The sequence below is a fragment of the Bradyrhizobium sp. Kon69 genome, assembly GCF_055807515.1.
Genome location: NZ_JBVVOS010000021.1, coordinates 54,080 through 110,075 on the forward strand (window position 1 = coordinate 54,080; position 55,996 = coordinate 110,075).

52 protein-coding genes and 2 pseudogenes (2 of these 54 cut by a window edge) are annotated in these 55,996 nt (G+C 64.9%); 24 read left to right on the forward strand and 30 right to left on the reverse strand.

Features of this window, described 5'->3' with window-relative positions:
- On the reverse strand, positions 1-1,223 hold the 5' portion of the coding sequence (locus AC0L3U_RS26125) for a class I SAM-dependent methyltransferase (RefSeq protein ID WP_473363750.1). It extends 28 nt beyond the left edge of the window; 1,223 of the gene's 1,251 nt are visible here — the first part of the coding sequence; its start codon is at positions 1,221-1,223; its stop codon lies beyond the left edge, outside the window.
- A 281-nt stretch (positions 1,224-1,504) separates the two neighbouring features.
- Here AC0L3U_RS26125 and AC0L3U_RS26130 point away from each other — a divergent pair, with 281 nt between their 5' ends.
- Both AC0L3U_RS26130 and AC0L3U_RS26135 read left to right on the forward strand, forming a co-directional pair.
- Positions 1,505-2,533 carry a hypothetical protein gene (locus AC0L3U_RS26130; RefSeq protein WP_473363751.1) on the forward strand — a complete coding sequence of 343 codons (1,029 nt, stop codon included), beginning with the start codon at positions 1,505-1,507 and terminating at the stop codon, positions 2,531-2,533.
- 26 nt (positions 2,534-2,559) lie between these two features.
- Positions 2,560-2,797, forward strand: a pseudogene (locus AC0L3U_RS26135) (hotdog family protein); the annotation flags it as partial.
- A gap of 38 nt (positions 2,798-2,835) precedes the next feature.
- On the opposite strand, the gene rplI reads toward AC0L3U_RS26135, so the two are convergent.
- The 4 genes from rplI to rpsF all read right to left on the reverse strand — a co-directional run bounded on the left by rplI (position 2,836) and on the right by rpsF (position 5,372).
- Positions 2,836-3,441 (reverse strand): 50S ribosomal protein L9, encoded by a 606-nt coding sequence (gene rplI / locus AC0L3U_RS26140; RefSeq protein ID WP_007592024.1) that lies wholly within the window; start codon positions 3,439-3,441, stop codon positions 2,836-2,838.
- 63 nt (positions 3,442-3,504) lie between these two features.
- Positions 3,505-4,482: a DUF2232 domain-containing protein gene (locus tag AC0L3U_RS26145; protein ID WP_247360586.1), complete on the reverse strand. Its 978-nt coding sequence runs from the start codon at positions 4,480-4,482 to the stop codon at positions 3,505-3,507.
- A 129-nt stretch (positions 4,483-4,611) separates the two neighbouring features.
- Positions 4,612-4,851: a 30S ribosomal protein S18 gene (rpsR, locus tag AC0L3U_RS26150; protein ID WP_007592020.1), complete on the reverse strand. Its 240-nt coding sequence runs from the start codon at positions 4,849-4,851 to the stop codon at positions 4,612-4,614.
- 5 nt (positions 4,852-4,856) lie between these two features.
- Positions 4,857-5,372 (reverse strand): 30S ribosomal protein S6, encoded by a 516-nt coding sequence (gene rpsF / locus AC0L3U_RS26155; RefSeq protein WP_275167216.1) that lies wholly within the window; start codon positions 5,370-5,372, stop codon positions 4,857-4,859.
- Between the two features lie 356 nt (positions 5,373-5,728).
- On the opposite strand from rpsF, the gene AC0L3U_RS26160 reads away from it, so the two are divergent.
- The 9 genes from AC0L3U_RS26160 (at position 5,729) to gmk (ending at position 14,426) form a co-directional block, all read left to right on the forward strand.
- The gene (locus tag AC0L3U_RS26160) at positions 5,729-6,433 is read left to right on the forward strand and encodes a TetR/AcrR family transcriptional regulator C-terminal domain-containing protein (protein ID WP_473363752.1); all 705 of its coding nucleotides are present in this window, start codon (positions 5,729-5,731) and stop codon (positions 6,431-6,433) included.
- A 3-nt stretch (positions 6,434-6,436) separates the two neighbouring features.
- Entirely contained in the window at positions 6,437-7,462 is a 1,026-nt protein-coding gene (locus AC0L3U_RS26165; protein ID WP_473363753.1) for a fatty acid desaturase family protein, read from the forward strand.
- A 173-nt stretch (positions 7,463-7,635) separates the two neighbouring features.
- A complete protein-coding gene (gene fabD, locus AC0L3U_RS26170; RefSeq protein ID WP_473363754.1) occupies positions 7,636-8,595 on the forward strand; it encodes an ACP S-malonyltransferase in 960 nt (319 codons plus the stop codon).
- 102 nt (positions 8,596-8,697) lie between these two features.
- Positions 8,698-9,435: a 3-oxoacyl-[acyl-carrier-protein] reductase gene (gene fabG / locus AC0L3U_RS26175; RefSeq protein ID WP_456764664.1), complete on the forward strand. Its 738-nt coding sequence runs from the start codon at positions 8,698-8,700 to the stop codon at positions 9,433-9,435.
- A 308-nt stretch (positions 9,436-9,743) separates the two neighbouring features.
- On the forward strand, positions 9,744-9,983 hold the full coding sequence (locus AC0L3U_RS26180) for an acyl carrier protein (RefSeq protein ID WP_006020277.1): 240 nt from the start codon (positions 9,744-9,746) through the stop codon (positions 9,981-9,983).
- A gap of 108 nt (positions 9,984-10,091) precedes the next feature.
- Positions 10,092-11,357 (forward strand): beta-ketoacyl-ACP synthase II, encoded by a 1,266-nt coding sequence (gene fabF / locus AC0L3U_RS26185; protein ID WP_456764663.1) that lies wholly within the window; start codon positions 10,092-10,094, stop codon positions 11,355-11,357.
- Between the two features lie 125 nt (positions 11,358-11,482).
- Complete coding sequence (gene mltG / locus AC0L3U_RS26190) at positions 11,483-12,757, forward strand: endolytic transglycosylase MltG (RefSeq protein ID WP_007609326.1); 1,275 nt, start codon at positions 11,483-11,485, stop codon at positions 12,755-12,757.
- 118 nt (positions 12,758-12,875) lie between these two features.
- On the forward strand, positions 12,876-13,763 hold the full coding sequence (locus AC0L3U_RS26195) for a YicC/YloC family endoribonuclease (RefSeq protein ID WP_473363755.1): 888 nt from the start codon (positions 12,876-12,878) through the stop codon (positions 13,761-13,763).
- 3 nt (positions 13,764-13,766) lie between these two features.
- On the forward strand, positions 13,767-14,426 hold the full coding sequence (gene gmk / locus AC0L3U_RS26200) for a guanylate kinase (RefSeq protein WP_473363756.1): 660 nt from the start codon (positions 13,767-13,769) through the stop codon (positions 14,424-14,426).
- Here the strand turns inward: gmk and AC0L3U_RS26205 are convergent.
- The 5 genes from AC0L3U_RS26205 to AC0L3U_RS26225 form a co-directional block, all read right to left on the reverse strand.
- Complete coding sequence (locus tag AC0L3U_RS26205) at positions 14,359-15,549, reverse strand: hypothetical protein (protein WP_473363757.1); 1,191 nt, start codon at positions 15,547-15,549, stop codon at positions 14,359-14,361. The genes gmk and AC0L3U_RS26205 overlap by 68 nt on opposite strands.
- Before the next feature lie 150 nt (positions 15,550-15,699).
- Positions 15,700-16,194: a hypothetical protein gene (locus AC0L3U_RS26210; protein ID WP_473363758.1), complete on the reverse strand. Its 495-nt coding sequence runs from the start codon at positions 16,192-16,194 to the stop codon at positions 15,700-15,702.
- 26 nt (positions 16,195-16,220) lie between these two features.
- On the reverse strand, positions 16,221-17,567 hold the full coding sequence (locus AC0L3U_RS26215) for a caspase family protein (RefSeq protein ID WP_473346356.1): 1,347 nt from the start codon (positions 17,565-17,567) through the stop codon (positions 16,221-16,223).
- Positions 17,568-17,673: 106 nt separating this feature from the next.
- Positions 17,674-18,396 (reverse strand): Crp/Fnr family transcriptional regulator, encoded by a 723-nt coding sequence (locus AC0L3U_RS26220; RefSeq protein WP_473363759.1) that lies wholly within the window; start codon positions 18,394-18,396, stop codon positions 17,674-17,676.
- The gene (locus AC0L3U_RS26225; RefSeq protein ID WP_456764656.1) at positions 18,393-18,632 is read right to left on the reverse strand and encodes a hypothetical protein; all 240 of its coding nucleotides are present in this window, start codon (positions 18,630-18,632) and stop codon (positions 18,393-18,395) included. The genes AC0L3U_RS26220 and AC0L3U_RS26225 overlap by 4 nt, the downstream gene beginning before the upstream one ends.
- Before the next feature lie 172 nt (positions 18,633-18,804).
- Here AC0L3U_RS26225 and AC0L3U_RS26230 point away from each other — a divergent pair, with 172 nt between their 5' ends.
- Positions 18,805-19,542 carry a Crp/Fnr family transcriptional regulator gene (locus AC0L3U_RS26230; RefSeq protein ID WP_027517529.1) on the forward strand — a complete coding sequence of 246 codons (738 nt, stop codon included), beginning with the start codon at positions 18,805-18,807 and terminating at the stop codon, positions 19,540-19,542.
- Here the strand turns inward: AC0L3U_RS26230 and AC0L3U_RS26235 are convergent.
- The 10 genes and pseudogenes from AC0L3U_RS26235 to lptF form a co-directional block, all read right to left on the reverse strand.
- Positions 19,521-20,273 carry a Crp/Fnr family transcriptional regulator gene (locus AC0L3U_RS26235; protein ID WP_473363760.1) on the reverse strand — a complete coding sequence of 251 codons (753 nt, stop codon included), beginning with the start codon at positions 20,271-20,273 and terminating at the stop codon, positions 19,521-19,523. The genes AC0L3U_RS26230 and AC0L3U_RS26235 overlap by 22 nt on opposite strands.
- Before the next feature lie 366 nt (positions 20,274-20,639).
- Complete coding sequence (locus tag AC0L3U_RS26240; RefSeq protein ID WP_007609339.1) at positions 20,640-20,876, reverse strand: hypothetical protein; 237 nt, start codon at positions 20,874-20,876, stop codon at positions 20,640-20,642.
- A gap of 73 nt (positions 20,877-20,949) precedes the next feature.
- A pseudogene (locus AC0L3U_RS26245) lies at positions 20,950-21,110 on the reverse strand (Flp family type IVb pilin).
- 161 nt (positions 21,111-21,271) lie between these two features.
- The gene (locus tag AC0L3U_RS26250; protein WP_473363761.1) at positions 21,272-22,330 is read right to left on the reverse strand and encodes an alcohol dehydrogenase; all 1,059 of its coding nucleotides are present in this window, start codon (positions 22,328-22,330) and stop codon (positions 21,272-21,274) included.
- 16 nt (positions 22,331-22,346) lie between these two features.
- Positions 22,347-23,207, reverse strand: a complete 861-nt coding sequence (gene rsmA, locus AC0L3U_RS26255) for a 16S rRNA (adenine(1518)-N(6)/adenine(1519)-N(6))-dimethyltransferase RsmA (protein WP_473363762.1) — start codon at positions 23,205-23,207, stop codon at positions 22,347-22,349.
- Positions 23,204-24,220 (reverse strand): 4-hydroxythreonine-4-phosphate dehydrogenase PdxA, encoded by a 1,017-nt coding sequence (gene pdxA, locus AC0L3U_RS26260; protein WP_473363763.1) that lies wholly within the window; start codon positions 24,218-24,220, stop codon positions 23,204-23,206. Before pdxA ends, rsmA begins: the two co-directional genes overlap by 4 nt.
- Positions 24,220-25,146: a peptidylprolyl isomerase family protein gene (locus AC0L3U_RS26265; RefSeq protein ID WP_456764652.1), complete on the reverse strand. Its 927-nt coding sequence runs from the start codon at positions 25,144-25,146 to the stop codon at positions 24,220-24,222. Before AC0L3U_RS26265 ends, pdxA begins: the two co-directional genes overlap by 1 nt.
- Positions 25,147-25,215: 69 nt before the next feature.
- A complete protein-coding gene (locus AC0L3U_RS26270; RefSeq protein WP_473363764.1) occupies positions 25,216-27,705 on the reverse strand; it encodes an LPS-assembly protein LptD in 2,490 nt (829 codons plus the stop codon).
- Entirely contained in the window at positions 27,705-28,802 is a 1,098-nt protein-coding gene (gene lptG, locus AC0L3U_RS26275) for an LPS export ABC transporter permease LptG (protein ID WP_027569681.1), read from the reverse strand. The genes AC0L3U_RS26270 and lptG overlap by 1 nt, the downstream gene beginning before the upstream one ends.
- On the reverse strand, positions 28,799-29,968 hold the full coding sequence (lptF, locus tag AC0L3U_RS26280) for an LPS export ABC transporter permease LptF (protein WP_027569682.1): 1,170 nt from the start codon (positions 29,966-29,968) through the stop codon (positions 28,799-28,801). Before lptF ends, lptG begins: the two co-directional genes overlap by 4 nt.
- Before the next feature lie 340 nt (positions 29,969-30,308).
- On the opposite strand from lptF, the gene AC0L3U_RS26285 reads away from it, so the two are divergent.
- From AC0L3U_RS26285 to AC0L3U_RS26295, 3 genes are all read left to right on the forward strand, one after another.
- On the forward strand, positions 30,309-31,808 hold the full coding sequence (locus AC0L3U_RS26285; RefSeq protein WP_473363765.1) for a leucyl aminopeptidase: 1,500 nt from the start codon (positions 30,309-30,311) through the stop codon (positions 31,806-31,808).
- A gap of 6 nt (positions 31,809-31,814) precedes the next feature.
- Positions 31,815-32,267, forward strand: coding sequence for a DNA polymerase III subunit chi (locus AC0L3U_RS26290; RefSeq protein WP_473287129.1), 453 nt, complete (start codon positions 31,815-31,817; stop codon positions 32,265-32,267).
- Between the two features lie 166 nt (positions 32,268-32,433).
- Positions 32,434-32,925 carry a hypothetical protein gene (locus tag AC0L3U_RS26295; RefSeq protein WP_018459090.1) on the forward strand — a complete coding sequence of 164 codons (492 nt, stop codon included), beginning with the start codon at positions 32,434-32,436 and terminating at the stop codon, positions 32,923-32,925.
- Positions 32,926-32,943: 18 nt separating this feature from the next.
- On the opposite strand, the gene AC0L3U_RS26300 is transcribed toward AC0L3U_RS26295, so the two are convergent.
- Positions 32,944-33,927, reverse strand: a complete 984-nt coding sequence (locus AC0L3U_RS26300) for a hypothetical protein (protein ID WP_473363766.1) — start codon at positions 33,925-33,927, stop codon at positions 32,944-32,946.
- Between the two features lie 467 nt (positions 33,928-34,394).
- Here AC0L3U_RS26300 and AC0L3U_RS26305 point away from each other — a divergent pair, with 467 nt between their 5' ends.
- The 4 genes from AC0L3U_RS26305 to AC0L3U_RS26320 all read left to right on the forward strand — a co-directional run bounded on the left by AC0L3U_RS26305 (position 34,395) and on the right by AC0L3U_RS26320 (position 41,972).
- Positions 34,395-37,241 (forward strand): beta strand repeat-containing protein, encoded by a 2,847-nt coding sequence (locus tag AC0L3U_RS26305; protein WP_473363767.1) that lies wholly within the window; start codon positions 34,395-34,397, stop codon positions 37,239-37,241.
- Positions 37,242-37,270: 29 nt separating this feature from the next.
- Positions 37,271-39,403, forward strand: coding sequence for a type I secretion system permease/ATPase (locus AC0L3U_RS26310; protein ID WP_473363768.1), 2,133 nt, complete (start codon positions 37,271-37,273; stop codon positions 39,401-39,403).
- Positions 39,390-40,844 carry an HlyD family type I secretion periplasmic adaptor subunit gene (locus AC0L3U_RS26315; RefSeq protein ID WP_473363769.1) on the forward strand — a complete coding sequence of 485 codons (1,455 nt, stop codon included), beginning with the start codon at positions 39,390-39,392 and terminating at the stop codon, positions 40,842-40,844. Before AC0L3U_RS26310 ends, AC0L3U_RS26315 begins: the two co-directional genes overlap by 14 nt.
- 165 nt (positions 40,845-41,009) lie before the next feature.
- Positions 41,010-41,972: a tripartite tricarboxylate transporter substrate-binding protein gene (locus AC0L3U_RS26320; RefSeq protein ID WP_473363770.1), complete on the forward strand. Its 963-nt coding sequence runs from the start codon at positions 41,010-41,012 to the stop codon at positions 41,970-41,972.
- Between the two features lie 159 nt (positions 41,973-42,131).
- Here the strand turns inward: AC0L3U_RS26320 and AC0L3U_RS26325 are convergent, their stop codons facing one another.
- From AC0L3U_RS26325 to AC0L3U_RS26335, 3 genes are all read right to left on the reverse strand, one after another.
- Positions 42,132-43,994, reverse strand: coding sequence for an ABC-F family ATP-binding cassette domain-containing protein (locus tag AC0L3U_RS26325; protein ID WP_473363771.1), 1,863 nt, complete (start codon positions 43,992-43,994; stop codon positions 42,132-42,134).
- Between the two features lie 71 nt (positions 43,995-44,065).
- Entirely contained in the window at positions 44,066-44,239 is a 174-nt protein-coding gene (locus AC0L3U_RS26330) for a hypothetical protein (RefSeq protein ID WP_456764644.1), read from the reverse strand.
- 219 nt (positions 44,240-44,458) lie between these two features.
- Entirely contained in the window at positions 44,459-44,710 is a 252-nt protein-coding gene (locus tag AC0L3U_RS26335; protein WP_247286380.1) for a sulfur globule protein precursor, read from the reverse strand.
- Positions 44,711-45,020: 310 nt separating this feature from the next.
- On the opposite strand from AC0L3U_RS26335, the gene ndk reads away from it, so the two are divergent.
- Together ndk and AC0L3U_RS26345 are read left to right on the forward strand one after the other, a co-directional pair.
- Complete coding sequence (ndk, locus tag AC0L3U_RS26340; RefSeq protein WP_473363772.1) at positions 45,021-45,443, forward strand: nucleoside-diphosphate kinase; 423 nt, start codon at positions 45,021-45,023, stop codon at positions 45,441-45,443.
- Between the two features lie 44 nt (positions 45,444-45,487).
- The gene (locus AC0L3U_RS26345) at positions 45,488-46,348 is read left to right on the forward strand and encodes a TerC family protein (protein WP_473363773.1); all 861 of its coding nucleotides are present in this window, start codon (positions 45,488-45,490) and stop codon (positions 46,346-46,348) included.
- A 59-nt stretch (positions 46,349-46,407) separates the two neighbouring features.
- Here the strand turns inward: AC0L3U_RS26345 and ppx are convergent, their stop codons facing one another.
- From ppx to AC0L3U_RS26365, 4 genes are all read right to left on the reverse strand, one after another.
- Complete coding sequence (ppx, locus tag AC0L3U_RS26350) at positions 46,408-47,910, reverse strand: exopolyphosphatase (RefSeq protein WP_473363774.1); 1,503 nt, start codon at positions 47,908-47,910, stop codon at positions 46,408-46,410.
- Between the two features lie 15 nt (positions 47,911-47,925).
- Positions 47,926-50,118: an RNA degradosome polyphosphate kinase gene (locus AC0L3U_RS26355; RefSeq protein WP_473287457.1), complete on the reverse strand. Its 2,193-nt coding sequence runs from the start codon at positions 50,116-50,118 to the stop codon at positions 47,926-47,928.
- Positions 50,119-50,246: 128 nt separating this feature from the next.
- On the reverse strand, positions 50,247-50,924 hold the full coding sequence (locus AC0L3U_RS26360; protein WP_473363775.1) for a P-loop NTPase family protein: 678 nt from the start codon (positions 50,922-50,924) through the stop codon (positions 50,247-50,249).
- Between the two features lie 93 nt (positions 50,925-51,017).
- Complete coding sequence (locus AC0L3U_RS26365) at positions 51,018-51,560, reverse strand: CDP-alcohol phosphatidyltransferase family protein (protein WP_027569696.1); 543 nt, start codon at positions 51,558-51,560, stop codon at positions 51,018-51,020.
- A 155-nt stretch (positions 51,561-51,715) separates the two neighbouring features.
- On the opposite strand from AC0L3U_RS26365, the gene purM reads away from it, so the two are divergent.
- Together purM and purN are read left to right on the forward strand one after the other, a co-directional pair.
- Positions 51,716-52,789: a phosphoribosylformylglycinamidine cyclo-ligase gene (gene purM, locus AC0L3U_RS26370; RefSeq protein WP_473363776.1), complete on the forward strand. Its 1,074-nt coding sequence runs from the start codon at positions 51,716-51,718 to the stop codon at positions 52,787-52,789.
- A gap of 14 nt (positions 52,790-52,803) precedes the next feature.
- Positions 52,804-53,457, forward strand: a complete 654-nt coding sequence (gene purN / locus AC0L3U_RS26375; RefSeq protein WP_473363777.1) for a phosphoribosylglycinamide formyltransferase — start codon at positions 52,804-52,806, stop codon at positions 53,455-53,457.
- 96 nt (positions 53,458-53,553) lie between these two features.
- On the opposite strand, the gene AC0L3U_RS26380 is transcribed toward purN, so the two are convergent.
- Positions 53,554-53,760, reverse strand: a complete 207-nt coding sequence (locus AC0L3U_RS26380; protein ID WP_007591938.1) for a cold-shock protein — start codon at positions 53,758-53,760, stop codon at positions 53,554-53,556.
- 379 nt (positions 53,761-54,139) lie between these two features.
- Here AC0L3U_RS26380 and AC0L3U_RS26385 point away from each other — a divergent pair, with 379 nt between their 5' ends.
- Entirely contained in the window at positions 54,140-55,285 is a 1,146-nt protein-coding gene (locus tag AC0L3U_RS26385) for an autotransporter outer membrane beta-barrel domain-containing protein (protein ID WP_473363778.1), read from the forward strand.
- Between the two features lie 79 nt (positions 55,286-55,364).
- Here AC0L3U_RS26385 and AC0L3U_RS26390 read toward each other — a convergent pair whose 3' ends face one another.
- Positions 55,365-55,996, reverse strand: partial view of a LysR family transcriptional regulator gene (locus tag AC0L3U_RS26390; RefSeq protein ID WP_473363779.1) — the 3' portion only. It continues 409 nt past the right edge of the window; only the last 632 of its 1,041 coding nucleotides appear in the window; the start codon falls outside the window, past its right edge; its stop codon occupies positions 55,365-55,367.

Sequence of the window (55,996 nt, forward strand, 5' to 3'; positions counted from 1 at the left end):
TTGGTGCCGGCTTCGACGGCCCGCAGCCGGGCTTCGTCACGCGCGATGTAGTTGCGTGTCATCGGCACGACGCCCTGACGCCGGGTGAGTTGAATTTGGAAGTTCATCATATCCTGCTTGCGGAACGTCATCTCGCTGGCTGCCAGATAAAATTCCCACATCAGCGCGAAGCGCTCGTCATACAGCTGCACGGCTTCTTCGCGCCGCGCCATGAAGCGCTCGCGCCATGCCTTCAACGTTTCGGCGTAATGCAGGCGCAGTATCTCGATGTCGCAGACCAGCAGGCCGGCCCGCTCGATCGCCGGCAGCACCTCCGAGAGGGAAGGGATGTAGCCGCCGGGAAAGATGTATTTGGCGATCCACGGATTGGTGGAGTCCGGGCCCTGCGAACGGCCGATCGAGTGCAGCAACATGACGCCGTCCTTGTCCAGCAGCTCGGCGCAGCGCTGGAAGTAGGTGTCGTAGAAGCGCGCGCCGACATGCTCCAACATGCCGACTGAGACGATGCGGTCGAACGGGCCGGCGATGTCGCGATAGTCCTGAAGCAGGAATTTGGCCGATCTGGTCAGGCCCTTTTCGGCTGCGCGCGTATTGGCGATCTGCAACTGCTCGGTCGACAATGTGACGCCAGTGACGTCAGCACCTGCGATCTCGGCGAGATAGAGCCCAAGTCCGCCCCAGCCCGAGCCGATGTCGAGCACGCGCTGGCCGCCCTTGACGAGTAGCTTTGCGGCGATGTGCCGTTTCTTGGCGAGCTGCGCATCGTCGAGCGTGCTCTCCGGCGTCTCGAAATAGGCGCAGCTGTATTGCTTGTCGGCGTCGAGGAAGAGCGAATAGAGCCTCGCATCGAGATCGTAATGGTGTGCAACGTTGCTGCGGGAGCGCGGGCGCGGATTGAACTGCTTCAGGTGCCGCACCAGATAGCGCAGGTGCCACCAGGGTTTTGCCCAGTGCGGCAATAGGTCGGGTTGATCGAGCAGGATCGCGAGGGCATCAGCTATGGTGCCGTGCTCGACGACGAACTCGCCGTCCATGTAGGCTTCGCCCAGACCGAGTTCGGGATTGACGAGGATCTTCCGCTCTGCGTCCGCGGTGACGAAGCGGACTGCGACCGGTTCGCCCGAGCCGTCGCCGACGGTGAACTTCGAGCCCTTCGCCGTGGTCACCGTCATCGACCCGCGGCGGATGAATTGAGACAGGAATTGACGCAACAATCGATCCATCGGCACCCATCCTCTCGAGCGGACCCGAAGAGATGCGACTAACCCGGCCTTTGACACCCTACGCCCGGGCATCTCAGCGGTTCCTATGCGTTTGCATCTAGATCTAGGGAGGTGTCCCGGGCCCGCTATTGCGCTGTGCTCAAAGCGGATATTCCAAAACCGCTTAATCACATCCTTGCGCGCGGAGGCTGCTTCCATTCGCGGCTCAATCGGATAAAAGGTGACCCGCCGCGGCGCCGCCTACCGGCTGCACCTCTCGGAATTCAATGGAGATGATGGGAATGTCGAGCCGAGCGCTCAGCCTCGCGACGATCTTGCTTCTGATCGGCTTCGGCGCGACCGATACCGTTCTCGCGCAGGCGACGAACCTTGAGGCCGGCAAGGCCCCATCCCAGCTTTTCGCGCAGACCTGCAATGCATGTCACAAGAGCCCGCGCGGCCTGTTGAAAACGGTGGCGCCGGGCTCGCTGCCGGGCTTCCTGCGCCAGCATTACACGACCAGCCCCGACATGGCCGGCGTGCTCGCCTCCTATCTCGTCTCCAACGGAGCCACCGACACCCGCTACCAGGCCAAGGACGGCAAGGACAAGAAGGACGGCGCCAAGGACAAGGACAAGGATAAGGACAAGGAAGCCAATACCAATCCGGCGCAGTCCCCTGAACGTCAGGGTCGCCGCCAACGATCCCAGGAGTCCGCCAAGCCGGAAGGCGAGGGTGCCGCTCCCGCGGCCGAGGGCGCGCGTCAGAAGCGTGCCGCGCGGCCGGCCGAAGAAGGAACGAAGGAAGGCGCGAAGCCCGAGGGCCAGGCTGCCCCCGAAGGGCGCAAGGCCAAGCGTCTCGGCAAGCGTGGCAAGCCGGGAAGTGATGAGGCACCGAAGGTCGATGCCGCGGCGCCCACGGCAGACGACAAGAAGACCGAGCCGAAGGTCGAGTCCAAGCCCGAGACAAAGCCCGAGACTGCGAAGGGGGATTCCAGCGAGGCTAAATCCGAAGGCAGCAAATCTGAAGGCAGCAAGCCGTCCGAGAAGCCCGCCGAGGCCAAGCCGGAAAGTGCCAAGGTTGAGCCGCGCGGTAGCGAGACTCCGGCGTTGCGGCCCGATCCAGTGCCGCAGGTGACGCCGGCAGCACCGTCCGCCGCGAAGCCCGCCGAGCCAGCTGCGCCCAAGGCGGCGGAAAAGGCTGCTCCCAAACCCGCCGCGAGGTCCGAACCGCCAGCGAAGTCGCAGGAGACCGCGCCGCCCGCAACCGCTGCGGCCCCACCGCCGCCAGCCGAATCGTCCGGTCCGCCAACGCCGCCGATTTCGCGATAAGCGACCATATATTTCGACATGCGAAGGCCGCGCTCTCGCGCGGCCTTCGTCGTCTTGGGTACAAGCTCAATCTGTTGTCGCCCGCGGTCAGCGAGAGCTGATCTGCCGGGCGAGGGTGATCAAGCCGGGGCGTCAGGTCTCCGTGGTCGCAGCCGACGTTTTCTGCGTCACCGACGGCGTCGAGAAGCAACCAGCAACGGCGCTCGCGTCGATCGCGATGCTGAGCGAGGACGTTGCCGCCAAACGAAAAGCCCGGCCGCCTGAGGCGACCGGGCTTCGAAAGCCTTGCGCGATGCGGAGGCTTACTTCTCGGTCTCTTCCGCAGCCGGCGCCGGCTCGGCGTCGTCCTGCTGGGCTTCCGGGTCGAAGAACTCGCCGGCAGCTGCGATCGCTTCGGCCGCAGCATCCCGGTCTTCGTTCCGGCTCGAGATGTCCTCGCCGCGGTTGATGCGCTCGGCCTCGTCCTGGCTGCGCGCCACGGTGACACTGATCTCGATCTCGACCTCGGGGTGGATGGCGACCGTGATGGTGTGCTTGCCGATGGTCTTGATCGGCGCGTCGAGCTGAACCTGCGGGCGGGACAGTGAAACACCGTCGGCTTCGAACGCCACGACGATGTCGCGCACGTTGACCGAGCCGAACAGCTGGCCGGCTTCCGAAGCCTGACGGATCACGATGATGTTCTTGCCCTGGATCTTCTCGGCGACCTTGGACGCCTCGCCCTTGGACTCAAGGTTGCGAGCCTCGAGCTCGGCCTTCATGCCGTCGTACTTGGCACGGTTGTCGGCGGTGGCGCGCAGCGCCTTGCCGCGCTTGAGCAGGAAGTTGCGGGCATAGCCGTCGCGAACCTTCACGACTTCGCCCATGTGACCGAGCTTGTTGACGCGTTCCAGCAAAATGACTTCCATATTCGTTCTCCTTTGATGTGTTGAGTGAGTTGGAATTTCGAACTTGAACTTTCGGATTTGAACTCAAGAGGTCGGCAGCGGCGGTGGCTGGCGCGTACGAAGGAAGCGTTCGCGGAGGCCGAACACGGCATCCGCGAGGCCGAGGATCACCATCGCCATGACGGGCCATCCGAACACGACCACGACGGCGTAGGTCGAGCCGAGCCAGAAGGTGCGGCTCTTCAGCGCCAGCGTCAGCGTGTGCAGCACGGCAAAGCCGGTCAGCGCATATCCCATCATCAGCGCCGCCGCCGCGATCTGCGCCACGATCGCAAGCAGTCCGCCGGTGAAGCAGAAGGCGAGCGCGATGCAGAGCGCCACGAGCGTCATCGGTGGCAGCTCCGCCGTCATCAGGTCCGGCCAGGGGCGTCGCAGCCGGCCCGACGTCGCCGTCACCTTGGTGCTGAGCCAGAGGTTGAGGGTCAGCGTCATCATCGCGACGATGGTGGCGGCGGCCGGCACGATCCGCACCAGTGCGTCGACGAATTGGTCGGTTTCGCCGGAGGTCTGCGGGTCGGCGGCGCGGAGCAGGCGCATCAGGCCACGGCGCAGCGTGCCGGTGATGGTCTCGGCGTCGGTGCCGAGCGTGAGCAGGGCCGCGAGCGTGGTCAGTGTGGCGAAGCCCGCGATCCACAGCAGGATGCGGCCGACCGGATACCACTCGAGCACAGGCTCGGTGGGCGGCTCTGCGGCGGGCTTCGGCGCGGCGGGTCCGACCTGCCGGCTGAGCAGGACGAGATGGCCGAGCCACCAAGCCGGCAACGCGACGGTGACGGCGAAGGCAATGCAGTAGGGCAGGCCGAACAGCGCGCCGAGGCCAACCGCGGCGGCGATGCCACCGAGGCTCGCGCAAAGCGGTCCCCAGCCGATCGAAGCGACCATCAGCGGCAGCGGTGCGAGATAGAACAGGACGAGCGAGATCAGCGCGCCCGAAGCGATCGAGGCGAACATCAGGGCCGACGCAGCGCCGGCGATCAGGGCTATCAGTCCAAAGGCCATCATCAGCTGTCCCGCTCCCTTCGAGCGGTTAGAGGCATCTCGCCCCAACCATCGGCGACCGGACGACCCGGAAGCCTTATGAGAAACTAGGTAGTTCGGCCGGCGGCGATGTCGCCGCCGGCCGAATTCGTCTTAGCGAATGACGTAGGGCAGCAGGCCCAGGAACCGCGCGCGCTTGATGGCGCGGGCAAGCTCACGCTGCTTCTTCGCGGACACCGCGGTGATGCGGCTCGGCACGATCTTGCCGCGCTCGGAGACGTAACGCATCAGCAGCTTGGAGTCCTTGTAGTCGATCTTCGGAGCATTCGCGCCCGTGAACGGGCAGCTTTTGCGGCGACGGAAAAACGGGCGGCGTGCACCAGCTTCAGCCATTGTTCTTACTCCCCATCCGTCGTGGTGGTGGTGGTGGTTTCAGCGTCTTCGCGCGGACGGCGCGGACCGCGGTCACCGCGGAAGCCGCCACCTTCACGATCGCCACCACGGAAACCACCCTCGCGGTCGCCACGGAAGCCACCGCCTTCGCGATCGCCACGGAATCCGCCGCCACGGTCGTCACGCTCGCGGTCACGGTCGGCCTTGCGCATCATCGCGGACGGGCCTTCCTCGAGCTCTTCGACGCGGACGCTGAGATAGCGGATCACGTCTTCGCTGATGCGCTCCTGGCGCTCGATCTCGGCGATCGCCGCGGACGGCGCGTCGATGTTGAGCAGCACGAAATGCGCCTTGCGGTTCTTGTTCATGCGGTAGGTGAGGGAGCGCACGCCCCAATTCTCGGTCTTGACGACCTTGCCGCCGAGACCCTCGACGATGCCGGTCATCTGCGCAGTCAGCTCTTCGACCTGCTGCGTGCTCGCGTCTTGGCGCGCGAGAAAAACATGCTCATAGAGAGCCATGGAAGTCCTTTCCTCATGTTGGCGCATCGCCCGGCGTCAAGCCCTTAAGAGGCCTTCGGAAAGGACTCTGGGATTAAGCTCAGAAGGCGGAAACACGGGACGACGGGTCGACTGGCCCTGCCACACCAAAATCACGAATGATTTGCTGAGACCGTCCGTTCAGCTCCCGGCCGGGGTCTGCGGATGGGCGCGTTATACGGATTTCGGCTGACTTGGCAAGGTTTCTGGCAGGTTGCAGTCGGCGTTTTAGCGCGGACGGTCCCGATGCGGGCGGCTGGATCCCCCGCGGACCACCATACCGGCTTGATTTGTTTGTTTGTATATCATACAAACAAATCTGACGGGAGCGAACCCCAATGGCAGAAAAGTCGGCCCAGGAGCCGCTCGAGATGGCAGGCGACCCCAAGCACGCCACCCGCGCCACGCGGTCGGCCGGCCGCAAAATGCGCTCGCTGCTGCTGGATGCCGCGAGCCCGCTGTTTCGGGAGCGGGGGCTGTCGGGCACGGCGATCACCGACATCGCAGCCGCTGCGAACGCGTTCCCGAGCCAGATCACCTATTACTTCCGCACCAAGGAGGCGCTGTTCGTCGAATGCGCCTGCCGCGAGCTGCTGTACCTGGCGCGAGCGACCGAGCAGGCGGCGCTGAAGGCGCGCACGCCGCAGGACTATACCCACGCGCTGGCCGAGACAGTCACGGCAAGCGATTCGGTGACCTTCTTCGCCGAGGCGCTGACGCTGACGCGGCGGCGCCAGGATCTCGCGCCGCTGGTCGAGCGCACCATCGAGCGCCTGCACAGCGAGGGTGCGCGAGCCTATGCGAGCCAGGTCGCGCGGCACGGCTGGCGCTCCCTGCGCGCGCCCGATGAGAGTTCGCGGCGGTTCTGGGCCGTCGCGATCGGCGTCATCCTCGAGGGCTACGCGATGGGCCGTTCGCCCGAGGCGCTGTGCGCCGAGATGCTGCGCGTGCTGGGTGAACAGGCGAAATCCAATCATGACGCGGCGCGCCTGCGCCTCGTCGACGCGCGCGACGCATCGAGCAATTCGAATGAGGAGAGTTAGGCCATGACTGCGCTTCGCATGCGTGCCCGCGATTTCCTGACCGACGACCAACTTGCCGACGTGCGCCAGCGCGTGACCTGGAAAGGCGTCGCGCTGATCGCGCACGCCTGGGCGCTCATCATTGCGGCAATTGCTCTGGTCGCGTGGTGGCCCAATCCGATCACCTATATCTTCGCCGTCGCCATCATCGGCTCGCGCCAGCTCGGGCTCGCGATCCTGATGCATGACGGCGCGCATGGCTGCCTGTCCGCCGACGAGAAAACCAATCTGACTCTAAGCCAGTGGTTCTGCGCCTATCCTCTGTTTGCGGAGACGCGCAGCTACCGGCGCTATCACCTTCAGCATCATGCGCGCACGCAGCAGGAGGACGATCCCGATCTCGTGCTGTCGGCGCCGTTTCCGATCACGAAGCTGAGCTATCGCCGCAAGTTCATTCGCGATCTCACCGGGCAGACCGGCTACCAGCAGCGCAAGGCGCAGTTGCTCAATGCGCTGGGGCCGAAGGACTGGCCGTTGCGACAGCGCGCGGCGCATTTTTGGGAGAAGCTCGGCCCGCAATGTCTGGTCAATGGCGCGATGTTCGCAGCGCTCACGGCGGCCGGCGTGTGGTGGGCCTATCCGCTGCTATGGCTGGTGCCGCTCCTGACCTGGATGATGGTGATCACCCGCATCCGCAACATCGCCGAGCACGCGGTCGTGCCCGACAGCAGCGATCCCTTGCGCAATACCCGCACCACCTACGCCAATTTCCTCGAGCGTCTGTTCATCGCGCCGTATTACGTCAACTACCACCTCGAACATCATCTCTTGTTCTACGTGCCCTGCTACAATCTGCCCAAGGTTCATCGCTTGCTGAGCCAGAGCCGACACGCGAGCCGCATGGAGGTGCAGCCGAGCTACGCGGCCGTGCTGCGGCTTGCGACCGCGAAGCCGAACCGCGATGACCGCCCGGGGCAATTGGTCAACAGCGCGCGCCGCGCGCAAGCGGGGTCCGAGGTCGACGCCAACCAGACGGCCGGCGGATTCTAGGGACCCGTCTCATCAGTTGAAGGCTGATCGAAGTTCCTATCTTGGCTTGACATTCCGGCCCCGGACAGTGTCTACGGCCCCCTTTGGAGCATGATCCGGAACCATGGCCTACGGCCGTGCGTAATCGGCTGCCGGTTCTCGCAGAGATCACGCCCGACAAGCAGGGAGCCCCGATGACGGCAGCATTCACATTTCCGGGGCAGGGTTCCCAGGCGGTCGGCATGGGCAAGGCCTTGGCGGATGCCTTTCCGGTGGCGCGCGCCGTGTTCGACGAGGTCGATGCCGCGCTGGGGGAGAAGCTGACGGCGACCATCTGGGATGGTCCGGCCGAAACCCTCCAGCTCACCCAAAACGCCCAGCCGGCCCTGATGGCCGTGTCTGTCGCCACCCTGCGCGTGCTGGAGGCCGAAGCCGGGTTTTCCGTCGGGCGGGATGCGGCCTTCGTCGCCGGCCACTCGCTCGGTGAATATTCGGCGCTGGCCGCGGCAGGCAGCCTGACGATTTCCGACACCGCGCGGCTGCTTCGCATCCGCGGTCTCGCAATGCAAAAGGCCGTGCCGGTCGGCGTCGGTGCGATGGCCGCTCTGCTCGGCCTCGACTACGAGGCCGCCGTGGCGGTGGCCGACGAGGCCGCTCAGGGGCAGGTCTGCCAGGCCGCCAACGACAATGGCGGCGGGCAAGTGGTCGTCTCCGGCGACAAGGCCGCGGTCGATCGCGCCGTCGAGATCGCCAAAACCAAGGGCGCCAAGCGCGCAATGTTGCTGCCGGTGTCCGCACCGTTCCATTGCAAGCTGATGCAGCCGGCTGCGGACGCGATGGCAGAGGCGCTGGCCCGGGTCGCGATCAAGGCGCCGGCGGCCCCGCTGGTGTCGAACGTGCTGGCGAGCGCGATCACCGATCCCGACGAGATCCGCCGCCGCCTGGTCGAGCAGGTCACGGGCACCGTGCGCTGGCGCGAGTCGGTGGCCTATATGGCGGGGCAGGGCGTCACCCGTTTCTTCGAGATCGGTGCCGGCAAGGTGCTGACCGGCCTCGTCAAGCGTATTGCGGACGGTGCCGTCGGCGTTGCGGTCGGTGGTCCCAACGACATTGCTGCCGCCAAGGATGCATTGGCCGCTGCGAAGCAGGCCTGAGGCGCGATGATTCGTCGTCGCGATCGAGTTCTTTAGTTGACGCACGATCCTTTCGGAGAACCGCTGCGCATTTTTCCGGATCGTGCCTTGGAGGAGTTATCGATGTTCGATCTGACTGGCAAAAAGGCGCTCGTTACCGGCGCAACCGGCGGCATCGGCGGCGCGATCGCACAGGCGCTGCACGCGCAGGGCGCCACCGTCGCGATATCAGGGACGCGCAAGGAAGTGCTGGATGAGCTTGCCGGCAAGCTCGGCGAGCGCACCCATGTGCTGCCCTGCAATCTCTCCAAGGCCGAAGAGGTCGAGGCGCTGGTGCCCGCTGCGGAAGCGGCGATGGGACAGGTCGACATCCTCGTCGCCAATGCCGGCATCACCCGCGACAACCTCTTCGTGCAGCTCCGTGACGAGGACTGGGAGGAGGTCATCAACATCAATTTGACCTCGACCTTCCGGCTTGCCCGCGCCGCCACCAAATTGATGATGCGCAAGCGCTTCGGCCGCATCATCGCCATCACCTCGGTGGTCGGCGTCACTGGCAATCCGGGACAGGGCAATTATACCGCGTCGAAGGCGGGCCTGATCGGCATGATCAAGACGCTGGGTGCCGAATACGCCAAGCGCGGCGTCACCGCGAACTGCATCGCGCCCGGCTTCATCAAGACGCCGATGACCGATGCGCTCAACGACAAGCAGCGCGAAACGATTCTGACCAAGGTTCCGGCCAATCGCCTGGGCACGCCAGAGGACATCGCGGCGGCCGCCGTCTACCTGAGTTCGAACGAAGCAGCCTATGTCACCGGCCAAACCATCCACGTCAACGGCGGCATGGCCATGATCTGACGCCTCATGCCGCACCGCCCCCTGGCGGCGCGGAATGCGGCAAACGGCCGTTTCCGGAGCGAAATGAGGCTTGTAGTCAACGCAATTGAAGTATGATAACCGGACCTTCAACGGATGGGCAAAGAACGCCATTGCAGGTTTTTGAAACCCTGTATATTGGCGATGCGGAGCCTTGGCCGTCATTCGCCGGGCCTGCATCGGTTAGGGTGGGGCCAAATCAAAGTTCGTAAGCGAAGGCAGTCAACGACCACGACGGCTCGTATCGTCCCGGGGGGTCGGGTCTACAGGGAACAACACGAGGTTATGCAATGAGTGAGATTGGCGAGCGGGTTAAGAAGATCGTGGTCGAACACCTTGGTGTTGAACCCGAGAAGGTTGTCGATGCTGCGAGCTTCATCGACGACCTCGGCGCCGACAGTCTGGACACCGTCGAGCTGGTGATGGCGTTCGAAGAGGAATTCGGTTGCGAGATTCCGGACGATGCTGCGGAAACGATTCTCACCGTCGGCGACGCCACCAAGTTTCTCGAGAAGAACGCGAAGAGCTAAGGCTCTTCATTTTCGCGGGGACAACATTGAAACCGGACGGACCGCCCAACAGCGGTCAGCCGGTTTCTTGTTATTGGCCGTGAATGTTTCGATGCGGAGTTTTCGGATATGAGGCGGGTTGTCGTCACGGGTCTTGGCATGGTTTCGCCACTCGGCTGCGGTGTCGAGCCGACCTGGAAACGCATCCTCGACGGCCAAAGTGGCGCACGCAAAATCGAGAGCTTCGATGTCTCCGATCTTCAGACCAAGATCGGCTGCACGGTCGTGCGCGGCGACGGTACCAACGACACTTTCAATCCCGATATCTGGATGGAGCCGAAGGACCAGCGCAAGGTCGACGACTTCATCATCTTCGGCATGGCCGCAGCCGGCCAGGCGCTCGACGATGCCAACTGGCATCCCGAGACCGAAGAGGACAAATGCGCCACCGGCACCATGATTGGGTCCGGCATCGGCGGCCTCAACGGCATTGCAGAAACTGCGGTCCTGCTGAAGGAACGCGGGCCACGCCGGGTCTCGCCGTTCTTCATTCCGGGACGCCTGATCAATCTCGCCTCCGGCTATGTCTCGATCAAGCATGGGCTGAAGGGGCCGAACCATTCGGTGGTCACGGCCTGCTCGACCGGCGCTCACGCGGTCGGCGATGCCGCCCGCCTGATCGCGCTCGGCGATGCCGACGTCATGGTTGCCGGCGGCGCGGAATCGCCGATCGGCCGCATCGGCATTGCCGGCTTCAACGCCGCGCGTGCGCTCTCCACAGCCTTCAACGAAACGCCCGAGAAGGCCTCGCGCCCCTACGACAAGGACCGCGACGGCTTCGTGATGGGCGAGGGCGCCGGCGTTCTGGTCCTGGAAGAGCTCGAACACGCCAAACGCCGCGGCGCCAAGATCTATGCCGAGGTGATCGGCTACGGTCTCTCGGGCGACGCCTACCACATCACCTCGCCGTCACCCGATGGCGACGGCGGCTTCCGCAGCATGGCGGCGGCGCTCAAGCGCGCCGGCCTTACCGCGTCCGATCTCGACTACATCAACGCGCACGGCACCTCGACACCGCTCGGTGACGAGATCGAGCTCGGTGCGGTCGAACGTCTGCTCGGCAATGCCGCTTCCAAGGTCGCGATGTCTTCGACCAAGTCGTCGACCGGTCACCTCCTGGGCGCGGCCGGCGCGATCGAGGCGATCTTCGCCATTCTCGCGATTCGCGATAATGTCGTGCCGCCGACCATCAACCTGGACAATCCGTCGGTAGAGACTGCGATCGATCTCGTGCCGCACAAGGCGAAGAAGCGCGAGGTCAACGTCGCGTTGTCGAATTCTTTCGGTTTTGGCGGTACCAACGCGTCGGTGATCTTCCGGCGTCCGGTCCAATAGTTTGTGTTTGCGACGAATCCACCGTTTTGCCGTATTCGGCGATAGTCATGGAAGTGGGCGCGTGTACTTGGCCAGACAAGCGATTGTCGGGTCGCATTTGAACCGGCAGGATTCAGGTTGCTTCGATGAGTGAAAGGCCGCCCATTTCGCCCCGGAGCCCGCGGGCAGCGCTCGAGCCCGAGCAGGTCCCGCCGCCGCCGAAGCGATCGGACCGCGCGCGCAATCCCTTCGTGATCGTCGGCAACGCCATCATCACCCTGCTGCTGATTGCGATGATCGGTGCGGGCGGCGTGTACTATTACGGCCGACAGGTGCTCGAGGCGCCGGGACCGCTGAAGGAAGACAAGATCGTCAACATCCCGCAGCGCGCCGGCAAGCGCGACATCGCCGAGACGCTGAACCGGGAAGGCGTGACCGACGTCAATCCGTGGGCGTTCATTGCCAGCGTCGCTGCGTTGAAGGCGAGTTCGGACCTCAAGCCCGGTGAATACTCGTTCCAGAAAAACGCATCCTTGCGCGACGTCATTGCCACCATCGTTGAGGGCAAGGTGGTGCAGCATGCCGTGACGATTCCAGAAGGGCTGACCTCCGAGCAGATCGTGGCGCGCCTGTCCGACAACGACATCTTCACCGGCAGCGTGCGTGAGCTGCCGCGCGAAGGCACGCTGCTGCCCGAGACCTACAAGTTCCCGCGCGGCACCCCGCGCGATCAGGTAATCCAGCGCATGCAGCAGGCGCACAAGCGCGTGCTGACCGAGATCTGGGAGCGCCGCAGTCAGGACATTCCGGTCAAGAGTCCGGAGCAATTGGTGACGCTGGCCTCGATCGTCGAGAAAGAGACCGGCAAGCCGGACGAGCGCAGCCGCGTCGCCGCGGTGTTCGTCAATCGCCTGAAGCAGAGGATCAAGCTGCAGTCCGATCCCACGATCATCTATGGCCTCGTTGGCGGCAAGGGCACGCTCGGCCGTCCGATCAAGCGCAGCGAAATCACGCAGCCCTCGCCCTACAACACCTATGTCATCGAAGGCCTGCCGCCGGGCCCGATCTCAAACCCCGGCCGCGCCTCGCTTGAGGCTGCCGCCAACCCGGCCCGCACCCGCGACCTCTATTTCGTCGCGGACGGTACCGGCGGGCATTCCTTCACCGAGACCTACGACGCGCATCAGAAGAACGTCGCCAAGTTGCGCGCGATGGAAAAGCAGATCCAGAACGACACGGTCGAGCCGGCCGAGGACGCGCAGCCGCCGGCCGCCGCCGCGCCCGGTGCCGCCGATACGCCGACGGCGACCACGCCGGCGCGGCCCAACCAGCAGAAAAAGCCGCCGGCCGCTCGCCCCGCGGGTCCGCCGCCGGCCCGCCAAGGCGCGGTGCAGGCCTCGCCCCCGGTGGTGCAGCGCTAGGCCTGCGCGCAGACCTGCCCCGCGGGACTTTGCGGATTACATTTTCCTGCAAAATAGTCTTAAGATTCGCGTGGCTTGATGGCCGCGCGAATCCCGTGCTTCTGGAGAAATTGACCTGATGGCGTTGTCGTCCATGACCGGCTTTGCCCGAATCCACGGCGCGAGTGGGCCGTATACGTTCGAATGGGAATTGAAGTCGGTCAACGCCAAGGGCTTTGATCTGAGGGTGCGGCTACCGCAGGGGTTCGACGAGCTCGAGGCTCATGCCAAGAAACGCGCCGCCGAGCTGCTCTCGCGAGGCACCGTCTACGCCAATCTGACCGTCAAGCGCGCCAATGCGGCCACCAGCGTCCGCGTCAACGAGGACGTGCTCAACGCCGTGCTCAAGGCCGCCGCCGTGATCGCCGGCAAGGTCGATGCGGTCGCGCCGAGCGTCGACGGGCTTTTGGCCATCAAGGGTGTCATTGAGGTCGCCGAGCCCGAGGGCGACGAGGAGGAGGACAAGGCCGCGCGCGCCGCCGCCGCGGACGCCTTCGACAAGGCGCTCGCCGAACTCGTCGAGATGCGCAAGCGTGAGGGGAGCTCGCTCGGGCAGATCCTGATCCAGCGCGTCGACGAGGTCGAGCAGCTGGCCAAGAAGGCGGAGGCCGCGCCCGGCCGCAAGCCCGAGGCGATCAAGGCGAGGCTCGCCGAGCAGATCGCGAGCCTGCTCGACACCTCCGACCGTTTCGATTCCGACCGCCTGATGCAGGAAGCGATCCTGATCGCGACCAGGGCCGACATCCGCGAGGAACTCGACCGCATCGCCTCGCACATCGCGCAGGCGCGCGAGCTGATCGGCAAGGGCGGCCCGGTCGGGCGCAAGCTCGACTTCCTGGCGCAGGAGTTTCACCGCGAGGTCAACACCTGTTGCTCGAAGTCGAACGACATCGAGCTGACCAATACGGGGCTCGCCATGAAGAACGTGGTCGAGCAGTTCCGCGAGCAGGTCCAGAATCTGGAGTGATCGATGACGATTGGCGGTCACGGAACTGATGGTGTCGAGCGGCGCGGATTGATGTTCGTGCTGTCCTCGCCGTCGGGCGCGGGCAAGACGACGCTGTCGCGCATGTTGATTGCAGAGACGCCAGGTCTCCAGATGTCAATCTCGGCGACAACGCGGCCGATGCGGCCGGGCGAGGTCGACGGGAAGGATTATTTCTTCGTCGATCAGAAACGCTTTGAGATGATGGTGGAGAAAGGCGAGCTCCTGGAATGGGCGCACGTGTTCGGGAATCGTTACGGTACGCCGCGTGCTCCGGTCGAGGCGGCGCTTGCGTCGGGGAATGACGTGTTGTTCGACATCGACTGGCAAGGGACACAGCAGCTTCGCGATGGCTCGGGCAAGGATGTCGTCAGCGTATTCATCTTGCCGCCTTCGGTTGCCGCCCTCGAGCAGCGGCTGCATACGCGCGCACAAGATTCGGATGAGGTCATCCGCGGCCGTATGAAAAAAGCAGGCGACGAAATGAGCCATTTCGACGCCTACGATTACATCGTCGTCAATGATAACATTGGTATCGCCTTCGAAGCCGTGCGGTCCATCCTCCGGGCCGAGCAGCTTAAGCGCGAACGCCAGGTCGGTCTTGAAGGCTTCGTTCGGGCGCTGCGGAACCAGCTTGAGAAATAGCTGATTTCGTCAGCCGCGGGCCGTCCTTCGCCAGCCGTTCCAGCATCGTCGTGATCACGTCGACGTCGATGGCGTCCTCGACTCCCGCATCCTCATCGCGATCGGCCGGCTCTTCGTCATCGACCTCGTTGGCCGCGAGCCGCGGCGCGGCCTCGATCTGGAATTCTCCGTTGAAGATATCCGCGTCGTCGAGCTCTGCGGTATCTTCGTGCGCTTGCGGGACGCGCTTGTCGATCACATCAATCTCGCGATCGATTGCGGCGAGCTGCGCGGTCTTGAGCTGGGCTGCCTGCGGACGCACGGCATCGAAATCCACCGGGCGCGGCTGCCGAGCGTGCGGCGACGCGTTGAGCCAGGGCGCACGGCCATCGTCGTGATCGTGCGGCTCAAAATTGTCCCAGTTGACGCGGCGCTGGTCGGCGGCCTGGACGCGGATGCGTCCACCGGCGAAGCGGTAGACGAGGCTGGCGAGGATGCCGGCAAGCGTCAGCGCGCCGCCGATCACGAGCAGCAGCATCTGAAGCGAGCCGGTCTGCTTGTCGGCGGTGCTGTCTGCCGCGGCCAGTACAATCGGAGCAGGGGACTTCGCCGGCTTCGCGGTGGACTGCGCGGCGACCGCGACAGGCGCAGGCGACGGCTGCTCTGTGGGCGCGGCGGACGCCGTGGAGGCGTCGGGCCAGCGCCCGGCGACGGCGGGCTGCTGAGCGTTGACGTCGGCGGAGGGGCTCGCAGCCTGTTGCGTTGGCGCCGGTCCCGCCTGTGCAGGCGTCTTCACAGTGGCGATGCTCTGCGGCGTCAGATATTCGGCGCGCGCGTCCTGGACCGAGTGCTGCTGCGGCACCGCTGAATCCGCTGCAGGCGTATCGGGCGCAGCCTGTGCGGTTTGAGTGGCCTTGCCGCCTTCGGCACGCAGATACCAACACTGCCGCTTGGTCGCGCGCTCGAGGCGATAATGCCAATGCTGGCCCTGCGGGGCGGCGCCCTTTGGCGAGCCAAGGCAGTCGCTCGCGGCATTTGCCGTGCTCGGTGGCGTCGTTGCATTCTGCGACACGGCGGCAAGTGGCGCGCCGGCAATGATGCTGCCTACGAGGGCAGATAAGAATTTTGCGGTGCGGTTGCCCATCCTGGTCTCCCGATTACGCATGACGCAACTCGTTACCTTCCCTTTGTCGTCAAAGACTTGGGTGGCAATGAGCCGCAAATCCGGAGAGGATGTGGCCTGAATCGGGCCTGCGCGGCGTTCGTTCCGCCGCGGAATCAGACTTTTTCGGTGCTATTGCTTGGTCGAAGTCCAGGTTCCGCCGCAGCCGTCCGAGCGGCGGAAGGATCCGGAGCCGCTGCGGGCAGCGAGGCGGCCGGAGCCGGTGAAGGTCACGCCATCGCCTTGACCGAACGTGCTGACCGCGCCGCTCGCGCTGACGGTACCCGTGACGCCTTGGCCTATGACCTTGCCTGAGGAGACCACGACCGCGCCGGACGTGGTGCCGCCGCAGCCGATGCTGACGACCATCCAGGCGCCGTCGAAACTCCCGCCACCGCCACCACCACCGCCGCGTCGCGAGGAGCTGCGCGGCTCCTCAGCCGGCTTGCTGCGACGCGCCGAGGGCGCCGGCTCGGCGGAACGATCCGATCGCGAGCCGGACAGCGATTTCTCGTCATTGCCGATCGAGCCGCCGGCGCTGCCGGATTGCGCAACGGCGGACGGTGGAGCGACGGTGACGGACAGGAATAAGGCCAGGGCAATCGCGGGGATGACGGCATTGCGCATGAGCAAAAATCCAAATGAAAATCGTATCAGCGGCCGGAGCCGTCGGCACAGACGGAACCGATAATGCGGCAAGCTTTGCCAGCCTTGCCGCATTCGTCAAGCGCGGCGTCTTTCGCGCGCTGCACGCTGTCGCGCTGGACCAGCGACCAGGATTTGTCGGAGATCGCGAACGCGCCGCAGCGGTTGCCATAGAAGGACAGCTCGATCGGACATTTGGCGCCGGCGCAATTGCCGCGCGCATCCGCCACCGCCGCGCGCCGCGAGGCGTGGTTCCAGGAGATGCCCCATTTGCTGCCGTCGGGCCCGTAGACGATCGAGCCCCATGGCTTCAGATCCTCCATCTTGCGCATCCGCAGCAGCAGGCCTTCGGTGGCTTCGCCCGTCGGGGCCATGGAAATCCGCTGCTGGAGCTTCGTGATCGCGCGGGTCATTCCATCAGGGCTGTCAGGATCGAAATTGAGCTCGTAGAGCCGCTCGCTGAGCTCGCTCAGCAGGGCGGCATCGCGTAAGGGGACGCGGTCCGGATCGGCGCGCAGCCGATCCGCCGGCAAAGGATCAGGCTGCATCGCTGCGACCTGCGGCGGGGCGGTTTGCGTCGGGGGTACGAAATAGAAGGTGCCGTCGATCGGCGAGGACGACACCCAGGGCTGCTGCGCGCCGGAGGTGGCGCGCTTCACCGCGAGGCCGACCTGGTTGAAGGTCTGGAACACGTCGAGGCCCGCGGTCCGGACCGTCGCGGCCAATGCTTTTGTGTAGGGGCTGTGGCCGTCGCTGCCGTCCTGGGCGACGTTGCCGGGTTGCGTTGCGTAGGAGATCAGCGTGCCCTCGGGCGCGCGCATTTGCGCGAGACCGCCATCGGAGGCGCGCAGGCCGCGCGAGCCGAAAGGGTTGTTGCGGCAGGCGTCCAGGATCACGAGGTTGAGGCGCGTGCCCGATCCCTGCATCTGGCGCAGCACGAGGTTGACGTCGGTCATCTGGAAGTCGACGTCGGCCTCGCGCGTCGGATTGGCGCCGACCGGCACGAGGTAGTTGGCGCCCGAGACCTGCACGCCGTGGCCGGCATAATAGAACAGCGCGACGTCGGCGCCCTGCACCTGCCGGCCAAAGCTCTGCACCGCCAGGTCCATCGCGCCCTTGTCGAGATCGAGCTGGGCGCGGCCTCCGACCAGCGTGAAGCCGAGCAGGCCAAGCGTCTCCGCCATCAGGCTCGCGTCCTTGGATGGATTGTCGAGCGGCGTGATGTTCTTGTAGGCGGAGTTGCCGACCACGAGCGCGATGCGCTTCTCGGCCGATGCAGGGTGCGTGGCGACGACGAGCAGGGCCGCGACCAGCGTCGCCAGCCCCGGGACGCGATTGAAAATCCTCGCGCGCATCAAAATTCCCCAAATAATGGCGTCAGTCTAGCAGTCCCGCGCGCCGGCGAAAAGCGGTGCGGCATTTGTACAGACCCCGGCGCGTCTCCCGAGTTGCCCGCCTCGGTCAGGTCAGATAATCCGGCGTGAAATCCGCGAGCGCGCGGAGCTCGTCGGGTTGCAACAGCTCGATCTCGCTTCCCTCCCAGGCGATCAATCGGCGGCCTCTCAGCTCCTGGATGGTGCGATTGACGTGGACGATCGACAATCCGCAGGCGTCGGCGACATGCCGCTGCGTCATCGGCATCTGGAAGCGGCGGTTCTTGACGAGGCCCACGACCTCCAGCCTTGCGGCGAGCTCGCAGATCAGATGCGCTACCTTCGGCAGTGCCGCCTGTGCGCCGAGGCGCGCGATCCATTGTCGCGAGATCGCCGCATCGATCAGCGTCTCGCGCCAGAACGCGCGGGTCAGGTGAATGGAGCCGTCAAGCAGCTGCTTGAGTTGGCTGTGTGCGACGTAGCCGACGATGGTGGGGCCGAGACCGACGAGGTCCGCATCCATCGGCGAGACCAGCAGCGTGTGCAGGCACGGCATGTCGCCCGGAACGTGGAAGGCGAGGATCTGGCTGCGATCGCCGACGATGCGAGCCTGGTAGAGAAAGCCGCTGACGACGAAAACGCAGCGAGAGGCATCTTCACCCTGGCGCAGCACGATCTCGCCGTCCGAAACCTGACGGAGCGTGGACGGCAGGCCAGCGATCTGGCGGCGTTCGTCTTCTGAGAGGCCTACAATCGCCTGGAGATGAGCGATGAACTTCGGGTGCGGCATGGACAGCAGGAGGTGTTTCACTCGTCACGCGGCATCGCCGGGTCGAGCAGGCGTTGGGAGAGTTTTGCGATGGTCCAATCGGAGACGGGAACCGCCTGGAACTCGCGGATGGCGCGCGCAAGCTCCTGATCCGACATCGGCTGCGCCGGCTCCTTCAACCTGCCTTGCAGGAAGGCATGGCTGATACTGTCCAGGTGCTCGCCCGAATCCGATGCGAACAGGTGGCGAATGCGCTTCAAGATCGTCGTGGGGCTCATGCGAAGGGCGGGCGCAGTATGCGATCGAGGACGGTGGGGCTGCGACCCTGTACCGTCGCAAACCGGTAGCAACCTGTGCTTCCGACCAGCGTTCTAGTCGGCTGGAAACGGGCCGGATGTATCATTTGATCGAACCGGCAGGATTTTTGGCGGGACACATGGAACGGGACACATGGAAAAAGCCCATGACGTGCTGATCCGGAACCTGGGCGAGCACACCGCGCTCGCACAGGAGGATGTCGCCGAAATTCGCGGGCTGACCTTTGTGCAGCGCGAGTTCGCGCCGAACGAGGATTTCATCCGTCAGGGTGACGAGCCCGAGCATTCGGCGCTGGTCGTCTCCGGCATGATCGCGCGCTACCATCTGCTCGACAGCGGCCGGCGGCAATATCTCGCGTTCCATCTGTCCGGCGATCTGCCGGATTCCCAGGGCTTGTTCATCGACCAGATGGACCACGGCCTCTGCGCCCTCGGGCCCGCCTCGGTGGCCTTCATCCCGCATCGCGAATTGCTCAACGCGTTCCGTCGGCGGCCGACCTTCGCGCTCTCGGTCTGGCGCGAGACCCTGCTCGATGCCGCGATCTTTCGCGAGGCCATCACCAACAACAGCGCCCGGCCGATGCACACGCGCATGGCACACCTGTTCTGCGAGCTGTTCTACCGCGCGCGGGCCGCGCAGCTCGTTCGCGGCAATCGCTGCCGTCTGCCGATCAGCCTGGCGCAGCTCGGCGAGACGCTGGGCATGGCGATCGCGACGGTGAACCGGACGCTCGCCGACCTCAGGCGGAGCGGGACCATGGACTTGCGCGACAGCGAGCTGATCGTCCTGAAATGGCGCGAACTGCAGCGGCTCGGAGGCTTCAGTCCGACCTATCTGCACCTCAAGCGTCAGTCGCCGCCGCGCGCGTGAGGCCGCAATGTGTCAGCTACTGGCAGCTGCCGCGCGCCGAGCACTTCGTCGAAATGCTTCTTCACCCAATCGTTGCAACGGCAGGCTCTGGCTTCAAGCGCCGGCGCGTCGAGGATCAGGATGGCGCCACGGCGTGTCGCGAGGATCCGCCTCGCCTTGAACATCTGGATGACGCGGCTGGCATAGCTGCGGGAGACGCCGAGCATGCCGGCAAGCTGCTCGTGGGTGAGTGGGATCTGGGGGCCGCCGACGTGCTCCTGCGCCGAGATGATCCACTTGGCGGCGCGCTGCTCGATCGAATGTGCGGCATTGCAGGCCGCGGTCTGGAGCAGCTGCGCGAACTGGCAGTCGGCGTAGCGCGAGAACACCTGCTGTAGCGTGGCCGACCTCTGCTGGGCCTGCTCGAGAGCCCGCGGCGGCAGCCGCACCAGGGTGCCGCCCAGCTTCACGACGATGCGCGAATAGGCCAGCGAGGCACTGCGGCCGGCGGCAATGCCCACCGCGCCCTCGCGCCCGACCAGCAGGCTTTCGACCTCGCGATCGTCCTCGACCGGCACGGCGAACGACACGAGTGTCGAGCGGCAGGGAAAATGGACCGCCGTGACCTCGTCGCCGGCGTGATGCAGGATGTGGCTCGCCTCGAGTTCGACCTGCTGGAGGTGCGGCGCGAGCAGTTCGAAATCCGGGCGGCTGAGCCGCTGGAGAAGATCGTTCTGGGGCCGACCGGTCACATGTGTTGCTCTGGCCGGGAATCGGCACCGGCCAGAACCCTACGTTTCCGTGACCGAGCCGACGGTTCCAAAGTGCACACAAGGCGTTTTTCAAGCGTTGAAAAAGTGGCCTCCGGTCTGCGGAATTCCGGAAGTTGCTGGCGAGGCGAATGGCGCGCGAGGCAAATGGCGCGGCCGAACCGTCGGCCTTCAACTTCACGAACTCTGTGCAGGAGTGCACACAGCAGGGCCGGGGATCGGCGTAGCGTCCCCGATGCGGAGCACCGCACCCCGTGCGCTCTGCCCGACGGACCGCCGGCCTATACCTCGAACGCCGCCGGGCCGGCGGGTCCGAGGGCGGCGAGGATGTTCAGCACCCGAAGTTCGTCACCCGAAGCGTGCTTCGCAATCATGCGCGGGCCGGCTTTTTTCCGCGTGGGCGCGATAGGCATCGATCGCCCTGTTGGCGAGCATCAGTTGCCGGCGTTCACCGGTCCTGAGCTGGGCTTCAATGGCGTCGAGCAGGACGTTCGCCGTCTCGTCCGGAGAGCCGAGCTCTCCGCTCTGCTCCAGGAAGCTCCAGGCGATGAAGAATGCGTTCTCGACGGTGCAGCGAATGGACATGGCTGCCAACGCGGCGCGGCCGTTGCCGTTCCGCGGGACAGACGAATGCCGTGAATTAGCGCGCCTGCCCGCGTTACTTCAACGAGCTGCTGATCGAGGTGAACTTCTTGTTCAGCGTCGCGCCGAGATTGTTGACGACGGCGATGATCGCGAGCGCGATGCGGCGGCGATCAGGCCGTACTCGATCGCTGTGGCGCCGGACTCGTCGGCGAGGAAGCGGCGGATGGTCTGCATGGTCTTGCCAGAACTCCAATAAGAGAGCTGGCGAGGATCATCATCCGCACAGAGCGGGTTCCCCAATTTGGAACACCGGCTTGCGTCAACATCGAGTTGATCGCGATCATTGAAGCCGGCAGCGAGATGCTGACCCCGCCGCCTCGCGCTTCTCGCGCATGCTAATTCTTGAGTACGATGCGGCCAACGACCTTGCCGGCGCGAAGCTCGTCGATCCAGGTCTGGACGTCGCGCATCGGCTCCTCGCGCATCGGCGTCGGCTTGATCTTGCCGGCGCGGGCGAGCGCCATCAGCTCGTGAGCCTCGGTGAGCGTGCCGACCATGAAGCCCTCGATCGTCATGCGCTTGTAGACCCATTGCACCATCGGCAGCGTGAACTGGCCGCCCATCAGGCCGGAGACTACGATCTTGCCGCCGCGCGCGGCGACCGCGACCGCGAAAGCCATGGACTTCTCGTTGCCCGCGAAATCGACGATCTCGTCGAAGCCGCCATCGGTTTCCTTGAGGATGCGCTTGATCACGTCGGGCTCGGCCGGATCGTAGGCCACTGCCGCGCCGTTCTTCAACGCGGTCTCGCGCGCGGCACCGCTGAGATCGGCGACCGTGATCGGCTGCTTGAACATGGCCGCCGCGAAGGAAAGGCCCATCATGCCGACGCCGCCGAGACCGATCAGCAGGAGATTGCGCTGGCGCGGACGGTCGACCAGGCGCTTGAGCGCGCCATAGGCGGTGACGCCGGAGCACATCAGGGTCGCGGCCTGGTTGACGGGCAGGGGATCGTAGTCGAGCAGATATTTCGCGTCGGGCACCAGCACGTGAGTGGCGAAGCCGCCGTCGATGGAGACGCCGAGAAAGCGCTGCCTGGCGCACAGGTTCTCGTCGCCATTGGCGCAGTCGCGGCACTGGCCGCAACCGATCCACGGAAACACCGCCTTCTTGCTGCCGACCAGACCGGCGAACACGTCGGGGCCGACTTCGTCGACCACGCCCGCGATCTCGTGGCCGAGCGTGAAGGGCAGCGTCATGCCGCGCGTGGTGTCGAGTTTCTTGCCGCCGCCGAGATCGGCGTAGCCGTCCTGGATGTGCAGATCGGAGTGGCAGAGGCCGCAGCGCTCGATGCGCACCAGCACCTCGCCTCCTTGCGGCTTCGGCGTGTCGACGATGGTCTCGCACAGCGGCGCATCGAACTTGACGAGGGACTGCCGACGCATCAACGCCATATTTCTTCCTCCGAAATTATCTCTCTGTTTCGCTGCGTATATTGGCCAATTCACGGGCCATGGCAACAAAGCCGGAAATCGGAACGGTCTCCGCGCGCCGCGTCGCGTCCACGCCCGCAGCTGCGGCGAGCCGCGCGGGATCGGCGCCCAGCGCCTTCAGGCTTTGCCGCAGCATCTTGCGGCGCTGGCCGAACGCGGCGGCCGCGACCTGTTCGAGCAGCTTGCGATCGCAGGCGAGAGGGTTTTCGCGCGGGATCAGTCGCACGACGGAAGACGTGACCTTCGGCGGCGGCACGAAGGCGGACGGCGCAATGTCGAACAGGATTTTGGTCTCGCAGCGCCAGTTGGCGAGCACGCCGAGCCGGCCGAAGGCCTCCTCGTCCTCGCGCGCCACGATGCGCTCGCCGACCTCGCGCTGGAACATCAGGACCATCATGTCGTACCAGGGCGGCCAGGGCTCGGTGGTGAGCCAGCCGACGAGAAGGTGGGTCGCGATGTTGTAGGGCAGGTTGGCGACGATTTTTGCTCGTTCGCCCGACAGCAGCGGGCGCGGGTCGAAGGTCATGGCGTCGCCATGCACGATCTCGAGACGGCCGGGATAGCGCGCGGAAATATCCTGCAAGGCAGGGATCGCGCGCTCGTCATGCTCGATGGCGATGACGCGTCTGGCGCCGAGCGCGAGCAAGGCGCGCGTTAATCCGCCCGGGCCGGGGCCGATCTCGACGATGGTGGAGTCCTCGAGCGGAGCCGCCGCACGCGCGATGCGCGCGGTGAGATTGAGGTCGAGGAGGAAGTTCTGGCCGAGCGATTTGCGAGCCGACAAGGCGTGCTGGCGAATGACCTCGCGAAGCGGCGGGAGGTCGTCGATCCCGCTCATCGGGTTTTCGCAGCCGCCATCCGGCTCGCAAGCCTCAACGCGGCGATCAGGCTTGCCGGATTGGCCCTGCCGGTCCCGGCGATGTCGAAGGCGGTGCCGTGGTCGGGCGAGGTGCGGATGAAGGGCAGGCCGAGCGTGACGTTGACCGCGTCGTCGAACGCCACCGTCTTGATCGGAATCAGAGCCTGGTCGTGGTACATGCAGACGGCGCAGTCGTAGCTGTTTCGCGCGGCTTCGTGGAACATGGTGTCGGCGGGGAGCGGTCCCTTCGCCTCGATGCCGTCGCTGCGCAACGTCTTGATCGCCGGCGCGATCACGGTCTGCTCCTCGTAGCCGAGCGAGCCGTCCTCGCCCGCGTGCGGATTGAGGCCGGAGATCGCAATGCGCGGATTCCCGATGCCGAAGTGGGATTTGAGTTCGGTCGCGACAATGCGCACGGTCGAGACGATCAGCTCGCTGGTGAGCTGGGCCAGTGCATCGCGCAAGGAGACGTGGATGGTCACGGGCACCACGGCGAGCCGCGGCGACCAGAGCATCATCACCGGCTGCGGCACGCGGCCGTCTTCCGCGGCGAGCTCGGCGAGGAATTCGGTATGGCCGGGATGGCGGAAGCCGGCGCGATAGAGCACGCTCTTGGCGATCGGATTGGTGACGACGGCGCCGGCGCGACCCTCGCGGACATCAGTGACTGCCTGGCGGATCGAGGCGAGCGCGGCCGGCGCGCTCGATGCGTCGGGCTTGCCGGGCTCGGCACTCGCGGGCTCGCCGGTCGCGACCACGGGCAGGGCCTCAGGGAAAGCGGCCCCGGCCTCGCCGGCGCTCACCGAAGCGATCCTGACGTCGACGCCGAGCGCTTTGGCGCGGCGGGCGATCAGCGCCTCGTCGCCGAGCAGATAGAAGGCGGGCAGGTCCAGTTCGCGGCGCTTGAGCCAGGCTGCGATGGTGATGTCGGGGCCGATGCCGGCAGGTTCTCCCAGCGTCAGGGCGAGAGGCTTGGCAGGCTGCTGGGCCATCAGCGGTTGCGGTACTCGATCATCGCCGCCTTGCGGAGGTCCTCGAGATAGGCCTTCTGGGTCTTCTCGTACTTCTCCTGATACATCTTCTCGCGGACCTCGCGCTTCTTCGGCGTGTCGATCATGGTCGGCTTGCGCGAGCACAGCACCACCATCTCGATGCCCGCCTTGGTCGTCTCGGGGGCGGTGAGGTGGCCGATCGGCGTGTCGTCGAGGACCTTGCGTAGCGCCTCGGGCAATTCAGCGGTGGTCTTGGTGACGATGTCGCGGATGGTGGCGTTCGGCGTGGAGCGGAACAACGAATTGGCTTCTTCGCAGCTTCCGACGCGCGAGCGATATTGCTCGGCCTCCTTATGCCGCGTCTCCAGGAACGCCGGCGACGATCCGCGCGGCACGATCAGCACGATCGGCTGCATCTTGTATTCGGTGCCCTCGATCTGCAGCTTGTCGCCGGTCTGGGCCTGCACGGCCTGCGCGACGTCCTTCTCACCGACCAACAGCTTTTCCTTGAAGCGGCCGCGCACCAGGCTGGTCCAGACCATCTCGGCCTTCATGCGGCTCTTCAGGGTTTCGGGGCGGACGCCCTTGACCTCGAGCGACTTGGTGAGCTGGTCCGGCGAGATGCGCATGCGCTGCGCCATGCCATCGTAGGACTGGTTGATGTCGGAGACGCCGGGATCGACCCCGTATTTCTTGCCTTCCTTCATCTTCACCCGGTCGTCGATCAGCTCGTTGATGACCTCCTGACGGGCCGGTGTCTTCTGCGTCGTCAGCTGGTCGAGCTTGGAGCGCTGGTCAATGTCGAAGTCGGTGATGGGATCGCCGTTCACCATGACGACGATGTTCTGCGCGCGCGACGGCGTGCCGGCCAGGAGCAGGGCGGTGAGGAGGAGGAAGAGGCGGAAGACAGGCAATGGGATCGTCATATTTGTCGCTCGCATGTCAGCCGCGGTGAACCTGCGATTGGGAACACGCCGCCGGCACCTTCAAACGGATCACTGGAGACCGCCGCCGGAACTGCTGGTCGTCGCTGTGTTCGCCAGCGTGCGCAGGCCGATCTGGAACATGATCGCATGGTTCAGCACGGGCGGCGTCGCGCCTGCGGAATAGCTATACGCAGTTACATAGTTCAAGCCGAGCACAAAACAATCATCGACGTAGCCGGCACCGAGCACATACTGGTTGATCTTGTTGGCCTCCAGGTCCCAGCGCGCCGAGCCCGTGACCACCCAGTTGGCCGCGACCTTGATCGAGCCCGTCGTCAGGATGCCCTCGCGGCGTGTCAGATAGCCGAGTTCCGGCTGCGCCGCGTAATTGCCGTACAGCATGCTGACGGACCAGCGGTTGAAGTTGGCGCGGCCTTCCGCCTCGAAGCGCTGGACGTTCCAGGTCTGCTCGTCCATGCGCGAGCGAACGCTGAATGTATAGGTGCTGTTCGGCGAATAGGCGGCGCTCGCCACATAGTCGGAGCGCGGCCTTTGCAGACCGGAATCCACGCCCGTATTGATGGAGTCCTGGACCGCGAAGGAGTTCATGCCGAACAGCTGGTAGGACTGGCCGAACAGCGTCTTGATGGCGCCGCCCCTGTCGAACTGCGTGGTGGACTGCACGCCGACATTGGCGCGGCCGCCGCCCTCGACACGGTCGTAGCCGGAGAACTTGTCGACGCTGAACAGGTTCGAGGAGTCGAACACCATGCTCTGCGCGTCCTCGTTCGGGAGCTTGCCGGCATAGGTCTCGTTCGGCCGAATGATGATCTGCGCGATCGGCTCGATGGTGGTCGAGCCCCAGGGCTGAACGTTGATGAAGGGGTAGCGGTATTCGAGGCCCACGGTCGGCATCAGGCGGAACGCCTGGGTGTCGCCGACAGGAAGATAGTTCGACACGCCCGGCTGGTTGGAGACCGAGGAGTTGATCGCATCGGCGCGGAGAATGGCGAACGGCGTCCAGATTTCACCGAACGGATCGGTGAAGGATTTGCGCCATTGCGCTTCGGCCGTCAGGCGGGTGTAGGTGCCCGGGAAGCCGCGCATCAGGCACTGCGACGGCGTGCGCGCGAGCGGATCGGCCGATGCCGTCGTGCACAGGCTGTTGGTGTTGGCGAGCGTCGTGATCGGATCGAACACCGCGGTGTCACGCGACAGGTTCACGAAATTGGTCTTGTAGCTGAACTCGCCGCCGAAGACCGGATAGTTCAGCACGTTCGAATAGTCGATCACGGGGTAGACGACCGGCACCTGGCTCTGGTTGCCCGAGTAGCTCAGCCAGTACATCGTGCGCGCGTCGAAGAAGCTGCGATTGCCGACGCCGGTCAGGTAAAGCTGCGAGAGTGCATCCGTCGGCAGATACAGGAACGAGCCCAGCGGATCGCGATACTGCGACAACCGATAGTCCGAGAAGAAATAATAGTCGGACATCAGGACGCCGTCCCAACCCCAGACCCATTTGTCGTTCAGCGCGAACTGACCCTTGGTGTCGACGGCGCCGCGGAATTGCTTGTCGCCGGGCTGGCCGGCGAGCGCGCTCCGATCGAGCTGGTCGATGCCGTAGACGCGGATCTGATAGGCGCCGTCCATCAGGCGCTGGCGGAATTCGGCCTGGAACAGCACGCCCTGCTTGGACGTGATGCGCGGGCTGAAGGTCGCGTCCATGTCGGGCGCGATCGCCCAGTAGAACGGAACCTCGACGCCGTAGCCGAACGGCGTATTCGACGTGAAGCCCGGCATCAGGAAGCCGGTCTTGCGCTTCACGGTCGGGTCGGGCGTCGAGAAATAGGGCATATAGGCGATCGGCACGCCGAAGAATTCGAGCTGCGCCGTCTCGAAATACAGCATCTTCTCTTGCTGGTCGTGGATGATGCGCGCACCCTTGACCTGCCATAGCGGCGGCTTCTTCGGATCGTCCTTGCACGGCGCGCAGGCCGTGTAGACGCCGTTCTCGAACACCGTGTAGTTGCCGCTGGAGCGATCGGAGCGGCTCGCCGCCATGCGGGTCTGATCGGCCGTGTCGACGCGCAGCGAATCGACGAAACCGTCACGGTAGTCGTCGGACAGGTCCAGGATCTCGGCATAGGTGATCTTGCCGTCGGCATCCGTCATGCGGATGTTGCCTTCGGCATGGAGCCGCTTGGTCTTCTGGTCGTAGATGACCTTGTCGGCCTCGACGCTGGTGCCGTTGTAGAACAGCTGGACGTTACCGACCGCGGAGACGCGCGAATTGTTGTAGTCGTAGTCGACCTCGGTCGCCTGAACCAGCATCTGGTTGTCGTTGACGGCCTTCGGCGGCTTCGCACGCGGCGGCAGCGGATTGTAGGTGAAGCTCTGGGCGGAGGCCGGCGCCACGGCGGCAACGTCCATCACGCCACCGAGCGATGCCACGGCGGCGACAGCAAGCAGGAACCTGCGAATGGACAAGCCACACCCGTTCGCGCGCACCAATGTGCGCCGCGTCAAACGAGACACGGGCCCTCGGTGGACGGCCGTCACTATCCGTCCTCCTGATACAGCAAGGCCAAAAAGCCGGTGAGGCCGCCCACCACCACGGGCAACCACGCCGCAGCGATCGGATGCATCAACTCAGCCTTGCTCAAATCTTCAGTCACTTTCGACAGAACGTAGAGCAGAAAGCCTGCGCCCACGCCACTCAAAACCATCTTCTGCACGCCGCCCATCCGGAAGAAGCGCAACGACACAGAGGCCGCGAGCATCACCATGGCCGCGAGCAAAAACGGCTGTGCCAGAAGCTTCTGATACTGGAGTCGGTATCCGGCTGTCGCGAAGCCCGAGCTCTCGGACGAGCGGATGTAGCTCGGTAGTTGCCAAAAGGACACAGTCTCGGGTGTGGAAAAGCTGTTGCGGACCTGCGCCTCGGTCAGCGTCGTCGGAATCTCCAGGCTGGCCTGATCGACCGGCGGCGAATCCAGCGAGAAACGGCGGACGCCCTTGAACAGCCAACGGCCGGCCTCGAGCGTCGCCTCGCGCGCCTCGACCCGCTCCTTGAAGTGCTGCTCTGTGTCAAACCGGAACAGGGTGAGCCCAGTGAGCCGGACGCCCTGCTGCTCACTGCGCGCCGCGTTGATGATGGTCTGGCCGTCATTGGTAACCTGATTGAGCCAGAAGCCGGAGGCGTCCTGAATGCCGCCGCCGGGCGCCGAGCCGAACAGCTCGGCTTCCATGCGCTTGGAGAGCTCGCGCAGATTGGCCGACATCGGATTGTAGGCGACGGTGGCGATCACGCCGATCAGCAGCGCGCTGCCGAGCGCCGGCGAGATGAATTGCCATGCGGAGACGCCGGCGGCGCGCGCGACCACGAGTTCGAGCCGGCGGGAGAGGGCGAGATAGCAGGTCATGGCGCCGATCAGCATGCAGAACGGCGTTAGCTTCTCCAGCAGCTGCGGCACGCGGAACAGCGAGGTCTCGGCCACCATCACGGCGGAGGCGGATGCGAGCCCCGAGGTCTTGCGCACCATCTCGATGTAATCCACCAGCACCAGCAACAGGAAAATGCTGGCGAACACGCCGAGCGCCGCGACCACGAAACGGCCGGCGAAATAGCGCCCGAGTGTGTTGGTGAGCATGCTCATGCGGTGGCCGGCCGTCGGAACAGCCGCGCGATGCGCGCGTTCGACCTGTTGATGGCCTCCATGAGGCGCGGCGGCGGCTCGACCACGAGGCCGCCAATGATGATCGCCAGCCCGAGGCCGATGGCACCGATGACCATCGCATATTGGACCAGCACCGCGCCCGGTGATTTCACCGCCATCACCGAGCAGGCGAAGCCGGCCATGCGCAGGCCGAACACGGCGAGAATCGAGGAGCCGATCGAAAAATTGCGGCTCTGGCGCGTGGTGCGAGGCGCACCCAGGAACGCGAAGGTCAGCACGGCAAAGGCGAAGGGATAAATCGGCGCCAGCAGGCTGTCATGCAGGGCCGAGCGGAACTGGCCGGGAATCTGCTTGTAGACGGGGTCGTCCTCGGACGGCGAGAGCAGCTCCCAGAGATAACGCTCGCGGATGCCGAGGGTGACGTCGCGGCCCTGGCCCGAGAATTTCGACATGTCGAAGCCGTAACGGCCGAACGCCACCAGCGCGGGATCGCGCTTGCCGGCCTCGAAGCGCTGGAGATTGCCGGTCTCCAGCACCAGGAACGATCCGTTGTCGTTCTTCACGACTTCGCCGTGCTCGGCGACGATCGAGACCCGCTCGTTCGGATCGCGGCGGTCGTCGATGAAGATGCCGGCGAGGATGCCGCCGGGCTGGCGTTCGCGAATCCGGATCGTCAGGTTCTTGTCAAGCTGGGCGAAGCGGCCGGGCTGCAGGATGTTGGTGAGCACGTCGGCGGTGATCTCGGCGTCCCACTGCTTGATCCGCCGCATGCCGTCGGGAGCGAGATAGGCCGCGATGAAGGCGACCAGCAGCGCCACCACGCAGGTGGCGTAGAAGAACGGATAGAACAGCCGGAACGGCGAGAAGCCGGCGGCATTCATCACGATGATCTCGGAATCGGTCGCGAGCTTGTTCAGCGTATGCGAGATCGCAATCATCAGCGCGATCGGCGAGATGATCAGGACCAGCGCGGGCACGACGAGGCTGGTAATGCCGAGGAAGGTCAGGATGGTCTGACCCTGGCTCGTCATCAGGTCGATGCCGCGCAACGCCTGCGTAATCCAGATCACGCCCGTGAGGCTGACCAGGACCAACGCAAACGACGCGAGCGTCGTGCGGAAGATATACCTATCGATTGACCCCATGCGCTACCGCACGAATCCCACCAAGTCCCCAATGCCGGCCGGAATTCCGGCTGTCCAACCAATCCCCGCAAGGGGATCCCCAAGGTCGGCCAACCATCTCATCCGCCGGCTTACTCTCTCAGTACCATCCCTTTGATCCGTCAACAAAATGGCTGCCCCATGGCACCCTCAATATATGGTTAATATTTCCCTCGTTGTGGCCCCTCGGCCACGGGGGGTGCTTGGCATCTGCCGGGCCGGTGGCCCATAGTGCGGCACGCTCAGTGAATCGCCGTTCAGCTCCGGCCCGTGGCCGGGACCGCCGATCGGTAAAAAGCGCAATGTTTTTGAGGAGTTACTCATGTCCGATGCCATCAAGGTCGGCTTCGTTCCATTATCTGCCGCCGTCCGTGGCATCATGGTCGTGTTCTGCGACGACGCTCTGAAGCTCGGCCCGGCGACCGCCAAGGCGCTCGGCGGCGCCACCGAACTCGTGAAGCGGGCGGCCACCGCCGCCGCCTTCAAGGGCAAAAGCGGTGCTGCGCTCGACATCCTTGCACCCGAGGGCGTGAAGGCCACCCGCCTGATCGTGATCGGCGCCGGCAAGGCGGCCAGCCTGAAGGCCAACGACTTCCTCAAATTCGGCGGCGTGGCGGCGAGCAAGCTTCCGGCCGGGGCGGCGGCCATGACCATCGTGGCGGAACTGCCCAATGGCGCCATGACGAGCGAGCAGGCGGTCGCGATCGCCTCGGGCCTGCGGCTGCGCACCTACAAGTTCGACCGCTACAAGACCAAGAAGAAGGAGGGCGAGGAGGGCGGCACGCGCGCCGACGTCTCGTTTGCGGTCGGCGATGTCGTCGCCGCGAAGAAGGCGTTTGCATCGGCCGCTGCGATCGTGGACGGCGTGGTCATTGCGCGCGACCTCGTCAACGAGCCGCCGAACGTACTTTTCCCCGAGGAGTTCGCGCGCCGCGCGGGCCTGCTCCGCAAGCTCGGCGTCAAGATCGAGGTGCTCGACGTCAAGGCGATGGACAAGCTCGGCATGGGCGCGCTGCTCGGCGTCGGCCAGGGCTCGGCGCGGCCGAGCCGCACCGTGATCATGCGTTGGGACGGCGGCAAGAAGGGTGAGGCGCCGGTTGCCTTCGTCGGCAAGGGCGTCTGCTTCGACACCGGCGGCATTTCGATCAAGCCGGCCGGCAGCATGGAGGACATGAAGGGCGACATGGGCGGCGCTGCCTGCGTCGTCGGCCTGATGCATGCGCTCGCGGCACGCAAGGCCAAGGTCAACGTCGTCGGCGCCATCGGCCTCGTCGAGAACATGCCGGACGGCAACGCGCAGCGTCCGGGCGACATCGTCACCTCGATGTCGGGCCAGACCATCGAGATCATCAACACCGACGCAGAAGGCCGCCTGGTGCTCGCCGACGTGCTCTGGTACGTGGCCAAGAAAACCAAGCCGAAATTCATGGTGGATCTGGCGACGCTGACCGGCGCCATCGTGGTCGCGCTCGGCACCGAGCATGCCGGCATGTTCTCCAACAATGACGAGCTTGCCGAGCGGCTGCTGGCGGCCGGCATCGAGAGCGGCGAGAAGGTCTGGCGCCTGCCGCTTGGCCCCGAATACGACAAGCTGATCGATTCCCAGTTCGCCGACATGAAGAACACCGGCGGCCGCCATGGCGGCTCGATCACCGCGGCGCAGTTCCTCCAGCGCTTCGTGGACGGCACGCCCTGGGCGCATCTCGACATCGCCGGGACCGCCATGGGAGCGCCGAAGACCGACATCAACCACAGCTGGGGAAGCGGCTATGGCGTTCGCTTGCTCGACCGTCTGGTCGCCGACCATTACGAGCGCAAATGACCCGAGATGACTGAAGTCCTTTTCTACCATCTGCAAAACATGACGGTGGAGAACGTGTTGCCGCCGCTTCTCGAGAAATCGCTCGAGCGCGGCTGGCGCGTCGTGGTGCAATCGACTTCGCCGGAGCGCGCCGATACGCTCGACGCCCATTTGTGGACCTATCGCGACGATTCCTTCCTGCCGCACGCGACATGGCGGGTCAGCGACGCAGCCGAGCAGCCGATCGTGCTGGCGGTCGAGGAGGACAATCCGAACGGTGCCAATGTTCGCTTCCTCGTCGACAACGCCGCGCTGCCGCAGGACGCCCAGGGCTATGAGCGCATGGTGCTGCTGTTCGATGGCGACGATCCGGACGCGCTTGCGTTCGCCCGCAGCGCCTGGACGGATTGCAAGGCGCGGGGATTTGATGTCACCTATTGGCAGGCCGACGAACGGGGCCGGTGGCAGAAGCGGAATTAGCGGTCGCTCGCAATTAATGATAATTTGCACTTTTCGGGGGATGATGGCTTTTGTCACCTTCGTGCCGCAAAGTGGTGTTGGTACAATTGCTTAGGGCCGATCCTTCACTCGGGGAATTTAGTTTATCGTGCGACATCAAAAGCTTCCCAGCTCGCTCATAGTTGCGTTGGCGGCCGTTGCCCCGCTGGTCGCGGGCTGTTCGGGCGGGACCGATCTGTTGTCCAGGGATGCCCAGTGGTTCAACACGCCCAGCCGCCTGTTCATCAAAAGCATCTCGATCGAGTCGCCGCCGCTGACCCCCGACAAGCCGGTCGGGGCCGAGGATCTGGTCAGCGCCGACGGTGCTTGTGCCGGTATGGCGCCGCCGCCCGGGCCGGCCGATGCGAATGCGTCGACGACCGCGCCGGCTCCGATGGGCGGCACCGTCGCGCTCGGCCACACCGAATGCGACGTGGTGCGCGGCATTGGCGCGCCCTCGAGCGTCAACCTCTCCGGTGACGCCGCCGGCAGGCGCGTTGCGGTCGTGACGTGGACGACCGGTCCGCGCGCCGGCATCTACACCTTCACGGCCGGCCGCCTGTCCTCGATCGAGGGAACGCCGGAGGCGCCGGTCATGCCGAAGGCGACCAAGCCGAAGCCGAAGAAGAAGTCGGCGTAAGGCGAGCGTGCGGGTCGGCTATGGCCGTCCCTTCATTGCGTCTTCGAACGACAGCATCTGACCACTGGGTCCCCGGAATGTGGTTCTCCGGGGCCAAATTGTTTCGATCTCACTGAGGACATCGCGAGCGAGCGGTTTCCAGTCCACGTCTGGCTTCAGCGAGTAGATGCTGAGCGTCATGCCGTTATCGGCACGAGGCGAATGCACGCTTACCAGCCAAGGCTCATCGTACACGTTGATGCTGATACCGGTCTCGTTGCACAGGTCCACTGTGCGCCATGTGCTGCGCCCGTTTCGAACCTGTTCGTCGCCGCGAATTGACAGCGCATGTGCGTGACCGAAATCAGCGAATGTTTGCTCGAGTGTTCTCCAGTCTTCGGCAGGCACCTTCAAATTTGCATAAACCTGCGGTCCGACGGATGTGCGTCCGTCTCTGAACAAGTTGTGGCAGCTTCTGTCCCTTACGACGACCGGCAAGATGAAGACGCCACACGTCAGAAGCGCGGCCGCAGAAACGACACTCCATGATCGCCGGGCGGAGCGGTACCGCGTGGCCACCCAAAAAGCGACGCCGCCAACAAGGCCCGGAAAACCGGCCAGTCCTACCGCGCGAAGGTAGTCGATCCAGAAGAACAGGGTTGGTACGCCATTGACGATCGTTGGCCTCCCGCCAGTCGAAGCATTCTGGGTACTGAGCACGGACATCAATGCCAGGAGACCGAATGGTAGTGCCGCGACGACGAAGCCTCCGAGAGCGCAGGCTGCAATCCCGACGTGGGATCGCGCACGGCGGACGAGAAGAAAGAGTGGAAGACCAAGCAGCACGGCGTGGGCCATTGCGACCATGAACGTCGTCATCATCAAGTTCAGGACTTGCGTGACGACAAGGATGTTGATCGGCTCTTCGATCTGCACGCAAAATGGGACGACGAACGCAACAGTCGCGCCAAACGCCGCAAGCAGGGTTGCTGCCAACAGCTGCAAATACTGCTGAAGTCGCATGTCCAGCGGTTGCCCACAGGTTGTCGTGGTGGATCCCACAACTGATCAACCTAAAGCATGATGCGGAAAATTGCGAAGCGGTTTCCGGAGAGTTCGTGCGCAACAAACGGCCTGAAGGGGTGATGACGATTCAGGTTCTTATCGCGCATCAGCCGGCATCCGCGTTCCTCCGTAGGAGCGACGAATCTCTCCGATGCCGAAGCGATCCGCAAGTCGTTTTGCCCGGCAGTTCGGTTGCATCCGTGCGCGTTCAACGACCGGGGCCTGTTTCAAGGAGACGCTGCACGCGAACAGGCAGCCCGAATGTGACAGTCTTCACATCCGCGGCCGGCCCGACATCGGCTCGCGGCAAATCTGGAGGGAATCTCCAGAATAATCACGCGCGTCTCAAGGAACTCTTCAAGAAAGTCATGTTGGCGGCTGCTACGCCTCGAAAGGAGGGGCTAGATCGATCGAAGGATATTTGGATGTCCATTACCTCTGTGTTTTCCCCGGTTACGGGGCAACTCACCATTTTCGGCGACAGCGCGAATAACGGCCTCGTGATAAGTCGCGACAAGTCCGGCCGCATCCTGGTCAATAACGGGCACGTGAAAACGGTTGGTGGCGAACCCACGGTCGGCAACACCACCGCGATCGACATCTTCGGTCAGGGCGGTGACGACACGATCACCGTCGACGAATGCCACGGACCGATGCCGGCGGTGCACATCTTCGGCGGCGACGGCAATGACAGGATCACCGGCGGCTCGGGAGCCGATCTTCTGTTTGGTCAGGCTGGCAACGATTTGATCAAGGGCGGCGGCGGCAACGATCTGCTGTTCGGCGGAGCGGGTAACGACGTCCTGGACGGCGGCAGCGGCGACAACCAGCTGTTCGGCGAGGCCGGCGACGACGTCATGATCTGGAATCCCGGCGGCGGCACCAATCTGTTCGAGGGTGGTGAGGGCAACGATACGGCTCAGGTCAACGGAAACAACGGCGCCGAGACGTTCACGATCACGGCGAACGGCACCCGCGTGCGGCTCGACGGGACGGGCGCGGCGCCGTTCTCGCTCGACATCGGCACGACGGAAAATCTCGTCCTGCACGGGGGCGGCGGCGACGATGTCGTCACCGTGGGCAACGGGCTCGGCAGCCTGATCTCGCTGACGCTCGATGGCGGCGCTGGCAACGACAGGATCATCGGCGGTGACGGCAACGATCTCATCATCGGCGGCAGCGGCGACGATATCGTCAATGGCGGACGCGGCAACGACGTCGCCCAGCTCGGGAGTGGCGACGACACTTTCATCTGGAATCCCGGTGACGGCAGCGACACGGTCGAGGGCGGCTCGGGCAGCGACAAGCTGCTCTTCAATGGCGCCAACATCAACGAGACCATCAACATCTCGGCCAATGGCGGCCGGGTGCGCTTCACCCGCGACGTCGCCAACATCACGATGGATCTCAACAGCGTCGAGCAGATCGAATTCGATGCGCGCGGCGGCGCCGACAACATCACCGTCGGCGACTTCACCGGGACCGGCGTCAAGCAGGTGCTGGTTGATCTCGGAGCCGTTCCGGGAGGGACGCAAGGCGACGGCGCAGCTGATACGGTGACCGTCAACGGCAGCAACGGCAATCAGCACATCGAGGTCACTGCCACGGGCACAACGGTAACGGTCACGGGGCTGCCGGAGGTCGTGACGATCGCAAATGCAGAAGCCGGCAACGACCGGCTGGTCGTGCAGGCGCTCGGCGGCAATGACGTGATCGATGCATCCACGCTCGGCTCGGCGATCGGGCTGACCATCGACGGCGGGGCGGGCAACGACACCATCACCGGCAGCCAGGGCGCGGACACCCTGATCGGCGGCGACGGCAACGACAAGGTCATCGGCGGCCGCGGCAATGACGTCGCGCTTCTCGGCGCAGGCGACGACATCTTCACGTGGAATCCCGGTGACGGCAGCGACACTGTCGAAGGCGGCACGGGAACCGATACGCTGTTGTTCAACGGCGCCAATGTGGCCGAGACCATGTCGATCTCGGCGAACGGAAGCCGTGCGCTACTCACCCGTGACGTCGGTGCTATCGTCATGGACCTCGCTGGCGTCGAGCACGTGCACATCGCGGCAGCAGGCGGCGCCGACAACATCACCGTCAACGATCTGACCGGGACAGGAATCACGCAGGTTGCCATCGACCTCAGTGCCGGCCCCGGCAGCCAGAGCGGCGATGGAGCGGCGGACCGCGTGACCGTGAACGGCACGAATGGTGACGACAACATATCGGTCGTGACCTCCGGCGGATCGATCGTGGTCAATGGCCTCGCTGCGCAGGTGACGATTGCACACGCGGACGCCGGTGATGTGCTCGGCATCAACGGCGGACAAGGCAATGACATCATCAATGCGTCTTCCATCAAGGCGGGACAGTCGTTCAGCCTCAACATCAACGGCGGCGACGGCAACGACACCATCACCGGCAGTGCCGGCAATGACATTGTGAACGGCGGACGCGGCAACGATTTCGCCAATCTCGGTGCGGGCGACGACACCTTCGTTTGGAATCCCGGCGACGGCAGCGACACCGTCGAAGGCGGCAAGGGCACCGACACGCTGGCATTCAACGGCGCCAATATCAGCGAGACCATCAACATCTCGGCCAATGGCGGCCGGGTGCTGTTCACGCGAGATGTCGCCGCCATTGCGATGGACCTGAACGGGGTCGAACATGTCGACTTCAATGCTCTCGGCGGTGCCGACAACATTACGGTCGGTGACCTCTCCGGCACCGGCGTGAGCCAGGTCGACCTCGATCTCGGCGCCAATGACGGCGCCGCGGATACCGTGACCATCAACGCAACCGGCGGCAACGACGTCATCACGGTGACCGAGCACGACGGCATCATCACGGTGTCGGGGCTTGGCCAGGACATCAACATCACCGATGCCGGCGCGGGCGACAGGATCGTCATCAACGGTCTCGATGGCGATGACGTCATCACGGCTTCCGGCTTGCACGGCGGCATCCAGCTCGTTGCCAATGGCGGCAACGGCGACGACGTGCTGATCGGCAGCCCCGGCAACGACACGCTGGCAGGTGGTGCCGGTGATGACGTGCTGATCGGCGGCGGCGGCCTCGACATCCTGGACGGCGGCACCGGCAACAACGTCGTCATCCAGGGCGGAGCGTTCGCGGCCGCGATGCTGCTCAACCAGGCCATGGCGGCCAGCTTCGTCCCGGCAGGTGAGGGGAACGGCGAGATGCCGCTGCCCGATCCGCACGCGGCGCAGAGCCAGGTGCTCGCACCGCCCCAGCACGCCTGAAGCTGGCGGCTGCGACCTGGAGAACGCTCATGACGACGAACGCGGTCTCCGCCGATACGGGGCTCGATGCGTTGCTGACGCTGCTGCATCTGCAGGGCGTTGCGGCCGATCGCGCGCAGCTCAGGCACCGGCTCGGCGCGGCAAGTTTCGGCGCAGCGGATATCGTCCGCTGCGCCAGGTCTCTCGGACTTAAAGCGCGAACCTACCGAACGCAGTGGAGCCGTCTGTCGGACACCCCGCTGCCTGCGATCGCAATGCTGCGGGACGGCGGCTTCATGGTCATCGCAAAGGCCTCCGCTGACAAGGTGCTGGTGCAGTCCCCGGAGGCGCGGCGCCCGGTGCTGATGGATCGCGACGAGCTGTGCGCGATCTGGGACGGCGGCTTGATCCTGATGGTCCGGCGCGCCGGCCTGTCCGACCTCGGCCGGCACTTCGATATCACCTGGTTCATCGGCGCGATCGGCAAATACCGGCGGCTGCTGGGCGAGGTGCTGGCGGCTTCGTTCTTCCTCCAGCTTTTTGCGCTGGTCTCGCCGCTGTTCTTCCAGGTCGTGATCGACAAGGTGCTGGTGCACCGCTCGCTGTCCACGCTCGACGTCCTCGTCATCGGCCTCGTCGTCGTCTCCCTGTTCGATACCGTGCTCGGGATCCTGCGCAATTACCTGTTTGCGCACACGACCAACCGCATCGACGTCGAGCTCGGGGCCCGCCTGTTCCACCATCTGCTGGCGCTGCCGATGGCGTGGTTTCAGGCCAGGCGCGTCGGCGATTCCGTGGCGCGAGTCCGTGAGCTCGAGAACATCCGCAATTTCATCACCAGCTCGTCGCTGACGCTTCTCATCGACCTGGTCTTCACCTCGGTGTTTCTGGCAGTGATGTTCGCCTATTCGGCGCAGATGAGCTTCATCGTGCTGGCATCGTTCCCGTTCTACATCGCGATCTCGGCCGTGGCGACGCCGCTGTTTCGCCGCAGGCTGGACGAAAAATTCCGCCGTGGCGCCGAGAACCAGGCCTTCCTGGTCGAGAGCGTCAGCGGCATCGAAACGTTGAAGGCGATGGCGGTCGAGCCGCAGATGCAGCGCCGCTGGGAAGAGCAGCTCGCCGGCTATGTCTCCGCGAGCTTCGGTGTCACCAGCCTCGGCAACACGGCAAGCCAGCTGGTGCAACTCGTCAGCAAGGTCGTCACGGCCGCCATTCTCTATGTCGGAGCCAGGCTGGTGATCGGTGACGCATTGACAGTCGGCGAGCTCGTGGCCTTCAACATCTTCGCGGGGCGGGTGTCGGCCCCGGTGCTGCGGCTCGCGCAGGTCTGGCAGGATTTTCATCAGGCGCGACTGTCGATCGCGCGGCTCGGTGACATTCTCAACAGCGCGGCGGAGCCGGCGTACTCCGCCGCCCGCGCGGGGCTGCCGCCGATCCGGGGCAACATCCGCTTCGAGCACGTGTCTTTCCGCTACCGGCCCGATGGGCCGGAGATCCTGCACGATGTCTCATTCGATATTCCAGCCGGACAAACCGTCGGCATCGTCGGATCGTCCGGCTCGGGCAAAAGCACCTTCGCCAAGCTGGTGCAGCGGCTCTACGTTCCGCAAGGCGGCCGCGTGCTGGTCGACGGAATGGATCTGATGACGACCGACCCGGCCGGGCTCCGTCGGCAGATCGGAATCGTGCTCCAGGACAACATGCTGTTCAACCGGTCGGTGCGCGACAACATCGCGCTGGCCGATCCGAGCCTGGCGATGGATCGCATTATCGACGCGGCGAAGCTGGCGGGCGCGCATGATTTCATTCTGGAGCTCCCCGAGGGCTACGATACGATGGTCGGCGAGCGCGGCTCGACGCTCTCGGGCGGGCAACGCCAGCGCATCGCGATCGCCCGCGCGCTGGTGGGCAATCCCCGGATCCTGATCTTCGACGAAGCCACCAGCGCGCTCGACTATGAAAGCGAGCGGATCATCCATGACAACATGAAGGAGATCGCGAAAGGCCGCACCGTCCTGATCATCGCGCACCGTCTGTCCACCGTCCGCGGCGCCGATCGCATCTTCACCCTGGAACGCGGCCGTCTGGTCGAGGACGGCACGCATGACGCGCTGATCAAGACCGGCGGCCGCTACGCCGCCCTGCATCGTCTCCAGGGAGGCATTTATGAGGTCGGCTAGCACTGTGCCGGCCGCTCGGCCGGAGCAGACCGTGATCCCGTTCCGGAATGGAAAGAGCCGGCGCGCCGAGGAAGTCGCCTTCCTGCCGGCGGCGCTGGAAATCACGGAAACACCGCCGTCGCCGATCGGCCGCGCCATCGCAATGGCCCTGATGCTGCTTGTCTGCGCGGCGCTGGCCTGGTCGGCCTGGGGCACGATCGACATCGTGGCCTCCGCGACCGGCAAGGTCGTGTCGAGCGGGCGAAGCAAGGTGGTCCAGCCGTTCGAGACCGGCGTGGTGCGCGCCATTCACGTGCAGGACGGGCAATCGGTCAAATCAGGCGACCTGCTGATCGAGCTTGATCCGACCGTGAACGCCGCAGAGCGCGATCGTCTGCACGACGATCTCATGGCCGAGCGGCTCAACGTCGCGCGCCTCCGCGCCGCATTGGCGGGCGGCGAAGAGGTGTCCGCCGATCTCGTCGTACCAGAGGACGCCGATCCCATGCTGGTCGCGACGCAACGGCAGCTCCTCGCCAATCAGGTCAGCGAGAACAGGGCCAAGCTCGCGGCACTGGCGCGTCAAGAAGCGCAGAAGGAGGCCGAACATCAGACGATTGCGGCGACGATTCACAAGCTTGATGCGTTGCTGCCGGTCACCCAGCAGCGTGTCGAGATTCGCAAGACGCTGATGGAGAAGGAGATCGGCTCGAAGCTGACCTACTATGAGACCCTCCAGCTCCAGATCGAGCAACAGGAGGAGCTTCGCGTCCAGAGCAGCCGCTTGAAGGAGGCCGAGGCGGCCGTCGCCGCGATCCGGGAGACCCGCATCCAGGCCTTGGCGGAGTACAGGAAAAGTCTCTCCGACGAGCTTGCCAAGAGCGAACAGAAAGCCAATGGCGTCGCACGCGATCTCATCAAGGCGCAGCAGAGGACGAGGCTTCAGCAACTGACGTCGCCGGTCGACGGCGTCGTGCAGCAGCTCGCGGTTCACACTGTGGGCGGCGTGGTCACGCCCGCGCAGTCGCTGCTGGTGATCGTGCCGACCGATACGCGGCTCGAGATCGAGGCGATGATCTCCAACCGCGATATCGGATTTGTCGAGGCCGGGCAGGGCGCCGCCATCAAGATCGACACTTTCAATTTCACCCGCTACGGCCTTCTCGCGGGCCGGGTCCTGAGCGTCTCGCAGGACGCCATCATCCGCGACCGGCCACAGGAGCGCGGGAGCGACCGTGCGCTTGGGACGCAACGCGACAGCAGCGAGCCTAGCGGGCAGGAGTTGAGCTACAGCGCCCGCATCTCGCTCGATCGCAGCCAGATGCAGGTGGACGACCGCCTCGTCAACCTGTCCCCGGGAATGGCGGTGACCGTCGAGATCAGGACCGGTTCGCGCACCATCCTGAGCTACCTGCTATCGCCGCTGCAGCGCTATCGGCACGAGATCATGCGGGAGCGCTAGTTCCCGCCTGTTGCCGACGAAGCTTCGCGAGGCGCGCTGAGGGCCGATCAGGCCTTCGGCAGCTACACCATGCCGCGGACGCTCCACCCCTGATGAAGTCGTTTTCGTGTGGCCGCGCAGCCCGGAATGCGTACATAGGAGCAAGCAAAAAATTTGGAGGAAAGCATGCGGCTCATTTCCCTCGTATCGGCTCTGCTCTTGCCGTTTGGCGCGGCGCTCGCCCAGGACTATCCAGTCAGGCCCGTCACCATGCTGGTGCCATTCGCCGCCGGGGGACCTACCGACACCATTGCTCGCCTGACCGCGGCAGGCATGGCGAAATCGCTCGGCCAGCAGGTCGTCGTCGAGAACGCGCCCGGCGCCGGTGGCACCATCGCCACGACCCGCGCCTCGCGAGCCCAGCCTGACGGATACACGCTGCTGATCCATCATGTCGGCCTGTCGACCGCCGCCACACTGTACCGCAACCTGAGCTATGACACGAAGTCGGCCTTTGCGCCGATCGGGCTTGTGACCAATGCGCCGATGACCATCATCGCGCGTCCGGATTTTCCGGCCGACACGCTGAAGGAATTGGTCGCCTACGCCCAGCAGGGCGACAAATTGACCTATGCCAATGCCGGACTCGGAGCGGCGTCGCACCTCTGCGGCATGCTGTTCATGACGGCGATCCAGAAGCAGCTCACCGCAGTGCCCTACAAGGGCAACGGCCCCATCATGAACGATCTTCTCGGCAGGCAGATCGATCTCACCTGCGACCAGGCGACGAACACGACCGGCCCGATCATGTCGAAGCAGGTCAAGGCCTATGCGATCACCACCAGGGAGCGGCTGAAGAGCCTGCCCGATCTGCCGACGGCCGACGAGGCCGGCCTCAAAGGGTTCGAGCTTGGTGTCTGGCACGGCATCTATGCCCCCAAGGGCACACCGCCGGCGGTCGTTCAGAAGCTGACCGCGGCGCTCCAGTCCGCCCTTAGGGATTCCTCGCTGATCGCTCGGTTCAACGACATCAACACGGAGCCGGTCCCGCAGGAGAAGGCGACGCCGGAGGCGCTGGCCGCGATGCTCGCGAGCGAAGTCGACCGCTGGGCTCCGATGATCAAGGCAGCCGGCCAATTCGCGGACTGAGCCATTTCTGCTCAATTCGTGCCGACATCGCTGCGTGAGCGGGCCGAGTCAGCACGGTAAAGATCAGTCCATTCAACAGCTAATCACCGGGTAGCAAAATACCGGTACTGTGCATGGGGTTGTTTTTGCGATTTTGATGTCGGTCCGGTCGTGCAGGCTTCAGCCCGCCGCCTCGTCGAACTGCGTGCTCGCCTCGAGCCACTGCTCCTCGGCGCGCGCCAGCGCATCGGCCGCATTGGCGCGTGCTTTCGACAATTGCGCGGCCTGCTTGGGGTCGCGGGTGAAGATGTCGGGCAGGGCCAACGCAGTGTCGATCTTGCTGATGATCGCGCTGACGCGGGCGATCTCGGTTTCGGCTTCCGCGATACGTTTTTTCAGCGAGCCGCGATTGTCCGATCTCGGACGCTGCGGCTTCTCGCTCGGCGCGCCGCGCTCGCGCGGGGCGGGCTCGCCATTGCGCGCGGACAGCACCAGGCGGCGATATTCGTCGAGGTCACCGTCGTAATTGGTCACGGTGCGGTCGGCGACGATCCAGAGTTGATCGGCGCAGGACTCGATCAGATAGCGGTCATGCGAAACCATGATGACGGCGCCGGGGAATTCGTTGATGGCTTCCGCAAGCGCGGCGCGGCTGTCGATGTCGAGATGGTTGGTCGGCTCGTCCAAGATGATCATGTTGGGGCCGAAGAAGGTCGCAAGTCCCAGCAGGAGCCGCGCCTTCTCGCCGCCCGACAATTTTCCAACCTTGGTGTCGGCCGCCTTGCCGGAAAAGCCGATCGCGCCGGCGCGTGCGCGCACCTTGGCTTCAGGCGCCTCACCCATCAGCTTGCGGACGTGGTCGTAGGTCGAGGCATCCTCGTTCAATTCGTCGAGCTGGTGTTGCGCGAAATAGGCGATCGACAGCTTGTCCGCGCGCGTCACCTTGCCCGAGAACGGCGCGAGGCGGCCGGCGAGCAGTTTCACAAGGGTCGACTTGCCGTTGCCGTTGGAGCCGAGCAGCGCAATGCGGTCGTCATTGTCGACGCGCAAGGTGACGCGGTTCAGCACGGGCGCGTTCGGATCGTAGCCGACCACGACGTTGTCGGCGGCGATGATCGGCGGCGACAGGATTTTCTCCGGCGCGGGAAAGCTGATCTCGCGCACATCCTGGGTGACCAGCGCCGTGATCGGCTTCAGCCGCTCCAGCATTTTCACACGGGATTGCGCCTGGCGGGCTTTTGAGGCTTTCGCCTTGAAGCGGTCGACGAAGGCCTGCAGGCGCGCGCGTTCGGCTTCCTGCCGCTTGACCGCTTTGGCGTCGAGCATCTCGCGCATGGCGCGTTGCTCTTCGAAGGAGGAGTAGGTGCCCTTGTAAAGTGTGAGCTTGCTGCGATCCAGATGCAGGATCTGGTCGACCGAGCTTTCAAGAAGGTCGCGGTCATGGCTGATCACGATCACGGTGCGCGGATAATGCGCGAGGTGATCCTCCAGCCACAGCGTGCCTTCGAGGTCGAGATAGTTGGTGGGCTCGTCGAGCAGCAACAGGTCGGGAGCCGCGAACAACGTTGCGGCGAGCGCAACGCGCATGCGCCAGCCGCCGGAGAATTCGGCGCAGGGGCGGAGCTGGTCGGTGGCCGAGAAGCCCAGGCCGGAGAGGATGGCGGCGGCGCGGCTCGGTGCCGAATGCGCGTCGATGTCGACCAGCCGGGTCTGGATCTCGGCGATCCGGTGCGGGTCGGTCGCGCTCTCGGCCTCGGTGAGCAGCGCGTCGCGTTCGAGGTCGGCCTTGAGCACGACCGAAACTAGGCTCTCAGGGCCGTTCGGCGCTTCCTGCGCGAGGCTGCCGACGCGCCAGCGGGGCGGCAGGGTCACCGTGCCGTGCTCGGCGGCGAGCTCGCCGCGGATCACCTTGAACAGGGTCGATTTGCCGGTGCCATTGCGACCGACCATGCCGACGCGGGATCCGGGCGTGATCTGCACGGAACTCTGGTCAATCAGAAGGCGTCCGGCGAGGCGGATGGAGAGGTCGGTGATGGCAAGCATGCGGCCTTGTCACCGCACCCGCGATCAAACGCAACCCGTTTTTCCGTGTCTGCAAGCCGGTGCTCGTCAACTCAGTGCGAATCGCGCTCGCGCTGCTTCAGCTCATTGAGGAGTTGCTCGAGGTGCGTCGGCAGCCTGGATTCGGGCCGCAGGCTCTGCTGGAGCCGTTCGCCCACCGCATCGCGGATCGAGCGGCTGGTGCGCCGGTCGATTTGCTCGCTGTCGTCGGCGAAAAGGCTAACCATCGCAGGGTTCCGTGTTCTCAAAGAAGCAACACGGTACCAAGTCCTTGGCCCCCAAATGGTTTCGCCACTCGCGGCGAGTGCGCGGCATTCTAGCAAAAATTGTGTGAAGCCACGTAATATCCCCCTCCGAATACAAAGCCCCGGCGCTGGGGGACGCCGGGGCTTCGCTTGGAAGGTACCTTGGGGGGCTCAGGTACCTTTGGAAAGGTGCTGTCGGGCTCAGTAGCAGCGGTTGATCATCCGCCAGCGGGGTCCCCAGGGGGTCGGGACCAGCCGGCGCACATAGCAGCCGCCATAACCGTAGGAGACGGGGCCGCCGGCATAGAAGCGCGGTCCACCCCAGCCGTGATGCCAGCCACCGCCGCCGCCATGACCCCAGCCGCCATGCCAATGAGCGGACGCGGAGGTCGGTGCCAGCGCGGCACCAAGCGCGACCGCGGCAACGGCGGCGAGCGAAAGTTTCCTCAACATGGTGATCTCCTCAAAACTGCCGGCGCGGGGCTATCGCGTCGATGGAAAGGCCGCCGAAACGGTCCGCCTCGGGCAGAGGCTTTGGTTTCGATGGACCTGAGGTTAACCGAGCGAGGCTGAACCAAACCCTGACGAGGCCTTCAGATTGGGTTCATTTGGGTGAAATCGTCGTAATCTATCTTGGAATTCGGGCCGCTGGCCTGCGGCGAAGCGCCCGCGAGTCGGTTTTGGCGGTCGCTTGCCGTATGGCGAAGGCGCCGATATAAGCCCGGCAACTCCGAACCACCGTTTTCTCTTCAAGGACAAGATCATGGCCATCGAACGCACCTTCTCGATCATCAAGCCCGACGCCACCGCGCGTAACCTCACCGGTGCGGTTAACGCCGTGATCGAGAAGGCGGGCCTGCGTATCGTCGCGCAGAAGCGCATCCGCATGACCAAGGAACAGGCCGAGACCTTCTATGCGGTCCACAAGGCGCGCCCCTTCTTCGGTGAGCTCGTGGACTTCATGACCTCGGGCCCGGTGGTGGTCCAGGTGCTGGAAGGCGAGAGTGCCGTCTCCAAGTATCGCGACGTGATGGGGGCGACCGATCCGTCCAAGGCGGCTGACGGCACCATCCGCAAGCTCTACGCAAAGTCGATCGGCGAGAATTCCGCGCACGGTTCGGATGCGCCGGAGACCGCCGCGATCGAGATCGCGCAGTTCTTCTCGGGCAACGAGATCGTCGGCTGATCCGTCAGCCGATAAGGTAACGAGACGCGGCGAAAGGACGTAGTGTGAACTGGCTCTGGCAGATCTTCGATCCCGCTACGATCGGGGCATTCTTCACCCAGTTCCGCGTTGAGATGGCCGAACCGACCTTCTGGGTCGCGGTCGGCAAGATCATCTGGATCAACATCCTCTTGTCCGGCGACAATGCGCTGGTGATCGCGCTCGCCTGCCGCGGCCTCAAGCCGCGGCATCGGCTGTGGGGCATGATCCTCGGTGCCGGCGCGGCGGTGCTGCTGCGGATCATCTTCACGGGCATCGTCGCGAGCCTGATGGAGCTGCCGTACCTCAAGCTGGTCGGCGGTCTTGCGCTGATCGTGATTGCGGCAAAGCTGCTGGTGCCGGAACAGGAGGACGAGGACGGCGTCGAGTCGGCTTCGCATCTGTGGCAGGCCGTGCAGATCGTCGTCGTCGCCGACATCGTCATGAGCCTGGACAACGTCATTGCCGTGGCCGCGGCCGCCAATGGCAGCGCGCCCTTGCTGGTGCTCGGCCTTGCCATCAGCGTGCCCTTGATCGTCGCCGGTGCGGCGCTGATCATGGCGCTGCTCGCAAAGCTCCCGGTTCTGGTGTGGGCCGGCGCGGCGCTGCTCGGCTGGATCGCGGGCGAGGTGATCGCGACCGATCCCGGCATCGCGCCGAGGCTGCACACGCTGTTCGACGGTCCGTTCGGCGCCTCGCTGGACAACATGCTCGGCGCCTTGCGCATCCCGCCGCAATTCGCCCATGGCGGCGGAGGCGGCGAATATCTCTGCGCAGTTCTCGGCGTCGTCGTCGTGCTGGTCGTCGGCTCCATCTGGCGCCGCCGCAGCATGAGCGCAGCCGCGCTGGAATCATCCGAGCGCCACGCCAAGGCCTCGGCGGAGTAGATCTATCTTTTGAGCATGATCTTTTCGGAAAAGCGCTTCAGGCTTTTCCGGATCATGCGCTACCGCCGGACGATCGAGCCGGCGCGGTTGATCAGCCGGGCGAGCGCGCGGAAGCGGCTGCCGACGCGGTCCGCGACGAGATCGCCGAGGCGGTGCTCGAACACCAGCAACAGCTTGCGGCCCACGCTGCGGAAATGCGTCGCAGGCAAGACGCCCGGACGCGCCGCCGAGATCAGATGCGCGACGCGGAAGGCCGCGCCCAGCAGGCGGGCGCGTTCGAGCTGCGCCGGCGTCAGCAGCTCCTGCATGGCGACCGGCGGCTGGTTCTCCTCGCTGAGCCCCGCATAGCGATAGAACACGGACAGGCCGACGAAGGCGCGCTCGGTGTGGGTGATCGCGCCGAAATTGCCGTTGACGACCAGGCTCAGCGTCTGCTCGCCGCGATGGTCGGGATGCACGCGCCAGCCGATGTCGGACAGCAGGCACGCCGCGTGGCGCAGGCGGCGGTCCTCCTCGGTCTCGCGCAGCTTCACCACGCGCGCGAGGCGGTCGGTCCAGGCGATCAGCTCGCGCGCGTGCTTTGCCGAACGCGACAGCAGCTGGTTCAGCTCCTCGGCCGCGCAGATCAGCCCGTCCTTGTTGCGTTCGGACTCCGGCAGCTTCTCGTGCAGCAGGCCCTCGCGCACGCCAAAGGTCGAGAACACGATGGTCTTCGGCTTCGCCACCCGGATGATGTGTTCGAGCACCAGTGCGGCATAGGTGAGGAGCGGGCGCCGGGCATCGGCGACGATCTCGATGTCGGCGAGCATGCCGGCGGCCGCAAGCCGGCGGAGGCGACGCGAAAAATCGAGCGCCTCGGCCGCTGAAATCGAATAGCCGTGCATCACCTGGAGCGGATAGCCGCTCTGGATGATGTGGATGCGCGCAAGCGCGCGCCAGGTGCCGCCGACGGCGTAGAAGCTGCGGCCGCTCCCTGCCTTGAGCTGCGCCACCCCGTCGAGCGCTTCGCGCACGATGCGGTCGGCGCGTTTCAGGGATTTATGCGCGAGGTCCTGCAGCGCGAGCCCGCCGAGCGGCAGCGTCACGCCGCTGCGCACAGTGTTTTTGCGCACGTCGATCAGTTCGAGCGAGCCGCCGCCGAGGTCGCCGACGATGCCGTCGGGATGATGGATGCCGGAGATCACGCCGAGCGCCGACAGCCGCGCCTCGCGCGGGCCCGACAGGATCTCGATCTTCACCGCGCAGATGCGCTCGGCCTTCGCGATGAAGTCGGCGCCGTTGGAGGCGTCGCGGCAGGCGGCGGTCGCAATCGCAAACACCCGTCCGACCTGCATCACCCGGCACAGCGCACGGAAGCGCTTGAGCGAGGTCAGCGCCTTGTCGACGGCGTCGGGCGCAAGCAGTCCCGTGCTCTGCACCTCGCGGCCGAGCCCGCACAGCGTCTTCTCGTTGAAGATCGGAATCAGACTCCGCGTCAGTCCCTCGTAGACGACGAGACGGACCGAGTTGGAGCCGATGTCGATGACCGCGACGCTCGAGCCGCGCTTGCGCGGCCGCTTCACGTCGACGATCCCGGATCAGGATTGATGACGTTCATTACGGCGCGTGAGGCGGCGCGGCGAGGATTCCTTGAGCGACTTACCACGGCCAGACAGACTCGGATTTGTCATGAAGTAGTTGTGGACGTTGAAAGGCTCCTCGCCCTTCGCGGTCTTCATACGCGTTGAGGACCCGTCCGGCAACAATTGCCAGCTCTGTTCATTGTCCTTGAGATTCGCGACCATGATCTGTTCGAGAACCTGCTGATGCACCGTGGGATTTTGCAGCGGACACAGCACCTCGACGCGGCGGTCGAGATTGCGCGGCATCATGTCGGCCGAGGAGATATACACAGCCGCTTTCGCGCTCGGCAGGCCCTGGCCCATGCCGAAGCAGTAGATTCGGCCGTGTTCGAGGAATCGTCCGATGATCGACTTGACGCGAATGTTCTCCGACAGTCCGGGAATGCCGGGCCGCAGGCAGCAGATACCGCGCACCACGAGCTCGACCTGCACGCCGGCCTGTGAGGCCTCGTAGAGCGCGTCGATGATGTCGGGGTCGACCAGCGCGTTCATCTTCATCCAGACCGCACCGGGCCGGCCGTGCCGCGCATGCGCGGTCTCGCCCTGGATGTGCTCGATGATGCGCTTGCGCAGGGTCAGCGGCGACACCGCCATCTTTTCCAGATCGCTCGGCGCGGCATAGCCGGTGATGAAGTTGAACACGCGGGCAGCGTCGCGGCCGATGGTCGGATCCGAGGTGAAATAGGAGAGGTCGGTGTAGATGCGCGCGGTTACCGGGTGGTAATTGCCGGTGCCGGTGTGGACGTAAGTTGTGAGGCTGCCGCCCTCGCGGCGCACCACCATCGAGAGTTTTGCGTGCGTCTTCAGTTCGAGGAAGCCGTAGACGACCTGCACGCCGGCGCGCTCGAGGTCGCGCGCCCAGCGGATGTTGGCCTCCTCGTCGAAGCGCGCCTTCAGCTCGATCAGCGCGGTGACGGATTTGCCGGCTTCGGCAGCTTCCACGAGCGCGCGCACGATCGGCGAGTTGCTGGAGGTGCGGTAGAGCGTCTGCTTGATGGCGACGACGTCGGGGTCGCGCGTCGCCTGCTGGAGAAACTGCACCACGACGTCGAAGGATTCGTAGGGGTGATGGACGACGAGGTCCTTCTGCCGGATCGCAGCGAAGATGTCGCCGCCTTGCTCGCGGACGCGCTCGGGATGGCGGGGCACGTAAGGGGTGAATTCCAGGTCGGGCCGGTCGAGGCGGGTGAGCTGCGAGAGCTCGTTCATGGCGAGCACGCCATCGACCAGGAACACCTCGTCGTCCGCGGTCGACAGCGCGTGCTGCACGAAGCTGCGCAGCTGCTCCGGCATCTTGGCGTCGATCTCGAGCCGGATCACCGAGCCGCGGCGGCGGCGCTTCAGCGCCGTCTCAAACAGGCGGACGAGATCCTCGGCCTCTTCCTCGATTTCGAGTTCGGAGTCGCGGATGACACGGAAGGCGCCCTGGCCGTGCAGATTGTAGCCGGGGAACAGGCGGTTGATGAACAGCGCGGTGGCCTGCTCCAGCGAGATCAGCCGGACGACCTTGCCCTCAGCCGGCAGGCGAATGAAGCGGTCGATCTTGCCGGGCATGCGGATCAGCGCGTTCATCTGTTTGCCGTCGGCGGCGCGCGTGAGCTGGAGCGCGATGGTGAAGCCGAGGCTCGGAATGAACGGGAAGGGGTGGGCCGGGTCGATCGCGAGCGGAGTCAGCAGCGGGAACACGTTGCTGAGGAAGTAGTCCTCGACCCAGGTTCGTTCCGCCTTGGTGACTTCCTTGCCCTCGACCAGCACGATGCCCTCGTCGGCGAGCGTGCCGCGCAGGTCGCGCCAGATTGCCTGCTGGTCGGAGGCAAGCTGCGAGACGGTTCTGTTGATGAGCGCGAGCTGCTCGGACGGGGTCAGACCGTCGGGGCTGCGCTCGGCAATGCCCTCGCGCACCTGGGCCTTGATGCCGGCGACGCGGACCATGAAGAACTCGTCGAGGTTATTCGCTGAAATCGACAGGAATCGCACCCGCTCCAGCATGGGGTGGCTGGGATTGACCGATTCCTCCAGGACGCGGCGGTTGAAGTGCAGCCAGGAGAGCTCGCGATTGATGAACCGCTCGGGGCTCGATGCGATCGCCGGCGGGCCTTCGGCCTCCGGGGCTTTTTCTTTAATTTCAACAGCTTGCGCAGAGTCCATCAGAAGTCGATCCATCCAGTTCGCCCCAATTTGCGACTTAGCCGCAAAACCCGCGGGAGCATGTGTTAGAGCGATGACGTTTCGATGACATTGATGTTCCGCCGCCCGGCCGCGTCAAGCCGCCTTGGTCAGACATCCCGGAGCAGCTCGGCCGCCAGGGCCCTTGTGACGGGACGGCCGAGGCGCAGGGCCTCGCTGTCCAGCAGGTCGACGGCCCGTCGGGCGGCGGCCGAGGACCGCTCCAGGCGAGTGGCGAGGTAGCTGACCACGCTCTCGTCCACCGCGAGCTGGCGGTCGGCGCAGAATTTGACGATCAGGCCGCGGAAGAGCTGGTCGTCAGGCGGCAGCAGCGAGATAACGGGGACGGCGCGGAGCCGCGAGCGCAGGTCGGCAAGCTCGATCTCGAGAGAAGCGGGCGCCTCGCGTCCGGTGAAGAGGACGAAGGCGCCGTCCTCGCGGGCCAGATTCATCAGATGGAACAGGGCGCGCTCGTCGAATTCCCCGGCCTTGGGGTCCTCGACCACCAGCGCGCCGGTGGCGAGCGCAGCCGGGACGGCTTCGACGGTCAGCCCATTGGCCGTGGTCGAGCGCGCGCCTGAAGCCTCGGCCCAGATTGCGGCGAGATGGCTCTTGCCGCTTCCTTCCGGGCCGGCCAGCCACATGATCCGGTTCGGCCATTCCGGCCAGGCGTCGACCAGCGCAAGACCGGCGGCATTGACGGGGCCTTCGAGGAAATTGTCCCGGCTCAGGCTCTCCGCATGCGGAAGCGAAAACGCCAATTGTCGGGGATGGACGCGGCCTGGCACGCTTGCTTTGCTCCGTGCCGGCGTGCCGGCTTCGTTTGACGAGATGCGACTTCATCGAGCGGGAGTTGGCCTTTTACGGGGCCGCTTCCCAACTCACTTGGCCTCGATCGTGCTCATGTGCCGCAACCACTCAACGAGATAGAGCGACACGGAGGAGAGCGTGAAGACGGTAACGAGGCCCATCAGGATGATATCATAAGGACCGGCTTTGAAGCCGAAGGCGAGGGCGGCCAGCACCAGCGCTGCGAACGCCACCTGGGCCACAGTGTTGAGCTTGGATACCTTCGAGGGCTTCATCTCCACAGGGCGGTCGAACAGCCACGATATGATCACGGCGGCGACGATCATGATGTCGCGCGAGACCACCAGGATGACGATCCAGCGCGGAATCGCGCCCCAGATGCCCAGGGCCATGTAGATCGAGACCAGCAGCGCCTTGTCGGCGAGCGGGTCGAGCAAGGCGCCGAGCTCGCTCGTCATGTTGAAGCGCTTAGCAAGGAAGCCGTCGACCGCGTCGCTGATCCCGGCGATCAGGAAGACGGCGAACGCCACCTCCATTTGGCTCGACACGATGGCCCAGACGATGATCGGGACCAGCATGATGCGGCCCAAAGTAATGATGTTCGGTATACTCACACGGCGCTTCCCGGCACCCGGCCTGACCTCGAATTCGGCCCTTTGGAGGCTGAACCGGTTGATATCTCTACATAGTATACGGAGGCGCGCCATGCGAGCCATTGCGCGTCCCCGGAATTCGACGTAACCAGCCGCAAACCCACTGGAAATCGGGCATGACCGACCGCAAAAACGGCCTCACTTACGCCGATTCAGGCGTCGATATCGACGCGGGCAACCGCCTGGTCGACCTGATCAAGCCAATGGTGCGCGCAACCGCGCGGGCCGGCGCCGACGCCGAAATCGGCGGATTCGGCGGCCTGTTCGACCTCAAGGCGGCCGGTTTCAAGGATCCCATCCTGGTGGCCGCGACCGATGGCGTCGGCACCAAGGTCAAGATCGCGATCGAGACCGGCCTGCATGGCGGGATCGGCATCGATCTCGTCGCCATGAGTGTCAACGATCTCGTGGTGCAGGGCGCCGAGCCGCTGTTCTTCCTGGACTATTTTGCCTGCGGCAAGCTCGATCCGGAGGCGACCGCATCGATCGTCGCCGGTGTCGCCGAAGGCTGTCGCGAATCCGGCTGCGCCCTGATCGGCGGCGAGACGGCCGAGATGCCCGGCCTCTACAAGGACGGCGACTACGACCTCGGCGGCTTTGCCGTCGGCGCCGCGGAGCGGGGCACGCTCTTGCCGCGCAAGGACATCGCCGCCGGCGATGCCGTGATCGGGCTCGCCTCGTCGGGTGTGCACTCCAACGGTTTCTCGCTGGTGCGCAAGATCGTGGAACAATCCGGCCTCGACTTCGGGGCGCAGGCGCCGTTTGCGCCAGTCATGACGCTCGGCGGCGCGCTGCTGACGCCGACGCGGCTCTACGTCAAATCCTGCCTGCGCGCGATCCGCGAGACCGGCGCGGTGAAGGGGCTTGCCCACATCACCGGCGGCGGCTTCACCGACAACATTCCGCGCGTGCTGCCGAACCATCTCGGCGTCGGTATCGATCTGGCGCGCCTGCCGGTGCTGCCGGTGTTCAAATGGCTGGCAGCCCAAGCCGGCATCGCCGAGCTCGAAATGCTGCGGACTTTCAATTGCGGGATCGGCATGATCGCGATCGTCGAGCCGGACAAGGTCGACGAGGTCGTGGAGATCTTCACTGACGCCGGTGAGACCGTCGCACAGCTCGGTACCGTGATCCCGGCTGAGGGCGAGCACCGCGTCGTCTATAACGGCCATCTCGACCTGGCGCTGTAATGACCGGCGCTGTGATGAAACGCCGCGTCGCCATCCTGATTTCCGGCCGTGGCTCCAACATGGCTGCGCTGATCAAGGGCGCGGCCGCGCCGGATTTTCCGGCGGAGATTTCGCTCGTCGTCTCGAACAAGGCCGATGCGCTGGGGCTGGAAAGGGCCAAAGCGAGCGGCGTGACGACGCTGGTGATCGAAAGCAAGCCGTTCGGCAAGGACCGCGCCGGCTTCGAGAAGGTGCTGCAATCAGCGCTCGATCAGCACGGCATCGAGCTGATTTGCCTCGGCGGCTTCATGCGCCTGTTCACGGCCGAATTCACCAAGGCCTGGTACGGGCGGATGCTCAATATCCATCCCTCGCTGCTGCCGTCGTTCCCCGGTCTCGACCCGCACGGCCAGGCCTTGCGCGCCGGCGTCAAGCTGTCTGGTGCGACGGTGCACTTCGTGATCCCCGAGACCGATGCCGGCCCAATCGTGATGCAGGGCGCGGTTCCCGTCAGCGACCACGACACGGCGGACACGCTGTCGGAGCGTATCCTCGAGGTCGAGCACCGCATCTATCCCGCAGCACTGAGCCTGCTCGCGACCGGCAAGGTCCGGATCGAGGGCGACGTGTGCAAGACCGCGGGCAGCGGGCCGTTGGAGAATTTTCTGGTTGCGCCGTTGGTGCGGTGAAGCGCCGTCGCACGAAATACGTCTCATCCCCAAAACAAAAACCCCCGGCAGAGCCGGGGGCAACGTCATGATCTCTTGCGCAGACCGCGAGAGAAGTCAGGAGACCTTGAGGTTCTCCGCGGATGCCTTGCCGCGGTTCTCCACGAGGTCGTATTCAACCACCTGGTTTTCATTGAGGGTGGAGAGTCCGGCGCGCTCGACGGCGGAGATGTGGACGAAGACGTCCTTGTCACTGCCGTTCGGCTTGATGAACCCATATCCCTTGGTCGGGTTGAACCATTTGACGGTGCCCTTTTGCGGCATCCTCAGTCTCCTCCGCTAGATACAAAAACGACGCGGCCGCTTTTCGCGTGCCACGCCACAAACGGGCTTCCGGTAGTCTGTTCGAGTCTTGAGTCTCAATGTCGCGAAACGCACAGTCGAGCGGCCAATTCCGATTGTGTCCGATATTGCAACATGAAAATCGCCCGTTAGCAAGCCACGCGCGAATTTCAAGTCCGGGCCCGGGGTCGTCATCTGCAATTTACGACCTGTGGCCGGGGAACCACAATCGAGGGCAATCGCCTTGGCGATGAGGTCTGGACCGATTGACCCTCGGGGGCAGTTCAGCACAAATCGTCGCACGCAGTGTGGCGCGTGCTGCATTTTTGCGCGCCGCCATTTTGCTTTGGGATTCATCGTCATGCGCTGCACATTGCAGCTTTCCGGGACGCGGCGGGTGATTGGCGGAGACCGGGTTCGTCGGACGGCGGCCAAGGTCGCGAGTGCCATCGTGCTTAGCTTGGTGACGACGGCTGCTCCCGTTCTCGCTCAGGTCGCCCCGCCGCTGCCACCGCCACCCCCACCGCCTCCCACGCCGTCGGCCACCTCCACCAATTACGACCGATCGGCCGGCAACAGCGCACTCAATCTCGGGTCGAACTTCCTGGAGCGGCTCGGCAACCAGGCATCTGGCGGCGTCAGCCGGGCGTTCCGGACCAATCCCGGCGGCGGCGGCGCATCGGCCGGCGCGGAAGATCCGCGCTACCGCACCTGGTTCGAGGGCTACGGCATCTCGGTCCGGACCGATGCGCAAGGAGACTTTGTCGGCGACAAGCGGAAGACCTTTGGGGGTGTCGCAGGCTTTGGCGCGCGGCTCGCACCGGGCGTCAATCTCGGCTTCTCCGTCGACCAGAGCCACACCGACATCGACGTGCCGCTCGCGCTCCAGTCCGCGACGCTGGACCTGACGCAACTCGGCTTCAGCGGCTCCGTCGACAAGGGCCCGTGGACCTGGGCTTTCGCGCTGGTGCACGGTTTCGGCAAGGTCCGCTCCAGCCGGGATACCGGCCTGGGCCTTGCGACCGCGGGTTATCGCGCCGCAGTCGACGGCGCGCTGAGCGAGATCAGCTATTACTGGACCAAGGACCAGCTGCGCATCGTGCCCAAGGGCGCACTGGAATATGTCCGCGCCACCAGCGTCGCGTTCCAGGAGGTTGGCGGCCTCGATCCACTCAATGTCGGCTCGACGGCGCTCTCTCGCGCGCGCGTCATGATCGGGGCCGAGATCGGACGCTACTTCATCTTCGACCAGAAGATCCTGGACCTGTCCGCCTACGGCAAGTTCGTCGACAATGTCCATCAGAACCTGGGATCGGTGCAGGTCAGCCTCGGGACCCAGAGCATCGTCGTGCCCGGCATCGGCGAGAGCCGCTACGGCATGGATGCCGGCGCCTCGGCCTCGCTCAGCCTGACCAACACGGCGCGGCTCTACGTCAACTATGACGGCAAGTTCCGCAGCGAGCTGACGTCGCACCAGGGCACGGTCGGCTTCGAATATCGGTGGTGAGGCGAAACCTGCCCACCTCTACCCAGAGCGGGATCTGGAAAATCGCGAAGCGGTTTTCCGAAGAGATCATGTTCAAGCTTCAAGTCGGCATTGCCGCGACATAACCCGTCAATCCAAAGCCCTCGCGCGCGGCCGTCATCATCGGCGCCAGCGCGTTCGGGTGGATGAACTCGTCGCGGAAACAGGGATGGATCTTGGGATCGAAGATCTTCTTCAGCCAATCGACCACGATCTTGTGGCGCTCGGAGGCGCGGAACTCCTTGTGATAGGTGAGCCAGAGATCGGCGTGGTGGCTGACGCCGAGATCGACGGCAACGAGCGGGGCGCCGAGCGCGATCGAGACCGTCGGCAGGAACCCGATGCCCGCGCCGCGCTCCACCGCATAGAGCACGCCGACCGAAGAATTGGTCTTGATCCCGACGATGCCCTCGAGCGACTTCAGTCCGAGCACGCGGGCGTAGGCGCCGTCGTCGACCTGCGGGGCGCTCTGCTTGATGATGCGATGGTTCTTCAGCTCGGCCAGGCTCGCCGGCACGCCGTAGAGGTTTTCGTACTCCTTGGAGACGAAGGGATAGATGTGCAGCCGGCCGAGCTTGGCGACGATCAGATCGGGATTGGTCGGCGGCTCGAGCTGGATCGCGATATCGGATTCGAGCCGCGCGACGTCGGCCTGTTCCATCGCGCAGCGCAGATCGACGGTGATCTTGCGAT

Excerpts from the sequence above, each read along its gene's own strand:
- AC0L3U_RS26130 (WP_473363751.1), top strand. The coding sequence starts at position 1,505 with ATGTCGAGCCGAGCGCTCAGCCTCGCGACGATCTTGCTTCTGATCGGC.
- rplI (WP_007592024.1), bottom strand. The coding sequence starts at position 3,441 with ATGGAAGTCATTTTGCTGGAACGCGTCAACAAGCTCGGTCACATGGGC.
- AC0L3U_RS26145 (WP_247360586.1), bottom strand. The coding sequence starts at position 4,482 with ATGATGGCCTTTGGACTGATAGCCCTGATCGCCGGCGCTGCGTCGGCC.
- rpsR (WP_007592020.1), bottom strand. The coding sequence starts at position 4,851 with ATGGCTGAAGCTGGTGCACGCCGCCCGTTTTTCCGTCGCCGCAAAAGC.
- rpsF (WP_275167216.1), bottom strand. The coding sequence starts at position 5,372 with ATGGCTCTCTATGAGCATGTTTTTCTCGCGCGCCAAGACGCGAGCACG.
- AC0L3U_RS26160 (WP_473363752.1), top strand. The coding sequence starts at position 5,729 with ATGGCAGAAAAGTCGGCCCAGGAGCCGCTCGAGATGGCAGGCGACCCC.
- AC0L3U_RS26165 (WP_473363753.1), top strand. The coding sequence starts at position 6,437 with ATGACTGCGCTTCGCATGCGTGCCCGCGATTTCCTGACCGACGACCAA.
- fabD (WP_473363754.1), top strand. The coding sequence starts at position 7,636 with ATGACGGCAGCATTCACATTTCCGGGGCAGGGTTCCCAGGCGGTCGGC.
- fabG (WP_456764664.1), top strand. The coding sequence starts at position 8,698 with ATGTTCGATCTGACTGGCAAAAAGGCGCTCGTTACCGGCGCAACCGGC.
- AC0L3U_RS26180 (WP_006020277.1), top strand. The coding sequence starts at position 9,744 with ATGAGTGAGATTGGCGAGCGGGTTAAGAAGATCGTGGTCGAACACCTT.
- fabF (WP_456764663.1), top strand. The coding sequence starts at position 10,092 with ATGAGGCGGGTTGTCGTCACGGGTCTTGGCATGGTTTCGCCACTCGGC.
- mltG (WP_007609326.1), top strand. The coding sequence starts at position 11,483 with ATGAGTGAAAGGCCGCCCATTTCGCCCCGGAGCCCGCGGGCAGCGCTC.
- AC0L3U_RS26195 (WP_473363755.1), top strand. The coding sequence starts at position 12,876 with ATGGCGTTGTCGTCCATGACCGGCTTTGCCCGAATCCACGGCGCGAGT.
- gmk (WP_473363756.1), top strand. The coding sequence starts at position 13,767 with ATGACGATTGGCGGTCACGGAACTGATGGTGTCGAGCGGCGCGGATTG.
- AC0L3U_RS26205 (WP_473363757.1), bottom strand. The coding sequence starts at position 15,549 with ATGGGCAACCGCACCGCAAAATTCTTATCTGCCCTCGTAGGCAGCATC.
- AC0L3U_RS26210 (WP_473363758.1), bottom strand. The coding sequence starts at position 16,194 with ATGCGCAATGCCGTCATCCCCGCGATTGCCCTGGCCTTATTCCTGTCC.
- AC0L3U_RS26215 (WP_473346356.1), bottom strand. The coding sequence starts at position 17,567 with ATGCGCGCGAGGATTTTCAATCGCGTCCCGGGGCTGGCGACGCTGGTC.
- AC0L3U_RS26225 (WP_456764656.1), bottom strand. The coding sequence starts at position 18,632 with ATGAGCCCCACGACGATCTTGAAGCGCATTCGCCACCTGTTCGCATCG.
- AC0L3U_RS26230 (WP_027517529.1), top strand. The coding sequence starts at position 18,805 with ATGGAAAAAGCCCATGACGTGCTGATCCGGAACCTGGGCGAGCACACC.
- AC0L3U_RS26240 (WP_007609339.1), bottom strand. The coding sequence starts at position 20,876 with ATGTCCATTCGCTGCACCGTCGAGAACGCATTCTTCATCGCCTGGAGC.
- AC0L3U_RS26250 (WP_473363761.1), bottom strand. The coding sequence starts at position 22,330 with ATGGCGTTGATGCGTCGGCAGTCCCTCGTCAAGTTCGATGCGCCGCTG.
- rsmA (WP_473363762.1), bottom strand. The coding sequence starts at position 23,207 with ATGAGCGGGATCGACGACCTCCCGCCGCTTCGCGAGGTCATTCGCCAG.
- pdxA (WP_473363763.1), bottom strand. The coding sequence starts at position 24,220 with ATGGCCCAGCAGCCTGCCAAGCCTCTCGCCCTGACGCTGGGAGAACCT.
- AC0L3U_RS26265 (WP_456764652.1), bottom strand. The coding sequence starts at position 25,146 with ATGACGATCCCATTGCCTGTCTTCCGCCTCTTCCTCCTCCTCACCGCC.
- lptG (WP_027569681.1), bottom strand. The coding sequence starts at position 28,802 with ATGAGCATGCTCACCAACACACTCGGGCGCTATTTCGCCGGCCGTTTC.
- lptF (WP_027569682.1), bottom strand. The coding sequence starts at position 29,968 with ATGGGGTCAATCGATAGGTATATCTTCCGCACGACGCTCGCGTCGTTT.
- AC0L3U_RS26285 (WP_473363765.1), top strand. The coding sequence starts at position 30,309 with ATGTCCGATGCCATCAAGGTCGGCTTCGTTCCATTATCTGCCGCCGTC.
- AC0L3U_RS26290 (WP_473287129.1), top strand. The coding sequence starts at position 31,815 with ATGACTGAAGTCCTTTTCTACCATCTGCAAAACATGACGGTGGAGAAC.
- AC0L3U_RS26300 (WP_473363766.1), bottom strand. The coding sequence starts at position 33,927 with ATGCGACTTCAGCAGTATTTGCAGCTGTTGGCAGCAACCCTGCTTGCG.
- AC0L3U_RS26305 (WP_473363767.1), top strand. The coding sequence starts at position 34,395 with ATGTCCATTACCTCTGTGTTTTCCCCGGTTACGGGGCAACTCACCATT.
- AC0L3U_RS26310 (WP_473363768.1), top strand. The coding sequence starts at position 37,271 with ATGACGACGAACGCGGTCTCCGCCGATACGGGGCTCGATGCGTTGCTG.
- AC0L3U_RS26315 (WP_473363769.1), top strand. The coding sequence starts at position 39,390 with ATGAGGTCGGCTAGCACTGTGCCGGCCGCTCGGCCGGAGCAGACCGTG.
- AC0L3U_RS26320 (WP_473363770.1), top strand. The coding sequence starts at position 41,010 with ATGCGGCTCATTTCCCTCGTATCGGCTCTGCTCTTGCCGTTTGGCGCG.
- AC0L3U_RS26325 (WP_473363771.1), bottom strand. The coding sequence starts at position 43,994 with ATGCTTGCCATCACCGACCTCTCCATCCGCCTCGCCGGACGCCTTCTG.
- AC0L3U_RS26330 (WP_456764644.1), bottom strand. The coding sequence starts at position 44,239 with ATGGTTAGCCTTTTCGCCGACGACAGCGAGCAAATCGACCGGCGCACC.
- AC0L3U_RS26335 (WP_247286380.1), bottom strand. The coding sequence starts at position 44,710 with ATGTTGAGGAAACTTTCGCTCGCCGCCGTTGCCGCGGTCGCGCTTGGT.
- ndk (WP_473363772.1), top strand. The coding sequence starts at position 45,021 with ATGGCCATCGAACGCACCTTCTCGATCATCAAGCCCGACGCCACCGCG.
- AC0L3U_RS26355 (WP_473287457.1), bottom strand. The coding sequence starts at position 50,118 with ATGGACTCTGCGCAAGCTGTTGAAATTAAAGAAAAAGCCCCGGAGGCC.
- purM (WP_473363776.1), top strand. The coding sequence starts at position 51,716 with ATGACCGACCGCAAAAACGGCCTCACTTACGCCGATTCAGGCGTCGAT.
- purN (WP_473363777.1), top strand. The coding sequence starts at position 52,804 with ATGAAACGCCGCGTCGCCATCCTGATTTCCGGCCGTGGCTCCAACATG.
- AC0L3U_RS26380 (WP_007591938.1), bottom strand. The coding sequence starts at position 53,760 with ATGCCGCAAAAGGGCACCGTCAAATGGTTCAACCCGACCAAGGGATAT.
- AC0L3U_RS26385 (WP_473363778.1), top strand. The coding sequence starts at position 54,140 with ATGCGCTGCACATTGCAGCTTTCCGGGACGCGGCGGGTGATTGGCGGA.